Source organism: Bombilactobacillus mellifer (assembly GCF_000970795.1).
GTDB lineage: Bacteria > Bacillota > Bacilli > Lactobacillales > Lactobacillaceae > Bombilactobacillus > Bombilactobacillus mellifer.
Map to the genome: position 1 here is coordinate 1 of NZ_KQ034029.1, position 57671 is coordinate 57671.

General features: G+C 40.1%; 55 protein-coding genes (1 of these 55 running past the window's edge). 14 read left to right on the plus strand and 41 right to left on the minus strand.

Annotated features, from left to right (window positions below):
• Positions 1 to 8: 8 nt before the first annotated feature.
• From serS to JG30_RS06290, 15 genes are all read right to left on the minus strand, one after another.
• Entirely contained in the window at positions 9 to 1286 is a 1278-nt protein-coding gene (gene serS, locus JG30_RS06220) for a serine--tRNA ligase (protein ID WP_046317328.1), read from the minus strand.
• A 284-nt stretch (positions 1287 to 1570) separates the two neighbouring features.
• The gene (locus tag JG30_RS06225) at positions 1571 to 3160 is read right to left on the minus strand and encodes a helix-turn-helix domain-containing protein (protein ID WP_046317330.1); all 1590 of its coding nucleotides are present in this window, start codon (positions 3158 to 3160) and stop codon (positions 1571 to 1573) included.
• A 244-nt stretch (positions 3161 to 3404) separates the two neighbouring features.
• Complete coding sequence (locus tag JG30_RS06230) at positions 3405 to 4259, minus strand: WxL domain-containing protein (RefSeq protein WP_046317332.1); 855 nt, start codon at positions 4257 to 4259, stop codon at positions 3405 to 3407.
• Between the two features lie 13 nt (positions 4260 to 4272).
• Complete coding sequence (locus JG30_RS06235) at positions 4273 to 5343, minus strand: WxLIP family cell surface protein (RefSeq protein WP_046317334.1); 1071 nt, start codon at positions 5341 to 5343, stop codon at positions 4273 to 4275.
• Between the two features lie 38 nt (positions 5344 to 5381).
• Positions 5382 to 6182 (minus strand): WxL domain-containing protein, encoded by an 801-nt coding sequence (locus JG30_RS06240; protein WP_046317336.1) that lies wholly within the window; start codon positions 6180 to 6182, stop codon positions 5382 to 5384.
• 82 nt (positions 6183 to 6264) lie between these two features.
• Positions 6265 to 7329 carry a WxL protein host-binding domain-containing protein gene (locus JG30_RS06245; RefSeq protein ID WP_218837830.1) on the minus strand — a complete coding sequence of 355 codons (1065 nt, stop codon included), beginning with the start codon at positions 7327 to 7329 and terminating at the stop codon, positions 6265 to 6267.
• Positions 7305 to 8123 carry a WxL domain-containing protein gene (locus JG30_RS06250; protein WP_046317341.1) on the minus strand — a complete coding sequence of 273 codons (819 nt, stop codon included), beginning with the start codon at positions 8121 to 8123 and terminating at the stop codon, positions 7305 to 7307. Before JG30_RS06250 ends, JG30_RS06245 begins: the two co-directional genes overlap by 25 nt.
• A gap of 97 nt (positions 8124 to 8220) precedes the next feature.
• Positions 8221 to 9273: a WxL protein host-binding domain-containing protein gene (locus tag JG30_RS06255; protein WP_084616702.1), complete on the minus strand. Its 1053-nt coding sequence runs from the start codon at positions 9271 to 9273 to the stop codon at positions 8221 to 8223.
• The gene (locus JG30_RS06260; RefSeq protein WP_046317345.1) at positions 9273 to 10085 is read right to left on the minus strand and encodes a hypothetical protein; all 813 of its coding nucleotides are present in this window, start codon (positions 10083 to 10085) and stop codon (positions 9273 to 9275) included. The genes JG30_RS06255 and JG30_RS06260 overlap by 1 nt, the downstream gene beginning before the upstream one ends.
• A 57-nt stretch (positions 10086 to 10142) precedes the next feature.
• Complete coding sequence (locus tag JG30_RS06265) at positions 10143 to 11168, minus strand: DUF916 domain-containing protein (RefSeq protein WP_046317347.1); 1026 nt, start codon at positions 11166 to 11168, stop codon at positions 10143 to 10145.
• Between the two features lie 86 nt (positions 11169 to 11254).
• On the minus strand, positions 11255 to 12250 hold the full coding sequence (locus JG30_RS06270; protein WP_046317349.1) for a WxL protein peptidoglycan domain-containing protein: 996 nt from the start codon (positions 12248 to 12250) through the stop codon (positions 11255 to 11257).
• Positions 12251 to 12351: 101 nt separating this feature from the next.
• On the minus strand, positions 12352 to 13413 hold the full coding sequence (locus tag JG30_RS06275; RefSeq protein ID WP_046317350.1) for a WxL protein host-binding domain-containing protein: 1062 nt from the start codon (positions 13411 to 13413) through the stop codon (positions 12352 to 12354).
• 130 nt (positions 13414 to 13543) lie between these two features.
• Positions 13544 to 14323 carry a WxL domain-containing protein gene (locus tag JG30_RS06280; protein WP_046317351.1) on the minus strand — a complete coding sequence of 260 codons (780 nt, stop codon included), beginning with the start codon at positions 14321 to 14323 and terminating at the stop codon, positions 13544 to 13546.
• Between the two features lie 103 nt (positions 14324 to 14426).
• Positions 14427 to 14900, minus strand: a complete 474-nt coding sequence (locus JG30_RS06285; protein ID WP_046317352.1) for an LPXTG cell wall anchor domain-containing protein — start codon at positions 14898 to 14900, stop codon at positions 14427 to 14429.
• A gap of 91 nt (positions 14901 to 14991) precedes the next feature.
• The gene (locus tag JG30_RS06290; RefSeq protein ID WP_046317353.1) at positions 14992 to 16512 is read right to left on the minus strand and encodes a glycosyltransferase; all 1521 of its coding nucleotides are present in this window, start codon (positions 16510 to 16512) and stop codon (positions 14992 to 14994) included.
• A 75-nt stretch (positions 16513 to 16587) separates the two neighbouring features.
• On the opposite strand from JG30_RS06290, the gene JG30_RS06295 reads away from it, so the two are divergent.
• On the plus strand, positions 16588 to 17079 hold the full coding sequence (locus JG30_RS06295; protein WP_046317355.1) for a thiol peroxidase: 492 nt from the start codon (positions 16588 to 16590) through the stop codon (positions 17077 to 17079).
• A 64-nt stretch (positions 17080 to 17143) separates the two neighbouring features.
• Here JG30_RS06295 and JG30_RS06300 read toward each other — a convergent pair whose 3' ends face one another.
• Together JG30_RS06300 and JG30_RS06305 are read right to left on the minus strand one after the other, a co-directional pair.
• On the minus strand, positions 17144 to 17905 hold the full coding sequence (locus tag JG30_RS06300; RefSeq protein WP_046317357.1) for a flavodoxin family protein: 762 nt from the start codon (positions 17903 to 17905) through the stop codon (positions 17144 to 17146).
• Between the two features lie 5 nt (positions 17906 to 17910).
• The gene (locus tag JG30_RS06305) at positions 17911 to 19092 is read right to left on the minus strand and encodes an MFS transporter (RefSeq protein WP_046317358.1); all 1182 of its coding nucleotides are present in this window, start codon (positions 19090 to 19092) and stop codon (positions 17911 to 17913) included.
• An 82-nt stretch (positions 19093 to 19174) separates the two neighbouring features.
• Between JG30_RS06305 and JG30_RS06310 the strand changes: the two genes are divergently transcribed.
• Positions 19175 to 19543 carry a hypothetical protein gene (locus JG30_RS06310; protein WP_046317360.1) on the plus strand — a complete coding sequence of 123 codons (369 nt, stop codon included), beginning with the start codon at positions 19175 to 19177 and terminating at the stop codon, positions 19541 to 19543.
• 62 nt (positions 19544 to 19605) lie between these two features.
• Positions 19606 to 20604 carry a UDP-glucose 4-epimerase GalE gene (galE, locus tag JG30_RS06315; RefSeq protein ID WP_046317362.1) on the plus strand — a complete coding sequence of 333 codons (999 nt, stop codon included), beginning with the start codon at positions 19606 to 19608 and terminating at the stop codon, positions 20602 to 20604.
• Between the two features lie 404 nt (positions 20605 to 21008).
• Here galE and JG30_RS06320 read toward each other — a convergent pair whose 3' ends face one another.
• The 4 genes from JG30_RS06320 to JG30_RS06335 all read right to left on the minus strand — a co-directional run bounded on the left by JG30_RS06320 (position 21009) and on the right by JG30_RS06335 (position 26061).
• Entirely contained in the window at positions 21009 to 21791 is a 783-nt protein-coding gene (locus JG30_RS06320) for a hypothetical protein (RefSeq protein WP_046317364.1), read from the minus strand.
• A gap of 110 nt (positions 21792 to 21901) precedes the next feature.
• On the minus strand, positions 21902 to 23245 hold the full coding sequence (locus JG30_RS06325; protein WP_046317366.1) for an FAD-dependent oxidoreductase: 1344 nt from the start codon (positions 23243 to 23245) through the stop codon (positions 21902 to 21904).
• 111 nt (positions 23246 to 23356) lie between these two features.
• The gene (locus JG30_RS06330; protein WP_046317367.1) at positions 23357 to 25009 is read right to left on the minus strand and encodes a putative polysaccharide biosynthesis protein; all 1653 of its coding nucleotides are present in this window, start codon (positions 25007 to 25009) and stop codon (positions 23357 to 23359) included.
• Positions 25010 to 25101: 92 nt separating this feature from the next.
• Positions 25102 to 26061: a GDSL-type esterase/lipase family protein gene (locus tag JG30_RS06335; protein WP_046317370.1), complete on the minus strand. Its 960-nt coding sequence runs from the start codon at positions 26059 to 26061 to the stop codon at positions 25102 to 25104.
• Between the two features lie 77 nt (positions 26062 to 26138).
• On the opposite strand from JG30_RS06335, the gene JG30_RS06340 reads away from it, so the two are divergent.
• Positions 26139 to 26765 carry an HAD family hydrolase gene (locus JG30_RS06340; protein ID WP_046317372.1) on the plus strand — a complete coding sequence of 209 codons (627 nt, stop codon included), beginning with the start codon at positions 26139 to 26141 and terminating at the stop codon, positions 26763 to 26765.
• A gap of 69 nt (positions 26766 to 26834) precedes the next feature.
• On the opposite strand, the gene htpX is transcribed toward JG30_RS06340, so the two are convergent.
• The 4 genes from htpX to alsS all read right to left on the minus strand — a co-directional run bounded on the left by htpX (position 26835) and on the right by alsS (position 30893).
• On the minus strand, positions 26835 to 27743 hold the full coding sequence (gene htpX, locus JG30_RS06345; RefSeq protein WP_046317374.1) for a zinc metalloprotease HtpX: 909 nt from the start codon (positions 27741 to 27743) through the stop codon (positions 26835 to 26837).
• A gap of 13 nt (positions 27744 to 27756) precedes the next feature.
• Complete coding sequence (locus JG30_RS06350) at positions 27757 to 28305, minus strand: LemA family protein (protein ID WP_046317375.1); 549 nt, start codon at positions 28303 to 28305, stop codon at positions 27757 to 27759.
• A gap of 197 nt (positions 28306 to 28502) precedes the next feature.
• Positions 28503 to 29210 (minus strand): acetolactate decarboxylase, encoded by a 708-nt coding sequence (gene budA / locus JG30_RS06355; RefSeq protein WP_046317376.1) that lies wholly within the window; start codon positions 29208 to 29210, stop codon positions 28503 to 28505.
• Between the two features lie 12 nt (positions 29211 to 29222).
• Positions 29223 to 30893, minus strand: a complete 1671-nt coding sequence (alsS, locus tag JG30_RS06360) for an acetolactate synthase AlsS (protein ID WP_046317378.1) — start codon at positions 30891 to 30893, stop codon at positions 29223 to 29225.
• Between the two features lie 174 nt (positions 30894 to 31067).
• Here alsS and JG30_RS06365 point away from each other — a divergent pair, with 174 nt between their 5' ends.
• Positions 31068 to 32177: an SLC13 family permease gene (locus JG30_RS06365; RefSeq protein ID WP_046317379.1), complete on the plus strand. Its 1110-nt coding sequence runs from the start codon at positions 31068 to 31070 to the stop codon at positions 32175 to 32177.
• A gap of 37 nt (positions 32178 to 32214) precedes the next feature.
• On the opposite strand, the gene JG30_RS06370 is transcribed toward JG30_RS06365, so the two are convergent.
• Positions 32215 to 33069: an RluA family pseudouridine synthase gene (locus tag JG30_RS06370; protein ID WP_046317382.1), complete on the minus strand. Its 855-nt coding sequence runs from the start codon at positions 33067 to 33069 to the stop codon at positions 32215 to 32217.
• Between the two features lie 106 nt (positions 33070 to 33175).
• Here JG30_RS06370 and JG30_RS06375 point away from each other — a divergent pair, with 106 nt between their 5' ends.
• From JG30_RS06375 to asnB, 3 genes are all read left to right on the plus strand, one after another.
• Positions 33176 to 33646 carry a nucleoside 2-deoxyribosyltransferase gene (locus JG30_RS06375; RefSeq protein WP_052725249.1) on the plus strand — a complete coding sequence of 157 codons (471 nt, stop codon included), beginning with the start codon at positions 33176 to 33178 and terminating at the stop codon, positions 33644 to 33646.
• A gap of 50 nt (positions 33647 to 33696) precedes the next feature.
• A complete protein-coding gene (locus tag JG30_RS06380) occupies positions 33697 to 34548 on the plus strand; it encodes an aldo/keto reductase (protein WP_046317386.1) in 852 nt (283 codons plus the stop codon).
• A 223-nt stretch (positions 34549 to 34771) separates the two neighbouring features.
• Positions 34772 to 36730 carry an asparagine synthase (glutamine-hydrolyzing) gene (asnB, locus tag JG30_RS06385; protein WP_046317388.1) on the plus strand — a complete coding sequence of 653 codons (1959 nt, stop codon included), beginning with the start codon at positions 34772 to 34774 and terminating at the stop codon, positions 36728 to 36730.
• A gap of 172 nt (positions 36731 to 36902) precedes the next feature.
• Here the strand turns inward: asnB and iolG are convergent, their stop codons facing one another.
• The 3 genes from iolG to JG30_RS06400 form a co-directional block, all read right to left on the minus strand.
• Entirely contained in the window at positions 36903 to 37904 is a 1002-nt protein-coding gene (gene iolG / locus JG30_RS06390; protein WP_046317391.1) for an inositol 2-dehydrogenase, read from the minus strand.
• A gap of 5 nt (positions 37905 to 37909) precedes the next feature.
• On the minus strand, positions 37910 to 38935 hold the full coding sequence (locus tag JG30_RS06395; protein WP_046317393.1) for a Gfo/Idh/MocA family oxidoreductase: 1026 nt from the start codon (positions 38933 to 38935) through the stop codon (positions 37910 to 37912).
• 127 nt (positions 38936 to 39062) lie between these two features.
• Positions 39063 to 39917, minus strand: a complete 855-nt coding sequence (locus JG30_RS06400) for a GRP family sugar transporter (RefSeq protein WP_046317395.1) — start codon at positions 39915 to 39917, stop codon at positions 39063 to 39065.
• A 229-nt stretch (positions 39918 to 40146) separates the two neighbouring features.
• Here JG30_RS06400 and JG30_RS06405 point away from each other — a divergent pair, with 229 nt between their 5' ends.
• Positions 40147 to 40998: an AraC family transcriptional regulator gene (locus JG30_RS06405; protein ID WP_046317397.1), complete on the plus strand. Its 852-nt coding sequence runs from the start codon at positions 40147 to 40149 to the stop codon at positions 40996 to 40998.
• A 299-nt stretch (positions 40999 to 41297) separates the two neighbouring features.
• Here JG30_RS06405 and JG30_RS06410 read toward each other — a convergent pair whose 3' ends face one another.
• The 6 genes from JG30_RS06410 to JG30_RS06435 all read right to left on the minus strand — a co-directional run bounded on the left by JG30_RS06410 (position 41298) and on the right by JG30_RS06435 (position 48165).
• Positions 41298 to 43238, minus strand: coding sequence for a hypothetical protein (locus JG30_RS06410; RefSeq protein ID WP_046317399.1), 1941 nt, complete (start codon positions 43236 to 43238; stop codon positions 41298 to 41300).
• Between the two features lie 83 nt (positions 43239 to 43321).
• Complete coding sequence (locus JG30_RS06415) at positions 43322 to 44713, minus strand: MFS transporter (RefSeq protein WP_046317401.1); 1392 nt, start codon at positions 44711 to 44713, stop codon at positions 43322 to 43324.
• Between the two features lie 3 nt (positions 44714 to 44716).
• Positions 44717 to 45145 (minus strand): MarR family winged helix-turn-helix transcriptional regulator, encoded by a 429-nt coding sequence (locus JG30_RS06420; protein WP_143443913.1) that lies wholly within the window; start codon positions 45143 to 45145, stop codon positions 44717 to 44719.
• Between the two features lie 147 nt (positions 45146 to 45292).
• Positions 45293 to 46465 carry an ABC transporter permease gene (locus JG30_RS06425; RefSeq protein ID WP_046317403.1) on the minus strand — a complete coding sequence of 391 codons (1173 nt, stop codon included), beginning with the start codon at positions 46463 to 46465 and terminating at the stop codon, positions 45293 to 45295.
• Entirely contained in the window at positions 46452 to 47141 is a 690-nt protein-coding gene (locus JG30_RS06430) for an ABC transporter ATP-binding protein (protein WP_046317405.1), read from the minus strand. The genes JG30_RS06425 and JG30_RS06430 overlap by 14 nt, the downstream gene beginning before the upstream one ends.
• Positions 47134 to 48165, minus strand: a complete 1032-nt coding sequence (locus JG30_RS06435) for an efflux RND transporter periplasmic adaptor subunit (RefSeq protein WP_046317408.1) — start codon at positions 48163 to 48165, stop codon at positions 47134 to 47136. The genes JG30_RS06430 and JG30_RS06435 overlap by 8 nt, the downstream gene beginning before the upstream one ends.
• A 321-nt stretch (positions 48166 to 48486) precedes the next feature.
• Here JG30_RS06435 and JG30_RS08895 point away from each other — a divergent pair, with 321 nt between their 5' ends.
• Positions 48487 to 48870 (plus strand): TetR/AcrR family transcriptional regulator, encoded by a 384-nt coding sequence (locus JG30_RS08895; RefSeq protein ID WP_052725250.1) that lies wholly within the window; start codon positions 48487 to 48489, stop codon positions 48868 to 48870.
• A 41-nt stretch (positions 48871 to 48911) separates the two neighbouring features.
• Positions 48912 to 49121 (plus strand): hypothetical protein, encoded by a 210-nt coding sequence (locus JG30_RS08900; protein ID WP_052725251.1) that lies wholly within the window; start codon positions 48912 to 48914, stop codon positions 49119 to 49121.
• 304 nt (positions 49122 to 49425) lie between these two features.
• Here JG30_RS08900 and fusA read toward each other — a convergent pair whose 3' ends face one another.
• From fusA to rpsL, 3 genes are read right to left on the minus strand one after another with little or no spacing between them, the layout of a single operon-like run.
• A complete protein-coding gene (gene fusA / locus JG30_RS06445; RefSeq protein WP_046317410.1) occupies positions 49426 to 51513 on the minus strand; it encodes an elongation factor G in 2088 nt (695 codons plus the stop codon).
• A 34-nt stretch (positions 51514 to 51547) separates the two neighbouring features.
• A complete protein-coding gene (gene rpsG, locus JG30_RS06450) occupies positions 51548 to 52018 on the minus strand; it encodes a 30S ribosomal protein S7 (protein WP_046317413.1) in 471 nt (156 codons plus the stop codon).
• 41 nt (positions 52019 to 52059) lie between these two features.
• Positions 52060 to 52473, minus strand: coding sequence for a 30S ribosomal protein S12 (gene rpsL, locus JG30_RS06455; protein WP_046317415.1), 414 nt, complete (start codon positions 52471 to 52473; stop codon positions 52060 to 52062).
• 213 nt (positions 52474 to 52686) lie between these two features.
• Between rpsL and JG30_RS08685 the strand changes: the two genes are divergently transcribed.
• Positions 52687 to 53394: a prepilin peptidase gene (locus JG30_RS08685; RefSeq protein ID WP_052725252.1), complete on the plus strand. Its 708-nt coding sequence runs from the start codon at positions 52687 to 52689 to the stop codon at positions 53392 to 53394.
• Here JG30_RS08685 and msrA read toward each other — a convergent pair.
• Entirely contained in the window at positions 53366 to 53887 is a 522-nt protein-coding gene (msrA, locus tag JG30_RS06465; RefSeq protein ID WP_046317417.1) for a peptide-methionine (S)-S-oxide reductase MsrA, read from the minus strand. The two genes, JG30_RS08685 and msrA, sit on opposite strands and share 29 nt — an antisense overlap.
• Positions 53888 to 54102: 215 nt before the next feature.
• Between msrA and JG30_RS06470 the strand changes: the two genes are divergently transcribed.
• The gene (locus tag JG30_RS06470) at positions 54103 to 55020 is read left to right on the plus strand and encodes a phosphate/phosphite/phosphonate ABC transporter substrate-binding protein (RefSeq protein WP_046317419.1); all 918 of its coding nucleotides are present in this window, start codon (positions 54103 to 54105) and stop codon (positions 55018 to 55020) included.
• Entirely contained in the window at positions 55017 to 56186 is a 1170-nt protein-coding gene (locus JG30_RS06475) for a metallophosphoesterase (RefSeq protein WP_052725253.1), read from the plus strand. The genes JG30_RS06470 and JG30_RS06475 overlap by 4 nt, the downstream gene beginning before the upstream one ends.
• 68 nt (positions 56187 to 56254) lie before the next feature.
• Here JG30_RS06475 and JG30_RS06480 read toward each other — a convergent pair whose 3' ends face one another.
• Both JG30_RS06480 and rpoC read right to left on the minus strand, forming a co-directional pair.
• On the minus strand, positions 56255 to 57262 hold the full coding sequence (locus JG30_RS06480; protein WP_046317421.1) for a linear amide C-N hydrolase: 1008 nt from the start codon (positions 57260 to 57262) through the stop codon (positions 56255 to 56257).
• Positions 57263 to 57625: 363 nt separating this feature from the next.
• Positions 57626 to 57671: the 3' portion of a DNA-directed RNA polymerase subunit beta' gene (gene rpoC / locus JG30_RS06485; protein ID WP_046317423.1), read on the minus strand. Its footprint extends 3554 nt past the window's final position; the window shows 46 of its 3600 coding nt (coding positions 3555–3600); the start codon falls outside the window, past its right edge; the stop codon is at positions 57626 to 57628.

The window sequence follows — 57671 nt, forward strand, 5'->3', positions numbered from 1 at the left end:
ATCTGATTTTATTTGGTTATTTTCTCAATCCCATGCATATAAGGCACTAAGACCTTAGGAATCGTAACACTGCCATCAGCATTTTGGTAATTTTCCAAAATGGCTGCAACGGTTCGACCTACGGCTAAACCGGAACCATTTAAAGTATGCACATAATGCAGTTTCTCCTGTGCATCACGATAACGGATTTGCGCACGCCGCGCTTGAAAATCTGTACAGTTGGAGCAACTGGAAATTTCTCGATAGGTATTTTGTTGAGGCATCCACACTTCCAAATCGTAAGTTTTGGCTGAACTAAAGCTAGCGTCCCCAGAGGCCAATGTGACTACATGATAAGGTAATTCCAATTTTTGCAAAATACGTTCGGCATCAGCGGTTAATTTTTCCAATTCATCATATGAGTCTTCGGGTTTACAGAATTTAACCATTTCTACTTTGTTAAACTGGTGCATCCGAATTAAACCGCGAGTATCACGCCCAGCTGAGCCCGCTTCTGAACGGAAACAGGGTGTTAATGCTGTCAGGTAGGCAGGCAATTGATCTTCGGTTAAAATTTCTTCCCGGTAATAGTTAGTCAGTGGCACTTCCGCAGTCGGAATCAAGGTTAAAGGTCGATCTTCGTCAATAATGGTATATACATCTTCTTTAAATTTAGGAAATTGACTGGTTCCAAACATCGCATCATTATTAACTAAGTAAGGAGGAATGACTTCTTGATAGCCATCAGCTTCATGTTGATCTAACATAAAATTATAAATAGCGCGTTCCAGTTTAGCGCCCAAGCCTAAATAATAAACAAACCGACTCCCGGCCACCTTGGAAGCCCGATCAAAATCCAAGATCCCTAAATTTTCTCCAATCTCCCAATGGGACTGTGGTTCAAAACTAAACTCCCGCGGTTGATGCCACTTGCGCACTTCGACATTATAAGATTCATCTGGACCTACTGGTACTGAATCTGCCGGAATATTCGGCAAACGTACTAAAATGTATTGCAACTTGGCTTCAATTTCTTTTAGTTTTTGATCATCGGCTGCAATTTGTTGTCCAACTTTTTTCATGGCCTGAACTTGATCACTCACATCCTGGTGGTCTTGCTTAGCTGTTGCAATAGCTTTGGAAGTTCGATTGCGTTGAGCTTTTAGATCTTCTGTCTGTGTTAAAAGTGCTCGCCGTTGTTCATCTAGTTTTAACAAGTCATCAATTTCTGCAGCTGTCACTCCTCGAGCGGCCAATTTATTCTTAACCCAAGTAGAATTTTCTCGAATAACTTTAATATCTAACATTTTTTCCTCCCAAAATAAAAAAAACCGATTCATCCCTATTTCAAGGACGAATCGGTTAAACGACACGCGGTACCACCTAATTTCAATCACAATTAATGATTGCAACTTGCAAACTGATAACGGAGAATCCCGTATAACTTTTTATAAATATGCTATCCGTTCAGATGCTGGAAGACGAGTTAATCGAACTTACAGCTAGAATCCGACTCTCTGAATAACTCAAAAGGCATCTGCTCACGTTTTCTAATCTGATATTAGTATATATCTTTACAAAATGCAATTATTTATCCGGATATTTTTTTCTGTGTCCAAATATCGCGAATAACGGTAATTAATTGTCCAAATTGAGCATTACCAAAGTCATGAGACCACTTAAAGATAAATTGATTACCCGTAGTCGATTTAATATCTAGATGTTCGGTTGCCGTAATAATCAAATCCGCTTCCGCAAAATTATCTACTAAGTCTACATATGGCAGTGATTTGATTGTTTCAATTAAATCTAAATAAGCTAAGAAACTATCCTCAATCTCAGGATATATTTTCACAGAATAATGACTGGAAGTTAACGCCATTAGTCGAAGAGAACTATTGTAAACAGCATCGGTCATCAAATCCACATGCGGTTGAAAATCGCTAAATTCATCTTCTTCGACTAATTCCAGCAGTAGATCACGAATTTGTTTGCGATATTCCGGCATGTCAATAGTTCGAATGCCCGCAGCTTGACCGCCATAATAGGTAATCGCTTGATAGTAACTATTGCCAAACGCTAAGCCGCCAATAATCACCCGAACCAAATTGATTTTCACCGTCTTCATATTCTGGTCATCCATCTTCAAACGCTTTTGAATATTAAAAGGAATCCGTTGAATAATCTGCGCAACAAAATCATAAATGACTGTATCGTATTCTTGCAGTAACTCTAAACTTTCCTCAGACTGATTTTTGGTATAAGGAATAATGCTTAACACGCTGCTAGCAGCATTATAGACATTCACTGATTCAGCCATTAAGCGGGAACTCGGAATTTCATTAATTCGGGCAACCACTTGGGTAAACTCACTAGGAGCATTATCTTGAATAATTTTTTGCAATTCAGCATTTTCATAAAGATTAGCATAAGGATACTTGATATAAGGCAACCGCGGATTTTTATCAACTAAGTGTCCGTTAGCCATCCGTAACATGCTGACCGCTAGGAAAATACCAAAGAAGTCTTTGGTGACATTATTGGGTTCAACCATATGAAAGAGATCTAAACCGTAACTGACCAATTCACTGGCCTGTTTTTGAGTGACACTATCAAATGGCCAGCTTAAGCCTTGGGTTGCCCGCCAATAGAGAACAGTAAGCGCAATCCGCACATCTTGTTCCCGACCAATAAACCGCATAGGTTCATAAGCTACCCGAACATCGAACTTCTTCAAAAAGGTTCGCATAGGTTTTAAATGACGCAAAGCTGTAGCCTTACTGTTACCCATCGCTTGATAGAAATTTGTAAAGGAACGTTTATTGCTAGATAAAACTTGCCGTAAGAAATTATAAGAATCCGTATGAGAAATCAAATAGATTTGATACTGATCCGAAGAAACGGCAAAAATTTCTGGAATCGTAGGGTCAGACTTACCTAAGATAGCCTTCATATCTTGCACAATACCATCATAGGTGTTATAGATGCTACCGTAACTTTTATGCATTTGTAATGCAACTTGACGTAAATTAATTTCAGAGATTCCAGGAGTTAATCTCTGATAAATTTTCAGACTATCTTGATTAGTTTTTTCCATGACCTTTAATTGCCGGATCTGTTCAAAGAGATGTAGCTTTTCTGTTTCCGAAACAGATAAAAATAGGTCTGGTGTTTTTTCCAAAATTCAACCTCCAAATTACATAAGTTAGAATAAGCATTTTACTTAATTAAAAATGTCTTAATTCATATAAGCGGCAATCTCTATTATGTAATAAATAGGCAAAAAATGCTATATATTTAGTAGAAATAAGTTTGAAATATTAATGAAGTTTTTAAAAAAGAACAATGAATCCCGTGACCATTCATGATAGTAATGAAAAAACCGCAAACAAGGTTGCGGTGGTTCAGAATTTTTTAATACCAGTTTAAGAAAGAGCTTGCGTAGCGTCAGTGCCTAAATTCCAATAAAATGTTCCTATAAATGTACCCACTATTTCACTTTTAGTAGGATATAAAACAATATCTTCTTTCTTATCAAAGGCAAGTAGCCATAGGCCACGTCCTCGAGAATCATTAGAGCTCGTGCTATCCGAGTCTGCAGATGTTAAAAGAATGACTGACTTGCCCGCTTCATTTTTATCCGTTGGCTGTTGTGGTGGATAAACTAATGCCGCCTGGTTTTTATCAAATTTTTTTACGGGAGCATAAGCATCAAGACTATCAGCTTTTTCATAAACGACATCGTTCAGAATATCCGCGACATTCAAATCATGATCAGCATCTAAAGGCGTGCCGCTTTTGGATTGACCGTTATACATTTCAGCATTTCGAAAACCAATGGCGGCAATAGGTTGAAGCGCCTTTGTATCTTTTTCATAAAAAGCAGTGGACTGGACAGATAAATACCAATTAGTAGCCGTCCCTAAACGAAAATCCGCTACTGCCACTCCATCGTCTTGAGGGCCATTATTAGCTTGTCGACTAGTATGGTTTTGATCTTTTTGAGGTATCAAATTCCAATTCAAAATTGTAAATTGCCCATGCTCACCAAACTCCAAATTCTTAGGTACAGACATGAGGTAAAGATCGTTAGAATTATTAGAAAAACTAATTCCAGAATTCGAATTACCACTTTTTCCAGAAGGATTAATTACGTTGGCATCTGGTATAGCTGCCCCTTGATTATCTGTCAAAGCAGGATCAGCAGCTTGAACGGAAGTGGAATTCATTAACATAAAACTAAAAAATAAAAGCGTAGAAAAACGCAATAATTTATTCATGCTTTTTCCCCTTTCAACGCTTCATCTGCGTCGCTTGGCGTTGACCATGTTTATAAAACCAATAAAATAATAAAGCGATTAATAACAAAACAACGATTATTAATACCAAAATCAACGGCCAATAGTTAGGTTTAATATTAGGATCATTACGATTCAATTTCCGGGCTTCAGCTGGGCTAATTGTAAAGTTCTTAACAAGGTTCCAACTACGAGCTTGCGCTGAAACCTGCACACGTGCTTGATAATTGCCAGCCTTCATTGGATGATGATTCCAACTCACCGGAAAAGAAAAATTAGAATTAGGTGCAAAATTGCCATTCTTAATTTTGGACTGATAAAGCAGCTTTTGACTATGCGCCGGATAAATACGAGCCCGAATACGCATCGCATTCTTGTTAATGTATTTAGCTTTAAAATTTTGCATATTGATAAATACTGCCGGACCGGCTTCCAAAACTCCTGGTCGGATCGAACGTAATCGCAAATCAGGTTGCACCTGCTCCACAGCACCACAATTCATTAAAATACTTATGGAATAAGCATAAAGATTATTCACACCGGAATGTTTCAGTTTTTTAGCTGCAGTCTGTTTATCAATTGAGGGCGAATGAATATAAAAACTGCCCAACATAACACCATTAAAAGACTTCTTAGGGGCAGTAATGGTCTGCGTAACGGTTTGAGCTGACTTTGGAGGCAAACTAATAGTAACTTTTTGAGGTCCCATTTTAGTCCAATCATGTTGCAAACTGGAATCCCTCTTGCTAGACAAGTTAGCGTAATCTAATTGTCCCTGGCTCGTGGTACCAGCTACAGTCGGCAAAATGGCGACTCGAATTTTTTTGTCTAGATTATTAGTGATTTTCAAATTCACCTGTTGTGACTGACCAGGCTGTAAATTCAAAATAAAAAAATTATCATTATTGGAAGTCGACTGTCCTCCTGACAAAGCTACCGAAAAACCTGCTGCTCCTGTAATAGCAGCAGTAGCCGGCTTACAGAAAAAGGAAGTCATTGCAATAATCATTGCTAAGAAAACACCCAATAAAAAATTTAAGTTGAAAAGACTATCTTTAATAAGCACAAGAAACTCCCGGTAATTGTGATCGACATATGAACTAATTAGCTATTATTAGTGGCATCTGTACTTAGAGTCCAAGTTAAAGTAGACTTATATACAGAATCAGACTTTATATTACTAATATCTGATTGACCAACATAAAAGCCAACACTAGTAGGGGCTATAAAAGAAAGCGCTAATGGCCCTACAGGAGTATACCCAGTCCCTGATTTTGCTACAGATTCATTCTGAGCACTATTACCATTAGCTTCAACTACTATCTCGCTGTTATTAATATCCACACTAGGTGTGGAAGTACCATCGCCTATTGTATACGGTAAATTTGCAGTTGATGGTTGAGTTGCTGTTGCCAATGTCGGACGTAATTTTAACTGGGAAGTATTCAATTGATTACCGTCAATGGTTTTAAAAGCAGTAGCTTTTACAGATAATGCCCAATTGACGAGTGAATCACTGTTACTTGAGCGGTTATCCAATATCACTACTCCACGAGTATTTCCAGGTTCAGATTCAGATCCATGATTAGCTCCTACCAATCCAAGTCCGCTTCCACCACTTAAAGTTGCTGCAAATTTATGATTCTTTCCAAAATCAAAGTTAGGCACTTGATATAAAACTAAATCACCCGGAATAAATCCAATACCTGCTGTAGAGTCATAAGAAGCAGTAGCAGAACCATTAGTAGAACCTGATGGTATGCTATTGGCAACTTCTGCATCAGCTTTATCACTTAAAGCATGAGGTGTTTCATCCGCTGCGGCCAAATTAGTAAATATCGGCGCAGTAGCAGCTAAAGTGGATATTACTACCGCTGCCCTCGAAAATTTTTGAAAATCCATCATTCTAATTCCCCCCATAGAAGTTATACTGCATAACTTATCTCAATTTCGATTATAAACCACTTAGCCCCAGAAAGAAAGAAACTTAATTATTCTTTCTACTTTTTAAACCTTTATGCTTTGCATAAACAAAAACCAATGTCAAAAATACAATTAAGAATAAAATAAACACCCCAATTATTAAAATCCTGAAGATCCATGGATTACGTTGTAAGTTAGGATTAGCTTGATTTAACTGACGAGCTTGAGCAAAACTTACGTTAAACCAACGTTGTAAATGCCAAGTCTGCCCCCCCGCCTGGACACGCAGCTTCAACAAATAACGCCCCGGATGAACCGCTTGATTGCCCCAAGGGATTGAGAGATTACAAATTGAATTAGCTGCCAAACTCGCATTAGGCAGATTGAGCTTATGTAACATCCGCCGGTCAGCGCGATATATTTGGGCCCGGTAACTAACAGCGCGCCCACCATAATAAACAGGACGCTGATTATGCACAGGAGCAATCACTTGTGGTGTCCCCCCAGCCTGTAATGAGATCGCGCCTAATTTAATTTGGGGAACTATGGTAGTATAGTCCCCTACATTTAGCAGCAACTCGGAAGCAAATTGTAACTGATTGCTTGTACCATGCTTTGCTTTTGGCGGTATATACTGGACAATCACAGCTCCAGCAATCGTTCCTCGATAATTCGGTGCCGTTAAACTTAAGGGCACGACTAATTTTTGCTTGGATTGTAATCGCACCTTTTGAACCGACAAACCCAGCTGTTGGACATTATACTTCCAAGAAGAATCCATGTTTTTACGTGCATCTTTTAACGAAACCAGATTAATATTCCCCGTACTATCCGTTTGAGCAACCCCGGGAAGCAATTGCACTTGAAGTGGATGAGAAGTTAAATTTTGCAGCTTTATTCCGAAATGAACCACAGTCTGAGGTTGTACGTCAACATCCAATATCGGTTGATTCGTTTTGTTATTAGCAGGCACAGTTAATTGCGCTGCCACTGGCATACCAGCAGCTGCGTGCGTGATTTCTATTTGATAAAAAAAGCACCAACCTATCATTGAGATTAATGCTACGATTAAGTTCATTTGTAATTTTTTCATAACTAACATAGTTACAATGTTACTTGCAAGGTCCAAGTCAGTGTAGCCGTCTCTATTTCTTTCTTGTTAGGCTGCGAATCATTTTTGTAATGTAATTTGACACTACTATTTGTACCCGCACCGTTAAAATCCACTGCGTAAATATGCGCTCCTCCATTAGCAGGCTTAGCCGAATAATCGTGTTTCATAATAATCGCACTATTGCTAGGGTTCTTGCTACCATTAATAGTTGCAGGATCAGTTGGAGGAGCATAAAGTGTCTGAATTGGTGAGCCCTGTATAGTATAAATATCCTTATTATTACTATCTTTAGATTTAGTGGCGTAATAACAGTTCAAATTTGAAAATTTTAACGATATATCTTCAGGATTAGAGACTTCTTTAAAAAAAACACCTGTCGAACTATTTTGAACTTTTACACTCCAATTTGCAAAACCATGTTGGTCTTCTACTATTAAATAACGTTGGGTTTCCTTCGGGTTAATGAGGTCAAAATCATTATGGTTTTCACTTTTTTTATGATCAGCGCCAAAGTCAAAATTTGGTACTAAGGACAAAACAGGGGTTGATGTAAACCGATCCTCATATCCTACAGCTGCTTTGGATTGAGCAGACGCACTCCCAGCTCCCGCAGGTCCAGAAACAGAACCAGAACCAATCTGATCAATATCTGGTGCACCCGATATGTTAAAAGCAGAATCAGTGTCAGAAGTAGATGCTGATGAACCTGAAGCATCTGCCACAGCGTAAGTAGTTTGAAAGCCTAATCCGCCCAATAATGTTACTAAAATTGTGCCAGCTTTTAAACAAGTTCCCCATTTTTTATCCATTTGATTTCTCCCCCAACTCAACATTACACTGTCAGTATATTATAAATTGACAGAATACTCAAAAATATTCCTAATAATTTAATGACCATTAAAATTCTTATCGTACATTAGGTCTACCTTTGTGTAATCCTGAACGATAAACCCAAATAGTTAAGCCGGCGAATCCCAAGACGATTAAAACAGCTAAGAACACCCACCACCAAATTCGATTAGGATCTTTTGGTAGAAATTTATTTAATTCATTCGTCTGCTTTTGTGTTAAAGTAAAACTTTTGTGAAAAACATAATGTTGCCGATGATGCGTCAAATCATAACGAACATGATAAGTTCCTGGTGATAACGGACCACGGTGCCAATAATTTAACCATACTGTTTTAGAATTCCCTGCAAAATTACCACTTTTATTTACAAAAGTGGTATTCAATTTGGGATTCATTCGATTAGTGACCCGAGCTCGAAATTTTCCCTTTAAAAAAGGATAGGCATAAGTATTTTTAATTGGTGTCTTAAAAAGAACTTGTCGATTGGCTAGAGCTAATTTGGGTTGATCAATGTGAAAGTGGGGCCGCTGGGGATGCAGATCTTGTTGCAAATAAACTCCATAACTGAAGTTCGCAATTGCCGGTGTTGAAGAACTTTTACCCTTTTTAATTTGTGCACGGATAAATTGTAGATCAGATTGCGAACTAAACAATAATCCCCCCATCAATAACCCTTTAATTCCTGCCGCCGGAATGTGTAAAGATACTTTTTCTGCAACAACTTTGCCAGGAGGCACTTGAACAACTTTGCCCGCAACTAACTGACGAAAATCATATTGCGCACCTGGTCCAGGAACGGCGTTAGGAGTAGCCGTATCTAAAGTTAATTGCGGAGTGGTCTGGACAATCAGTGGCTGTATCTGAATTTTATTAGTGTTATTAGTATAATTGCACAATTGAAATTGCAATTGATAAGTCTGCCCTGGGTGTACCTTCAAATACCAGCCTTGTTTCACATTACCGATTTGATTAGCAGATTGTGTGGGAATTACTCCAAAACTACTGCTTTGAGCTTCTGCAGGTACCAGCATACCCCAAAAATATATAAAAATGACTAACAAGCATCCTGCTAACTGTCGAGCATGCAAACCTTTATAGTTGTGAACCATTATTCTTGGGCAACTTGATCGTCAGCAGAAATTGCCGCATTCCAAGCCAATGGAAAAACTAACACTACTTCTTTATATCTACTCTCCAAAAAGGTCTTTTCGATATTGTTTCCATTGCTATAGGCCGAGCCATTATTTACCATTATCTGAGTTATCTTATCACTGTCCTTATTCTGAGCACTGTCCTTATTAGGAAAAGAAATTGTTGCGGTCCCTGGAAAGCCTTCTCCAGAAGTGCTCCAGATATCTTGAGAAGTTCCACCTTGAGGATTGTCAGCAGATGAGGGGAAATACATTAATGACAAATCTGGTTTTTTTAAGTTTTTATCAGTTGGACTATCTGTGGTTGCTTTTGTAGTTGACTTTACCGCTACACTCGATGGAGCTAACGATAATGTACCTGAGTTTTGTTGGGTACTCTTCCAAATACTTGTTAATGAGGTACTTTCATTTTTTGAAAGATCACTCCACACACCACCTTTCAGGCCTAAAACATAGGTTCCCATCGATTTCACCGATACATTAAAGGGTACTTTTGCATCAGACGAAATGATTAAATCATTTTTATTTATGACCTTTATCTGATTTTCCTGCTGTTGAGCTTCGGAACTGGAAAATTGATTTCTTCGGCCAAAATCAAAATTGGGAAGTTGTGTGAACTGCAAAGTAGCCTGCTGGAAAGTCACTTTTACTTCTGTTTGCGGTGGAGTTTCGTCAGCTTGCACTATTTGAAAACAAGATAGACTTCCTATCATGAGTAAAACAACTAAAAATATATTAAAATGTTTTTTGGGAATTTTAAAAGTTTTCACAGCTTACACCTCAAGGCTATTATAACAATTTGTCAACAATTAGTCCATCTAGATAATTTATCTTTTGGATTTTTGATTACGGCCTTTTAAGTAAATCAATAAATAATATAGTCCTACGAAAACTAAGGCCAAAATGCCAATTAAAATTATCCAAACCCAGACATTATTGTATCGCTTCGGTTGCTGTTCTCTAATTAAGTGCTTTCGCTGCGCCTTGCTGATAGTGAAATGACGTATAAACACTTTAGAATAGTGATTTCGGGCAGTGAAATTTAATTTTAAAGTATAATTACCCGCTGCTAATTTTTCCATTGGAATAAACGCGTTCCAAGTCGAGCTGGGGGCCATTTGTAAGTTGTTTAATTTCACTGTTTTGTGTTTGCCAGATGGTAACGTAAAATGCGCTTGTAATTGGATTGAACCAATATTAATAGGTGCACTATTGAATAACTTGAAACCCACTCCTTTTTGCATGGTTCGTACTTTTCCCGTAACTTGTTTGGACATTGTCACTTGTGGAGTTACCGGATCATGATTGGAACGCAGTACAATGCCATTAACGTAACGGATACGATTTTGAATACTTAATTGTTCCGCATTGGAGCTGCCGGCAGTAGCCACAGTAGTGACTCCTCCTAAAATTAATCCTTTAATGGGCTTAGCAGGAGCTTGATAAGTAAATTGATAAATATCTGAGGCTTTTGGACTTAGGACCACCTTACCAGTTCTTTTACCTACAATCAAACTGGATAACTGTGGGTTTTGAGGACGATAAGGCGTCACCTGTGCGTGATCATAACCAATAATTCCATTATCAGAAGTATAACTATCATTTACCGCCACGTGAACGACTATCTTTTTAGTACCAATATTACTAATTAATAACTTTAAAGTTTGTTTTTGTTGGGGCTGAACTTGGAGATTATAAAAAGTCGCTTGCGAATCAGTTTGATTATCCGGCAAAATCGGTTTAACAGTATAAGCATAAGGTTCAGCTTGGCTTTTAGCGGCAACGGGCTGGCTAAGGAACCCAAAGCCTCCAACACTCATTAATAAAATTCCAAGTAAATATTTGAATTTCAAGAGTACAAATCCTTTCTTAATTACACAACAACTTCAAACCAATTATGGCAATTATTTCCACAGAGTAATCATTATTCCTGACGCAACTATCGCCCCTGCTTCATTTGTCGCTGTTGAGACCAGAGTCCCCAGATCACAAACATAATCAATATTAAAATACCTAAAACAATGCCTAAATACATCACTGTTCTATCAGGTGTTAAATTGCGGCTTGCATGATTGACCCGATCCGCCTGAGCTTGAGTAATCCGAAAATTGCCGGCAAATTTCCACTTGGTTTTATTGCTACGAGCTGTTCCCTGCGCTTGATAAATCCCCGGCTTAATTGGCAAACGTTGTTGATCGAAAGCAATTGGTACTTTGGAGTTCGGTGCGATTACCGCATAACGTTGATCGACAATCATTGGCTTAAAACCTAACTTAAAGAATTCTAATAACCCCTTGCGGCGCAAATGCATATGAACAGTAACATTTTTCATTAAGCCCGGCTGATTATTGGATAAATTGACATTAATAAAAGGGGCCTGTGCTACTGCCTGTGGTTCTATGCCATTTAAAGACAGCACTCCGCCAATCGCTTTATTAGTTTCAGTCAGCCATACGGGCACTTTTAATCCTGGATCATGAGGATTGTTTAAATCATAAATATAAAAGCCGCCAATCATTAAACCCCGAAATTTTTCTGGGGGCAGCTTAATCTGAAAACTTACTTGCTTCGTCTGATTACTCTTTAAGTTTAGATTCTGTGGTGCCGTCAAATCCGCAAAAGCATAGCGCAAGTCATTTTGTCCTGCTTGTACTTTTTCGGAATAAATCAAATGCCCATTCGAACTGGTCGAAGCATTGGTCGGCCGAATACGCAAACGGATATCAGAATTAGCAAAGTTTGTTAATGACATTTTGACCCGGTAAACGCGATTAGGTTGGGCCACAATTTGAAATTTATCTGTGACGTTGGAATTTTCAACAATGGGAGTGACAGAAACATCACTCAACATGGCCTTTACTGGCTGACTTTGCCAAAAGATCCCCGACCAAAGTCCAAAAATAAATGCAGTAATAATAATTATTTTTTTCTTCATAAATAAGTCCTCAACCTTTAGTCAACATCATCATAGTATCACATTCTGAAAAAAAAATGCAGATACAATAGACTTGTATCTGCACCACTATCGGAGAAAATTTAACGTTGATTATAATTATTCATTGGTGGTTGATTCTTCTGTTGATTACGCCGACCAAAGTAAACTCCTAAACCTAGCACCAATAATAAGACCAAGATAGCAATTAAAATCCATAGCCACATATAGTTAGGTTTGATACCAGATAATTTATTGTACTTAGCTGCGTCTTCATTGCTTATCGAAAAGTTCTTATCAACGATCCAAGATCTCGTTTTATCATTGGTTGTCAACTTCATATGCAAGTGATAATCACCGGCCTGTAAAGGTGTTTTACCCCAATCAATTTGATAGTTATAATTAGAGTTAGGAGCTGGTGAAATATGTGTTTGCTTAGCAATTTTTTTAAATTTATGATCATCAGGACGTCGGGTAACTGTTGCTTTAACATTGATGTCCGCATTATAACCTTTAACATAATTCTGTAAATTAGCTTTCACACCACGAGTTTTCATAGTCTTATCAGCAAAAGCAAAAACGTATCTAACCCTAAAATTAGGGGCTTTTTTCTCGTCTTTCACATGTCTCAATCGGATGGGAAGACCTTGCTGGTAATTATTCCTTAAAACTGTACCATTTGAAGTCACAGAGGAAGATTCTTTTGCACTCTTTACAAGTTTAACAACAATACCACCCATTAAAAATCCCTTAAAATTATTAGATGGAATATTCAAACGTAAAGAAACCGTTTTGATTTCCCCACCATCAACATAAACAGTTTGCTTTTGTGGCTGCACATAACGATTGATTTTTAAATTCAACGTAGGATCGTTGGCAATGTTTTTAGAGTAGTCCAGCTGTCCGTTCGAGTCAGTATATGCAGTATGAACATATACATTATATTTATGTCTTTTGTCATCTTTATTAAGAATAGAGAATGATATATTTTGTGAGCTGCCTGCGTCACCGTATACATCAATAATTCCATTCTCCGCAGTCTGATGATCATTATAATTTGCTTTCACACCAAAATCAGCAGTGGCAGCTTGAACTGAACTACTACTTACTATAAAAAAACAAAAACCTAAAAACAGTACCCCAAAAAAATAATCAATTTTTTTCATATATTTTCTCCATCATTATTTGTCATCAATGATTAATTTTACTTCATCAAAGCAAAAAGTCAACAATAAAAATGAATATTTCCAAAAAATTAAGCAAAAAAAAAAGCCACATAAATTGTGGCTTTAAAAATTAAGCTGTTGGTGCAGCAGCATCCAACGTCCAAGTTAGGATTGAAGAGTAATTTCTATTTGCTGTATACGCAGTGTCACTACCCTTTAATTGATCCTCACTAGGAATATGGAGTTTGATACCCGCGGTATTATGACTGAAATCAAAATCATCAGTACCATATCCAATACCTGCACCCATGTTTACAACAGTTCCTGGAGTTTTGTTATCTGACTTTACACCCGTTACTTCTGCTGTTTGCAAACTCGTGGTGTTCCCGCCTACTGTTACACTACCACTAACTCGTGGCAAATCAAGAGACCAATTGCTATCACCATACGTAGCGTTACTATTACTATCAGCATCTTTAAATGCACCCATTGTAACCTTTACCGTATAACCTAAGCCCTTGGTTACAGCACCGCCGCTAGCAGCAGCAGAATGTCTTGATTCAGTAATACTTAAAACGGAGTTTTCATCGTTTCCAATAGCTGGTTTAAAGTTTTCAGCAGATTTTACGCCTTCAGGAACAGCGTCACCAAAGCCAAAAGACGGAACCTTATTGAGTACCAAATAACCATCTACTACTTTAACTGTAGCAGAAGATTCCAACTTACCTGTACCTGTCTTTTCATTGTTTGTAGTAGCAACATTAGCAGGTTTGTCTGCTGCTGCTGAAGCTGTTCCACCGCCTGTACTGCCTGTATCGCCTTCAGCAGCATTAGCAACAGCAACTGGTGCAACTGTCGACAAAACCATCACAGATGTAGCTAATGATGTAAATAATTTATTCATCTTCATGAATATTTCCCCCCAAAAAATTTCAAAGTTATTAATAACATTCGTTACAAGATTTATCTTAACATATTTTTGAAAATATGCAACTTTTAAATCTCAAGCGAAATTATTCTCTTTGCCAAACTCGGCGCCAAGCGCCTACTACTCCATTGCGATTAATGATGACAATTAACCCTAATAAAGCCATCCCAATCATTGTAAAGCCTCGATCATTCACCTCACCTGTTTGCGGTAAAGAAGTATGATCAGTAATGTTAACTGCCCCCGGCTGAGCTGTGTTTTGGTTATTTCCCGAATTATCACTGAGCTTCTTCGGAGCTTGGTTAGCTTCACCGTTATTCACATTATCCTTTGCAATAATCTGAACTCTTACATCAGATGTTTTCTTGTCACCCTCCCCCGTAGTAACCGGAGCACTTCGTGTCAAATTGCTGCCATTGTAATCGGTTCCTTCTCCAGCCCAAGTAGCAACTGAGAACAAACCCACTACCAAACCAACAGCTAAAACAACCGTCAAAATAACCCCCGTTACTTTGAACCAGGAGAGTCGCTTGAATTGACGATGTTTAATTGTTTTCATATAACGACCCTTCCTGTGTGCAGAATATATTTCATCTACAAGATTAATCTATCACAGATCACAAAAAAAAACCATATAAATTGCCTAAAAGTTAAAGATTACTCCGCTGGAGAACTTTTTGCCAACGCGACCAAAGCTGGGGAGCAGCAAACTTTTTGGCACTTTGATAGGCCTGTGTGGATAATTTTTGTGCCAAAGTTGAATTTGTTAAAATTTGTATTACGCGCTTTGTCGCTTGCTGCAAATCATTCAAAGGAATTAAATATCCATTGGATCCATCTTGGATTAGTTCACTATTCACATAACGACAATCATAACCCACCACTGGTACCCCATGCTCTAAAGCTTCTAATAAGGACAGGCCAAAGCCTTCCGTATTCGAAGTGGATAAAAGTACGCGGGCTTGATCGTAATAATGAGATAAATTGTCAATATTGCCTTTGAAGCGCACCGCCTCTTGCAAGTGCAAAGCTTGGATTTGAGCTTGTACCAATTGATATTCCGCAGTTGAAGTCACACCCCCATAAATATCTAAATGCACATGGGGTAAATGATTCAAGACTCTCTGTAAGATCAAGAGTGCTTGAGGAATTTGCTTTTCTGCAGAGATACGGGCCACCATCATAATTTGATTGGGATCTCGCTGTTGGATCGCAACGGGAGACCAGTTATTTTTAGTATAGCCGCTCGGAATCGCCACCACTTGGTGCTCAATATTAGGAAAGCGTCGTTGAATATCACTACGTTCTTGTTCGGTGGGACAAATAAACAGATCAAACTTCTGTGGATGGGTTAAGCCAAATTCATAATTATAATTGAGCTTATCGGTTAAAACATCGCCATCAAAGTGCGTGATAAAATGACTGTGAATAAAGACCGCTTTGGTGGCTGGGGTTTGCATTCGGCCCAATCCTTCGGTGCATTCATAACGATCCGAAATAAACAAATTTTTCCCCGCATAGTCTTGATTAACCTGATCCAAAAAATAAGCTTGCAGCGTGGGTAAATCATGAAAGCGTTGCGTTTGTCCGCGAAAGATTAAATCCGTATAAAGTACTTTCGTGCCGGAACGATTAAAGATCTCTGTACAAAAAACTTGACCTTGATCATTAACGATCTCTTGTTTTTTTAATTTTCCTTGGGTGCCAAAATAATATTTAATCGATAAAAACCCCCGCGTATCGTAGCCTTCCGCATAAGTTGTCCGTTTGGAGGTTTCATTGCCAAAAGCTACAGAAATTACCTGCTGGTCAGGTATGTAAACTCGAACGACAGCTTTTCGACCATCAGCGGTTTGCACCAGATAGCCCTGCTCAACACCTTGGCGGCCGAGATTTTGGAGAATCTGGTATTGATGCTGTCGGCAAAACTGCGCGATATGATTAGGACGATGGTGAACATGAATATTATGACCAAAGTAATCAAAAATATTTAATACATCGTTTGTCGTCAATCCAAAACGTCCCGGACCTTCCGCCCAATTATTGCGATAATAAGTAGTTAAAATTTTGGCCGGTTGCCCAAATTGTTGAAACAGACGCAGCCGTTTCAACTGAGCGTGTTCAATTCCTGACGATAGATTTGACAAATCTGAATTAATAAAAAAATTCATCAATCTGTGCTTCTCCTCTCAAATAGTATTTTTTATTTATAAAATTAGTATAAAATAGAATTGAGGTGATAAATTATGAAAATACAACGTCATGGCCAGGATTTTTGTGAGCTGAATGATTACCCTTTGGTAGGACAGAAGTTTCCCGAATTTCAAGTGTTAGATTCCCAGCAAAATCCGGTCACACTAGCGAGTCTATTAACGAAGCCGCTTTTAATCAGTGTTGTGCCTAATATCGAAACCAGTGTTTGCGCTCTGCAAACCAAGCATTTTAACGAAGTAGTGGATCAATTTTCACAATGTAATTTCGTCACTATTTCCACTAACACCCCGGAGCAACAACAAAACTGGTGCGCAGCCGCGAATGTAACTCGGATGCAGCTTTTATCGGATGAACAATTCAATTTTGGCCACCAAACTAATTTATTGATGGGTGACTCTAAATTGTTAGCCCGGAGCGTTTGGTTATTACAAACCGATGGTCAAATTATTTACAGCGAGATCCCTTCCGAAATGACTGATGAACCAAGTTATGAACCCGTTCTTGCACAAATCAAACAATTGTAATTTTTTAAATCCTAATAAAAAACACACGTCCATTTAATTTGCTTGGACGTGTGTTTTAGCATGACTAGCGCCGCCGATGCTTCCAAAAAGTCACAAAGTGCAACAAAGCAAATAGTAAGGCGCAAAAAATTATTACAAAACTACCGTAATTGAACCAAAAATTGGATATTGACCACAAACTATGCAATCCTTGCTGAATTACCATGGTTAAAAAGGACATCAGGGCGATCATACAAAATAATTGCAAGTAACGCTTCAAAGTTGAATCATCCTTTCTGGGACGGTGCGAAATCTTTTGACCATAGCGCTGGCACAACTTCACTTTGGATGCGGGCAGTTGCTGTAAATGCAAAGTCCCCGGACAAACAATTTCCCCGATCCGAATAACTCCGGCGGCCGTCATTACGCGGTCAATAGCTTTAAAAGTTTCATCCGTAATCCCAGCCACAAAGTTTTCAAAAGAACTGACATAACAATCAGTGATACTTAGATAATGTTTATTCTTAAACTGGCCGGGAATCGTATCTCCGTTAGCTTTAGTATAGACCAGCTCAGGGCGTAAACAATCTAAAAATTTTTTCAAAATACCGTTAATCGTGCGCCAATAAGTCGGAGCGGCCCAGATCCAAACATCACTTTCCACGAGTTTTTTCACTAAAAAGGCTAAATCATTATGTTCCTGCACGGCCACGGGGTGAATCTGATAGTCCTCCAAAAAAATCGTTTCGGTTTCTACTCCGGGTGCGACATTATCTAACACCGTCTGCAGCAACTGCCCCGTAATTCCGTGCCGTGCTTGAGAACCCAAGATGCCTAATACTTTCACTCTTGTCACTCCTCTTTACGATACGATAGATTAACCAGCCAATTCAGTCCCGAAATCCCCAGCATCAAAACTCCTGCAACTATGAAGAGCATCGGAAAAGAAAAATGATCAATAATTAATCCGCCAAATAAAGGTCCAATCGCACGCCCTACCGAAGAAAAGCCGTTAACCAGTCCCTGATTGCGCCCCTTCACTTCATTGGCTGACCAGTTATCAATAATCACCGGTACCGACGGTACATAAATTGCCTCACCAATGGTCAACAAAATCATCCCGGCAAAAATAAACACTAAGCTTTTACTAGAAATCGTCACAAAATAAGACACAGTTAAAAAGAACAGACCCCAGCTCACGCGATCAAAAAGGTTATGAATAATATTGGGCCAATGAGCGATGAGCAATTGTACTAAAATAATGACCACGCCATTCAATGTCCATAGCATACTATAAATTCGGGTGGAAAAACCATTATCAATCAAATAAACTGAAAAATTAGATTCCCATTGAGAATACATGGTCCAAACAATCACTAAAGTGGCTAAAGACACCACAAATAAAGGCCAGCTGGCCAATTTGGAAGTTGGCTGTGTCGCAGAAGACGATTGTTCAACTGATGGCCGTTGCGTAGCCGCATAGTATAAGCGCTGTTTAGGAAAATAAAGCGACAGAATCATTAACGAGATACAATATAAACAAGTAACTAATAAAAAAATTGGGGCAATCGAACGATGGAACAGTTCACTAATACAAATGGTGCCAATCACTAATCCGACATTTAAGACTAAATAAATTTCATTAAACACATGGGTCGCACTCCGACCAGCGACTAAGGTTCCATAGACATTAACCCCCGTGGTTAACCATCCTGTCGCAAAACCAAACGCTATTAAAATCAGCGCATAAGTCGGCCACCCATCATACTTAATCCCGACACCACTAGATAAAATACATAAAACCAACCCAATGACCGTGAGCCAGAACTGATTAAACCGATCATATAATTTGCCCGAGACTACGGCACCAATAACATTGGCGACTGCAAAGCCAAAAAGTGCCAACCCGGCGACAGTTAAAGATTTGTGTAAAACTTGATTAATATAAATTGTTGCCAAAGGCCACATCATACTGTAAGCCGTTTCGTTAAAAAAAGCGACAACCAATAACGGCTTCATCCGGACCGTGTTCATCTGTGCCTCCAAAAAATGTACAATAGTAATATTCAATACTATCTACTATAACATGACCCCAGAGCAGAAAGGAACTAGAAAAATGACCGCCGCCAATTATCAACCTCGTGATACAAAAGACGCCTTGCGGCACCTGCAAACTTTAGTCAATCAATACTATCGCGCACCGTTAACCGCCGATTTGTTAGCTTATAATCAAAAACAAATTACTTATTTACAAGAAAATGTTATTCCCTATGCACAACAAGTGGAGCATAATCTGCAACGCCAACAAGAAGCTCAGCTCATGATGCAAGAATTACAACGCTGGCAAGTCTTACGCCTGCAAGGTCACAATGTGGCCGGCAAAATGCGCCACTTTCGTTTTCAAGCAGCTACTGTGACAAAATATCGTACTCCTAAGCCGAAACGCCAATCGCTGCCGCACTACCATACGGGCCCCCGCCATTAATCATTTTATCGAAAAATTATGTTAAAATTAGCGTAGCTTCAATCTGAAAAGGAGTCTGAAGAATGACGGAAACAATTTTAGTAGCCGGAGGAGCCGGCTATGTTGGTTCACACATGGTGCAAGAATTAATTAATGAACATTATGATGTCGTAGTGATCGACAATCTATCCACCGGTCATCGGCAAGCAATCAATGCCCAGGCCCGCTTTTATCAAGGCGATACACGCGATCGGCAATTTCTCGAAAGTGTTTTTGCACAAGAAGAAATTACCGCAGTCATCCATATGGATGCTTTTTCCTTAGTTCCCGAATCTGTGCAGCAGCCTTTAAAATATTTTGATAATAATCTGATTGGTCTGATTAGTTTATTAGAAGCCATGAACAAGTATGCGATTAAATATTTAATTTTCTCGTCCACAGCGGCGACTTTTGGCAATCCCGTCCAAATTCCCATCCAAGATCAAGATCCCCAGCAGCCGATTAATCCATATGGAGAGAGTAAATTAATGATGGAAAAAATCGTTCACTGGGTAGAACAAGCTAATGGTTTGCAATGTGTAGCTTTGCGCTATTTTAACGCGGCTGGTGCCTTGGCTGACGGTTCCATTGGTGAAGATCACCGTCCCGAAACTCATTTAATCCCCATTATTTTACGTACTGCTGCTGGTCAGCAAGACTATGTTCAAATTTGTGGCACTGATTATCACACGCCGGATGGCACAAATATTCGCGATTATGTACACGTCATGGACTTAGCCCAAGCCCATATTTTAGCTTTGAAATATCTCCAAGCAGGCAATCCCAGCTGCAGCTTTAATTTAGGATCGAATACCGGTTTCTCCGTCAAAGAAATCCTGCAAACTGCGCGGGAAGTCACTCATTGTGCGATTCCCGCTCAAGAAGCACCTCGTCGAGGCGGCGATCCGGATATCTTAATCGCTGATAATTCGCAAGCTAAAAAAATTCTCGGCTGGCACCCTCAATACGATGATATTCATACAATCATTCAAACTGCCTGGACTTGGAAGCAAAATCATCCCCAGGGGTATGCTCATAAATAATGACTGAATTTTTCATACTTTCGCCATATTTTTATCGGGTCATTTTCACAACTACCCCGTATTATATAGTTTGTAAGTTGAGATGAAGTTCTTTAAAACTTCTCTCTTCTTTCCCCCCAAAAATTTAAATATTGATTCCCCTCATTATTTAAAATTTCAAAACCATTGCTCCCCCCAGCAATGGTTTTTATATATCTCTTTTGTCAAAGTTCACAAATAATTCACAATTTAAGAGTTATAAATTCATATTCTGGCGCTATGATGTATTTGTAAGTTGAGATGAGGTTCAAAAACCTTCTCTCTACTCCCCCCAAACCTAATTTAAATATTGATTCCCCTCATTATTTAAAATTAACCGTATATATTAAAAAGCTATCACACAAGTGATAGCTTTTTTTCTTGGTCTATTGATAGTTTAAAAAACTTAAGACCCCCAAAGGCGCTGTTAATAAAAGATTGGCGGCTGTATTTTGCAGGACATAGCTTTGATCAAATATGGGCAACCATTGTTGATATGCTTGTTGTAAGTGCTCTTGCTGATTGATTTGTTTTTGTAAGGCCGCAGAAGCCAGCAAAATCAGCGGCACCGAAATCCGTTGTGGTTGCAGTGCTTGGAGCTGGGTATGCCAACCAGCTTGCTGCTGCTTCGTAAAACGCACCTGATAATTAGCTTTTACTTGATGATATTGCGCTACATAAGCATTGACCATCATTTGCGTTTGAAATTCGGAAATTAAAGTTTTGGCATGAAGATATTGATGCGCCGCCCACACTAGGGCTTCATAAGAAGTAAAAGTGCTCTGCGGCAAATTATAGTTGGGGACATGTAAACTGGGATCTAAAGCAATAATTCTTTGTGGATGCAGCCCGTAAGTCTGAACGGCAGCAATAACCACACTCAGGGCTGTCCCCGACACCACAATCTGATACTGGCAGAGCGCTAATTCTTGCAACCAGGACGCCAAAATCTCCGCATAGTCGGGTAACGTGAGTGAGGCGTTGGGCACAATCGGCCAATCAAGTGCCCAGCTTGGAAATTCATTATTTAAAACCAGCATTTGTAAACCAGCATTCACATTTTGCCCGATATCCGGCACGATAATCAAGGCCGTGTCACTTTCATTAGTCGCTGCTAAATAATGTATCTGGGGCAATGTTGAACTTTGAAGTACTTGAATTATGGGCATGCGCAAATTTCTCCTTGCAGTATCTGGGGTACACTAATTGTCTTCTTGTAGACAATTTAAAAAAGAAAAAACCCGCTGTCAACAGCGGGTTTTTTTAAGAAGCACACTAACTAGGCTTGATTTTGTTGTGCTACAGCAGCAATAGCCACTGAACTTAAATAATTAATCGGTTTATCAAAATTAGGTTGGAAGAAGAAATCAACCATCGCCAATTGCTCAATAGTCATCTGATTTTGAATGGCTAAAGATAAAGTATTGGCCGATTGCGAAACATCATACTTGCTCGTCAAAGACCCACCTAATATACGATGAGTTTGTGGATCCCAGATCAAATTTAACAAAACTGGTTCGGTACTAAGCATGAATTCCGGACGATAATTATCTTCGACACTAACGTGTGCTACTTTGACGCCGCGGGCTTTCGCTCCATTCACCGTTAACCCGGCCCCAGCGTACGTCCGCTGATACAATTCCACGGCAGAAGTTGCTTGCGTTCCTAAATATTTGTGCGTAGCAGTGGCAATATTATCGCCGATTAATAATCCTTGCCGCACAGCATTGGTGGCTAACGGGATATAATCCGGTTTTTGCGTAGGATTGTATTGTACTGTGGCAGCATCTCCGGCAGCAAAGACATCCGGTTGACTGGTTTGCATATATTCATCGACAATGATGGCGCCATTATCCAATGTTTGCAATTGATCTTGGAATAGTCCGGTACATGGACGAAAACCAACACATAAAACAGCAATATCAGCTTGATACTGGCCCTGATCAGTTGTCACAATGACTCCATTATCTTGATCTTCAAACTTTACTACTTTTTCCTGCAGCTGCAGTTTTACTCCGTGATCCCGATAATCTTGTTCGGCAATTTCCGAAATATTTTCGTCAAAATTCTTGGCCATCACATGCGGCAACATATCAATTAAAGTAACATCTTTTTGTTTCAAACTGTAGGCTTCAGCCAATTCCGCGCCAATATAACCTGAGCCAATCACAATGGCACTTTGAATTTGATCTGCATTTTGTTTCAATTGGTTGGCATCGTCCCAATTCTTACAATGCAAGACATGAGGCCCATCAACTCCCGGGACCGGCGGGATCACAGGCTGGGAACCCGTAGTAATCACCAATTTATCGTACTTTTGAATAAATTCTTCTTGGGAAACTAAATTTTTCACAGTCAATTGTTTCTTGTCCCAATCAACTGCCAAAACATCATGTTGCATATGCATCTGAGCCCCCAAAGAGCTCAACTGTTCCGGACTAGAATAAAACATCTTTTGTGGATCAGAAACCCGATCGCTCACCCACAAAGCAATACCGCAAGATAAGAATGACAACGTATCATTGCGTTCAAAAACATCAACTTCCCAATCTGGATGATTGGTTAAAATGGACTGCGCTGCAAACGTTCCCGCATGCGTACAACCGATAATGCTAACTTTCATTTAAAAAAGTCCTCCTTTGATGCAACCACCAAGGTTTTTATGTGAATATTATAACAACCTTGAAGCTAAACATCAACTTTTCTAAATAAAAAAATTAAAAAAAGCTTTTAGTCATTTTATGTGTAATTTATTTCTTAATTTGTCACCAGAAATATGCAAAATTTGATCAAAACTGCGCTTTTTTAACACCCAGTACCCATAAATAAAGGCTCCAATGATAATTTCCAGCATTAAATAACCTGTACTCCGAAGGCGGCCGCCTGTCGTATCTAGCTGGCCAACCAGACCATCGATTCCCCATACTACTAGCAGCATGACAACCGCTAAAGCGATCAGGGGCCATAAATCGCGTCGTAATATTTGGGACCACGGCAAGGGATATAAGCGATTAATTTTGGTGACCATTAAGGCACAAATTACGATCATGGCACAAATCGTCGCCCAAATCGGGCCGTAAGCTTGCAACCAATAAACCAAGGGCCATTGAATAATAATTTTCACCACAAAACCGATGCCCAGGTAACGAATCGCCAGTCCATTTTTGTATAAAGCTTGTAAAATAGCCGCCAAGACCATGAACAAGCCTATCAATAACGCCATCACACAAGATAACCGCATAATTTTAATTCCTAAAGCACTATAAGCGTAAAAAGTAATCCATAATGGGCGGGCCACTGCCAACATACCTAACGCTGCCGGCAGCATAAAAAACATAAATAAGCATAAGATATCTCGAATTTGCTGCTTAATCGACTCGGTTTTTTGTTGGGTATATAAAGAAGAAACTAACGGAATGGAAGAAGAAACCACTCCCGTAGCTAAGGAGACAATGACCATAATCAGCTTGTTCGCTTGAAAACCAAAAAGCGAATAATAATAATCTAATTGTTGCTGGGAAATGCGCATAAAGCTTTGCATCATCCAATTAAAAGTGGACTGATCAAACAAATTAAAAATCGTAATCGTCGAATCAATAATTACAAAGGGAATCGCTTGTTGCACAATTTCTTTCGTGAAATCGCGCGCAGTAAATTGTAAATTATGCGACCCGAACGTGGCTAAATCCCGAAAATAATGCCGGCGCCGCCAAAAACATCCTAATAAATATAAAATGGAAGCACTGGCACCGACAAAAGAAGCAAAGGTTGATTTCGTCACAGCATCCACATAATTACCGTGGCGAATTTGCATGGTAATATACGTAATAGCTAACATGTAACAGACACGGACAAGTTGTTCGAACATCATAGACAGAGCCGAGGGCTCCATCAGAGAATAACCTTGAAAATAGCCGCGCATAATACTGAGAGTAGGTAATAACAAAATCGCAATGGCCAACGCCTTTATCGCAGGAATACTGCGCGGATCGCCATTTGTAAATACCTGGGCTACTTCCGGCGCTCCAAAATACATAATCCCCGCAAAAACCACGCCAATTATGGCTGTAACTTTCAACGCCTGTTTAAAGAGTTGATTCCCCGCTTCGTATTCGCCTAAGGCATTATAATGCGAAATCTGTTTAGAAATAGCGCTAGGTAAGCCGGCTGTCGAGATTAACAAGAAAAAGTCATAAATATGATAAACTTTGCCATACAAAGCATTGGCAGAAGCAGCAATCAGCGCTGAACCCATCCAAATATTCCAAGGAATCACATATAAAGCCGATAGTGCCCGGGAAATGATGCCGCTGGCAGTGATCCAAGTGGATCCTGAAAGTAATGAATCTGGACTGTTAGTTGCAGAAGTTTTTGGTTGCTCGGCCATCATTAACCACCCTAATTAATCAATTTTAGAAAACTACTAAAAACGTATTGTACAAAAAAACATGAACCGTTGCAAAACGACTCATGTTTTTATTAATTTTTGGTCTTTAATAGCGGTGCCAGTGCCGTGATAACCTGTTGTGCCAAAAGCCGACTGCCCGCTTGGTCCGGATGTAAACTATCGGTATAAGTCAACTGCCAGTCTTGCGTCTCGACTAAAGTAGCTTGCGGATATTCCTGTGTTTCTTCCGTAATCACCGCCGCGTGTTGTTGTGATAAAGGTACCAATACTAATAAGGGGGTAGTGGGATATAATAAGGTGACTTTTTGTAAAAATTTTTCAAAAGCGGCACGAAATGCTAATTCATTGGTTTTTTTATCGGTCGTACCGATATTAATAACGACTGCATCACTAGCTAGCGGTTGCCAAGCATGATCGGCATCGATGTGCGTTAAAAACTCCATCGCTGTAGGCACCCCGCCGCTGCCGGGTTGGGTAATGCCCGCTCCCGGATAACCAATCCGAATATCCACCATGTCAAAATGTTGGGCTACTAAGGCGGCAAAATTGGCTTCGGGTCGATAATCCCGACCGGCCTCGCGGCCTACAACCCAAGAACCGGCAGTAATAGAATCACCAATAAAGGTCAAAACTCCGCCGGCAGGTTTGATCGGTTCCAATTGGGCCGATTGTGGCGCTGTGATTTTTTCAAAATATAACCCGCCATGACGCCGCCAAACATTAGTTTGCGGAGTATTGCCGGCATAAACTATTTGTAAAGTATGCGTTTGAAAATCCGGTAAAGTCACTGTGAGTGGCATTTGTGTCAAGTTGACGCGCACAAAAGGCTGCTCATCCAAACGATAAGCCAGCCACGTTTGACTCCAATCGCCAGCACTGGAAAAAGTTAACTGCACCTGTTGGGCTTGGCTAATTTGTGTAAACATTTGGGCACCTAAATTAGTTGTATAAAGTCCCTGCGCCGTTTGTACCCAGCGCCCGGCAAAATAGAGCGGTTCTTGAAAATTTGCTGAAGTTTTTTGAAATTTCATTTTTTGTCCTTCCTGTTGTACTATGCATTTTCATGATACTATAATAAAGAAAAAATGACAGATTGAGGAGCGGTTTCATGTTTAAAAATCTTATTTTTGATATTGACGGCACATTACTCAATACAAAAGAAGTCGGCATGCGGGCACTGCAAAAAGCCTTGTATGATGATTTCCACATTGAGCAAACTTTAGCAGAATTGGAATTTGCTTTTTCAGGTACCGCTCTTCAGGTCTATGAAAAATATCATATCCCCTTAGATCGTCAAGATGCTTTTGCACAGCATGTGCTAGAAAATTCCGAAATTATGGCCCCCTCAATTGATCCCTTTCCCGGAATTGAAGACTTGCTCCAACAACTTCAGCAACAAGCCATTAATTTAGCGATTGTGACTTCTGAAAATCACTTCGAATTAGAGGCAATTTTTGGCAAAAAAACCATTGCCCATTATTTTCAACATTTTGTGACAGCTGATGATGTCCGCCAGCCTAAACCTGACCCCGAGCCCACTGTTCAAGCATTGCAAATTCTGGAGGCCCAACCTAGTGAAACCTTATTTATCGGCGATTCGCGCAGTGATATTGCCAGCGCGCATCAAGCCCAAGTTGCCTTCGGTTTGGCGGGCTGGGGTGCCAATCCGCAAGATAATTTTGACGATGCTGATTATCAGTTTGCCCACCCTCAAGAGGTTTTATCAATTTTATAAGCAGATATAACAGTTTGGTCAATGGTCTAACCACATAAAAACCCCCATTCTTAAGAATGGAGGTTTTTTTTACATCTTTTGCAAGCGGGCTATTCGATCTTCTAAAGGAGGATGCGTATCAAATAAATGTGCAAAAGCATGTTTTTTTAAAGGATCACTGATATATAAAGCGGCACTACTTTCATCAACTTGTTGCATTGGTTGGGTATTGGTTTGTAATTTACGCAAAGCACTAATCAATCCCTGGGGATTTCGCGTTAGTTCGACACCAGCAGCATCGGCCAAATACTCACGGTTACGAGAAATGGCTAATTGCACAATGGTCGCAATAATTGGTCCCAAAATTGCAAAAAGCAAACCCACAATCCATAAAACCAGCTGTAAAATATTACTTTTATTATCGTCCCGATCATCACTGCGATCACCAAACAACCAGCCCCAGCGATACATATTACTTAAAAGGGAGGATAAATAAACAATAGCTGACGATAAGGCCACGGCAATTGTGGATACCCGAATGTCGTAATTACGAATGTGTGAAATTTCATGTCCCAAAACGCCTTCTAATTCTTCGCGATCCATCAATTGATATAACCCCCGGGTCACGGCCACAGCGGCATGCTGCGGATCGCGGCCGGTAGCAAACGCATTGGGACTAGGGTCATCTACAATGTAAATATCGGGTTGCGGCACATGAGCCACTAAAGCCAAGTCTTCGACAATGTGCCATAATTCCGGCGCTTGATCCACAGAAGTAATTTTTTGGGCATGATTCATCTGCATCACCACACTCGTGGATTGAAAATACATGATGATCGCATAAAACAAAGTAACGATAACCGCCATGCCAATCCCTAATTCGGCATTATTCCACCACAGGGTGCCAATAACCCAACCAATTAAACCTAAAATTGCAAAGAATACCGCAAACACCAGATAAGTTTTGCGCTTATTACTGGCTATTTGTTGATATAACATTGCGTCTTACTCCTTAAAATTTAACTTGTGGGGCCGCCTTTTCGGCTTCCGGAATCTGTAAATACGTCATTGGTTGAAAGGAATGAATGTGGGCGATGAGATTGCGCGGAAAAGTTTGGGTGGCCGTATTATAATATTGCACTGCACTATTATAAGCTTGCCGAGAATAGGCTACTTTATTTTCCGTGTTAGTCAATTCTTCCATTAACTTGCCAAACTCCTGGTTGGCTTTCAAATCCGGGTAATTCTCTGCTAAAGCAAAAACCTGCCGCAAGGCACCAGTCAAGCGATTATCAGCGGCTACTTTATCTTGTAGGTTATCAGCGGCTACTACGGAATTACGCATTTGCACTACCTGTTCCAAAGTGGATTTTTCATGCGCGGCATATCCTTTGACCGTTTCCACTAAGTTCGGAATTAAATCTGTCCGCCGTTTTAACTGGACATCAATTTGACTTTCAAATTCTTGTGCTTGATTGCGACTGCGCACCAAGCCATTATAAAGTATTGCATATAAAGCCACTACAACAACAATGACAATAATTACAATTGCTAATTTCATAAACTTCTCCTTTGTTTTGTGTGGTTCTTCAACCTGTAATTATTTTAACATATCCCTTGCCCATTACCTATCTTGGCCTAGTAGAGGGCTTAGAACTTATCGCCAACTGGCCCCTTTGTGACAGCCAGCCGGCCGGCACCTTTTGAATCTTTCCAAAGATGCTGCTAAAGCAATTACCACAACTGTTTATTTCCAGCTTAAGATTCGGCTTTACGGATGGCGTGATCTAATTCATCGGCTGCAAAATCATGCTGCATATAGTCCGAATTGTCGATAGGAAAGTGTTGTTGCAAGGTATCGAAAATTTGGAACTCTACTTGTCCAGAAACCAAGGAAAAATCTAAAACATGACCGCCAATCGAATGATCTGCCGCCAAAAAATGACTATGATAGCCGGCCACCGCCGCTCCGTGAAATAACTGCGGCGCATAATAACTTAATAAAGTCCCCGTGGCTTGGGGGGCCTGAAAAACATGTTGTGCTTGAGCGGCTTGAGTTAAAGTGGCATAAGGCGGCTCGCTGCGGTTGACAGACCGTGTCTTCAGTTGTTGGAATTGTCCCTGAATTTTTACCGAGTAAAATACATTAGGTGCTTGGATTTGGTGAGTTAAATGTTGATATAACTGCGTAGAAGTTAAATTCTGTAATGTACCCAGTGGTTGATAATGGGCCCAGTGAATATCGGCAAACGGCATGGTAAAAGTCTTGGCTACGGTTTGTATTTGACCTTGACCGTTAATTTGGTAAGGTTGTCCATCCAAAATAATTAATTCGCCATCCAAACCTTCACCTGTGCCAATGCCGGTATCGCCGTGTTGCAAAAGCGATTGCATACTAATCGTTCCCGTTAATAAGCCGGGAACTAATAAAGCTAACGTACCATGTTGATATAATATTTCTGTCATAGGTTGACCTTTCTAATTAAAAGGATTATCCAGCAATTCTTGATTTAACTGTTGATTTTGCGAATAATCCACGGGAATTTCCACAATTACGGGACCTGACAACACAAACGCCTGCGTTAAAACTTGCGGCAAACTATGCTGTTGGTCAACTCGTAAGCCTTGGGCGCCAAAACTGTGAGCATATTTTACAAAGTCTACGGGTCCAAAATCCACGCCGGCAGTGCGTCCGTATTTCGTTTGTTCTTGGAAGCGTACCATATCATAATAACCATCCACCCAGACTAATTGAACAATATTGGCTTGCAGGCGGACGGCCGTTTCTAATTCTTGTCCTGAAAACAAAAAGCCCCCATCTCCGGCGACACTGACAATTTTTTTGTCAGGGTATAATAAAGCCGCTGCAATTGCCCAAGGAAGCGCGACCCCTAAAGTTTGCATCCCATTACTAAACAATAAATGACGTGGTTCATAACTACGAAAATGCCGGGCCATCCAGATATAATGACTGCCGACATCGACGGTCACAATCATCGAATCGTCTACTTGTTTTTGTAATTCTTGCACAATTTCTAAAGGATGCACGGTGTTTTGATGAGCTCGTTGGGGCGGAGTATCTTGGCGATCAAATTCTTGTTTAATTTGCGCTAATTGTGCTTGAGTGTCTGATTTCAGCACATAAGAGTCTTGAAATAGATTAGTCAATTCATCAATAGTATCTGCTAAATTGCCTTGTAAGGTCATATCTGGTTGATAATCTTGGGTTAATTCCGGTGCCACACTATCTAAATTGATCACTGCACCCTTTCGATTTTGATTCCAGTTCCGGGCTTCATATTCAATGGGATCATAGCCGATAGTAATAACTAAATCGGCCTGTTTTAACAGCATATCTCCGGTTTGATTGCGGAACAAACCTACTCGGCCGTAATATAAATGCTCTAATTCATGGGAGATAATGCCGGCACCTTGAAAAGTTTCGACTACCGGTAGGGGTACTTTTTGTAAAAAGCGCCGCAAAGCCTTCGTCGTGGCTTGGTCTGAAGCCCGCATTCCGGCTAGAATGACGGGCAAATGGGCCTTTTGTATTCGCTGCACAAATTGAGTTAAAGCAGCAGGTGCTAAAACCCCCTGCGCCATCGGTTGGTTGTGCTGCATGATTGGCCGCTGCACTTTGGCATTCACGACATCTTGTGGCAAAGAAATAAAAGTAGCCCCACTTTTAGCATCCACGGCGGCTTGATAAGCATTAGCGAAAGCTTCGGAAAGATTGTTCGGGTCTTGCACTTCTACACTATACTTAGTGACTGGATTTAAAATCTCTTGATTAGGAATACTTTGATGGGTTAAACGGGCCAAATCATCCCGTGGCACCTGTCCGCCTAGCGCAATCACTGGATCGTTTTCGGCGGTCGCAGTCACCAATCCGGTCGTCAAATTAGCCACTCCTGGCCCCGAAGTCACTAAAACTACTCCCGGCTTGCCAGTTAAACGTCCTACCGCAGCAGCCATGAAGACCGCATTTTGTTCGTGACGTGTTACAATTAAACGCGGCGTTTGCGGATCATCATTGTGCGCTAAAGCTTCAAAGACTGCATCCACTTTCGCTCCCGGAATGCCAAAAACATACTGGATACCATAATTAATCATTGTTTGTACTAAAGCCTGCGCTCCTGTCTGTTCCATTGACTACCTTCCTTTATCTAAACCAAATAATTTCTCTCAGCATAAAGAATCTCTATTCTGATGTCAATTGGAATTCATTTCATAGAAATTCTCAATCTATACTTTATTAACGGAAAGCTTTCCATTAGAATAATAATGGTTTTGTTTTCATTCCAGATATTAAGAGGTCATTTTATGCAGATCTTCAAGACACTTGCCACGGATACAATGTTATGGCTTGCAGCCGCGGCAGCAATCATCACTAGTTTCTTAAGTACCCCGCAAGTAGCGGATATTAATTTTCATACATTATATTCGTTACTTTCAATGATGATTTTAGTACAGATCTTAGAAGATATTGGTTTATTACAGTATTTTTCATCTAAATTCACTGCCAAAGCCCGCGATACCCGCCAATTAATGTGGATGTTGGTGATACTGGCTTTTGGCGGGGCAATGTTGATTACCAATGATGTCACCGTGCTTATCATGGTACCGCTTTTTTTTCGCGCTGGTCATCAACCGCACACTAACCAAATTTGGGGGGTAGTGTTAATCACAGCTGCTGCCAATATTGGCAGTGCTTTAACCCCCTTTGGCAATACCCATAATTTATTTTTGCTTTCCCACTATAATTTGGCGCTGTTTGACTTTTTTAAAATTTCAGTGCCCTATTCACTCTTGGGGTTGCTATTGCTGCTCTTGATTACTTGGGTGTTAATTAAACCGCGGACCTTAGAAGTTCATGTGAAGCACTATAATATCCAGCCACGCGCTTTAATCATCGCCTTAATCGTAACGATTATAACTTTTTTAGCTGTTTTTAAAATTATCCCTACTCTAATTGCCGTTGCCGTTGCTGTAACGGCTGCTATTTTGTTAGATAAAGCAATTTTATTCCGAGTGGATTACGCGACGATTTTAACTTTCTTATGTTTTTTCGTAGCTGTCGGTAATATTAGCCGGTTTCCTAGTATCGCGCGTGTTTTACAAAATCTTGTACATACCCCTCAATCGACTTTTTTAACAGCGGTGGGGTTCAGCCAGTTCATGAGTAATGTGCCGGCTACCATTTTAATCGCTAAATTCACCCAAAATATCCCGGCTATTTTTTTGGGCACCAATACTGGTGGCCTGGGTACTACCATTGCTTCTATGTGTAATTTGCTTGCCTATAAACAATATATTATTCACAGCCAGAAACGTCATTTGGGAGCTTATTTTGTCCATTCGTTACTCGTTAATCTGATTTTATTAATTATTATTGGTCTCCTCAGCTGGGGCTTAATGCTTATTTTCCCATAATGAACGATCCACACACTTGGATGCTGGTGCCCCATCTTTAAATGCGTAGTGGTAACGTAAAAGTCAGCGGTTTTTGGGTTATAGGATCGAAAAAACTTAAGTAATAGGCTTCTAAAGCTTGGTGTGGGTAAGTCGAGCTCACCGGGCCACCATATAATTGATCTCCTAAAAGTGGATGTCCTGTAGCGGCAAAATGAACTCGAATTTGATGCGTCCGGCCGGTATGCAATTGCACCTTTACTAACGTATCGGTCGCCTGAGTTTGCAGCACCCAATATTCAGTCAGAGCTGGCTGACCCTCGGCCATAATTTGGCGCGCAATCTGTTGTCCCTGGCGCCCAATAGGTTGATCCAGCAGACCATGGCTGGTGCTTAATTGCCCGGCAACGCGTGCATAATAATATTTTTTAATTTGTTGCTGGGCTAATTGTTGCTGGGCCCAACTGTTAGCCAATAAGTGCTTGGCAATCAGCACTAATCCTTGCGTATCCCGATCCAAACGCGTAATGATGTGCGGCACTAAGTTCTCAGAGCCTTGCTGCAGCCAATAACCTTTCACACGATTGGTTAAAGTATCAATTCGATTACTTGGTCCCGGGACACTACTTAAACCCACGGGTTTATCGACTACTAGCCAATGATCATCTTCATATACGCAATTCAATGGTTGAAAGCTGGCAGTGAGGTCCGGATTATTTTCCGTCGGCAATTCAAAGCACACAGTGGCCTGGGGATTAACTAAATAATCCGCCGGCACCCGATGGTGATTCACTACAAAATTAGCAGGGATTTGTTTTAGCTTGTGATATAAACGATGGCTCACCCCTTGTTGGGTGAGCACTTTTTTGACAGTTAGCGGTTGTTGCGTGGGATTAGTTAAACTGATTTGCATCTGAAAATCATCCTTTAAATTACTCTAGTTAAAACATACGCAAAAATAGATTTTCTTGTCAACCAACTTTAAGTTAAAATAAGATAAAAAATAAAGGATGATGCCCATGAAAAAACAAATTTATCTGGCTGGCGGTTTTTTTTCCGATAAACAAAATGATTTAGTAACTCGGGCCCATACTGCTTTAGAACACAATCCGACCGTAGGTTATATCCATAGTCCCCGAGAGCACCAATATCAAAACGTTACTGCCGAAAATGATCCAGCAGGCATCTTTGGCAGCTACGAATGGGCCACGGAAACTTATAATAATGATTTAACAGCAATGGGATTGGCCGATCTTGCAGTGGTTGTCTGGGACAATGTCCAGCCAGATATGGGAACCGCCTGGGAAATGGGCTATTTGGCAGCATTACACAAACCCATTGTTCTAACTTGTGAAGATGCAGTGGAACAGGTGGGGATTAATCTGATGTTAATTAAAGGTAGTAAAACTTTTTTAACTCAAGTACAAGAATTAAAAGACTTTGATTTTAACTTGATTCCTACTAAACTATATAAAGGGCTAATAATCTAATATATAATATAGAATAGTGAGTAGTTTTTAGAACAGGAGGAAGTTATTTCATGACAGTACCGCAGATTAAATTAAATAATGGCGTACAGATCCCTCAATTAGGTATGGGCGTTTTTAAAATGCAAAATGAAGCGGAATTCTATCAGGCCTTCCAATGGGCTTTAGAGATCGGCTATCGTCATTTTGATACAGCTGCTTTTTATGGCAATGAACAATGGTTAGGAGCGGCAATTAAAAAGGCCGGCATTGATCGCAAAGAACTTTTCATTACCTCCAAATTATGGCCGACCCAATTCCAAGAACCTGAAAAAGCTTATCAACAATCTTTAGATCGTTTAGGCATGGATTACTTGGATTTATATTTAATTCATTGGCCGGCTCCAGGTTTTGAATCTGCATGGTCAGGTATGGAAAAACTGTATCATGACCATCAAGTGCGGGCGATTGGCGTTTCCAACTTTTTGGAAAAACATTTGTCAGCAATTGCCGGACCAGACAAAGTTACTCCGGCCGTTGACCAATTGGAGATTCATCCTTACTTTCAACGTTCGGACTTACTGCAACATCTCCAACAACAGGGTATTGCCGTAGAAGCTTGGGGGCCTTTGGGACAAGCACGTAATGGTGTCTTTGATGAACCTGTTCTCAAAACAATTGCCCAAGCGCACCATAAAACTGTGCAACAAGTAATTTTACGGTGGCATTTACAACGACAAACCATCATTTTCCCTAAATCAATTCATCAAGAACGCTTACAGCAAAATTTTGAAGTTTTTGATTTTGAATTGACTGCTTCAGAAATGCAACAAATTGCCCAACTCGATAAACAGCAACCTAATGGTTCTAATCCGGCAGATCAAGACTTTTTGGATCATGTGGGTGACCGTCCGTTACCTTATTAAGTTTAGTGTTCGTATTAATTTTTAAGCTTCAAGCCTCATCCTTAAGATGAGGCTTTTGCTCTTTTCAAAGTTCCATGAAATGTTGATGTCAACGGTTAGAGAGTGTTCGATGTTAGGGATAAATTTCTTTTTAGACGATCAGGTTGGGAATTATACTTTGCTTAATTGACAGACATTTAGACAATCATTAAACTAGTCTTATCAGCGCAGAGGAGGAAAAGATATGTGCGGAATTATTGCCTTCAGCGATCCAAGCGTTACTAATAAAGAAGCAACCATCCAATCCATGATGAAAATGATTGCGCACCGCGGCCCCAATATTACAGGCAGCGGTTATTACACCAATGATCAAGTTGCCATGGGCTTTCGTCGCCTCAGTGTGATCGATTTACAATGTGGCAAACAGCCTATTTATAATGAAGATAGTTCCATTTTAATTACTTATAATGGTGAAATTTATAATTTTCAAAGTTTACGTAAAGACTTAATTACAGCTGGCCATCAATTTACGACCCACACCGACACCGAAGTTTTACTTCACGGCTACGAAGAATGGGGCATGGCTGGGCTACTACAACGAGTTCGCGGCATGTTTGCCTTTTTAATTTGGGATGACAATCAAAAAACGCTTTATGGAGCACGTGATTTCTTCGGTATCAAACCATTATATTACTATCACCAAGATCAAACTTTTATTTTTGGTTCCGAAATCAAGGCCTTTTTAAAGCACCCTCATTTTCACAAAGCCCTCAATAAAGAAGCTGTTAAACCCTTTTTAATGAACCAATATAATGATTTAGATGAAAGTTTCTTCAAAAATGTCTACCGGTTTCCTGCTGGTCATTGGTTTGAATTACACGATCAAGATTTCCAAATCCACGAATATTGGGATGCACACTACCAGGTCAATTATCAACGCAGTGAAACGGAAACGATCAATGCGATCGATCAAACGGTGAAAGAATCCGTTAAATTACACAATATCGCAGATGTGAAAGTTGGCAGTTTTTTATCAGAAGGTGTGGATTCCAGTTATGTAACGACGGTTTTACATCCTCAAGAAGTATTTAGTGTCAACTTTGATAACGGACCTTATGATGAAGCCAGTGTTGCGAAACAATTGGCGGATGAAGAAGGCCTGCATTTCAATCAAGTTACTGTCGATGCTGATGAGGCTTTCCACGATTTTCCGGAAATGCAATATCACCTAGACGAACCTGATAGTAATCCTTCAGTCATTCCCCTCTGGTATTTATGTCGGTTAGCCCGTAAAAAAGTAACGGTCGTTTTATCTGGTGAAGGCGCTGATGAAATTTTTGCCGGCTATGTCAATTATGGACTGCATACTAAGAATACCGTCATTAAGGTTTTTGCCAGCGGCTTGCATAAGTTGCCCCAGGGAATTCGTTATAAATTAGCCCATGGTATCCAAAAGCTGCCCAATTTCCCAGGCAAAGTTCATCTCTATAGTCAAACAGCTCAACCTTCCGAGTATTATGTCGGTGAATCGCTGATTTATGATCCGGCACAACCCACCATTTTTACGAGTTCACAAGCCAATGACGTTTTGCAACCTGAGTATCAAAATGATTTGACGGTCAATGGTCTTTATCAAAAAGATTTCGCCAAAGTTCAGCATGCGGAAGATTTAAAGCAAATGCAATACATTGATTTACACCACTTTATGCTAAACGATATTCTTCAAAAGGCCGATAAAATTTCGATGGCCCATTCTCTAGAATTACGGGTGCCGTTTTTAGATAAGAAAGTGGCCGAATTAGCCAATTCTATTCCTTCCAAATATTTGCTCAATAATAAAGATACCAAGTATATTTTTCGCAAAGCTGCCAATCGCCATTTGCCTGCCGATTGGGCCAAACGACCTAAATTAGGGTTCCCGGTTCCCGTTAAGACATGGCTGCATGAAGATAAATATTATCAAGAAGTCAAAGCTTTATTTAGCCAGCCTTGGGTCAAAGATATTTTTGATCAAGACAAAATTTTACAATTGCTTGACGACAACTATCACGACAAAATTGACGCCCGTCGTCAAGTGTGGAATATTTATACCTTTTTAACTTGGTACCAATTGTACTTTATTGACTTTGATGGAGCCGTTGAAAAATATAGTCACGTGCAGCCTGATGTAGCAGAATTCATTCAAAATGGTACTTTAGTTTAATTTTATTAAATCCACCATCCTTATTGAGAAATAGGATGGTTTTTTTGTGCCATTTAAGATCTACTGGCCCTTTTGCTGAAACTGCGGCCAAACAAAAAATCGTTAATCTTGGCTGCAACAAGTGCTGGCTTGCCAAAAATTAACGATTTTATACTACTAAGTCAAAATTGTTTTATAGTTTTACTGCCTGGTGTGTTTTCAGTGACTGATCACAAGCGCGGGCAATTTCTACGGCTTTCAAACCATCTAAACCGTCTACTACCGGGGCTTGTTTTTTAGTCACAGCTTCATAAAATGCCTGAAATTCATCACGATAGGCTTGCTGATAACGTTCAATAAAGAAGAATGGTATTTCGGAGAGCTGAACATTCTCATTTTGGTCCAATTCGACATTATTCAAACGATCATTGGTCGATACGGCCTGACCTTTAGAACCAAATACTTCCGCCCGTTGATCGTAACCATAAACGGCCTGGCGGCTATTGTCAATTACGCCTAGAGCACCATTGGCAAATTTTAAAGTTACAATGGCTGTATCAATATCGCCGACTTCACCAATTTCTGGATTAACTAAAACAGCTCCTTGCGCATTAACTTCGACTACTTCACTATCACTTAAATAACGAGCCATATCGAAATCATGAATCATCATATCATTAAACAATCCGCCTGACACTTTGACATAATCAATACTTGGTGGTTCCGGATCACGAGAAGAAATCTTGATAATTTGCGGAGTCCCAATTTGACCGGCTTTTACATAATCATGAATTTGTTTAAAATTATGGTCAAAGCGGCGATTAAAACCTACTTGCAGGCAAGTTCCGTTATCTTTGACTACTTGCAACAATTGTTTAATTTGCGGTACATCTTCGGCTAAAGGTTTTTCACAAAAGATGCTCTTATTCTGCTTAGCAGCAGCTTCAATAATTGTAGCATGTGTATTAGTAGCTGAAGCAATGACTACCGCCTGAATTTGCGGATCAGCTAATACTTTTTCATAGTCATTCGTATAATGGGGGATTTGATATTTTTGTGCCAATTCGGCTAAATTAGGAGCATAAGGATCCGCAATGGCTGTTACTTCAAAATTATCACGCATGTTGGCCAAATTCTCTACATGCATTTGTCCAATTCGTCCCGTTCCAATCACACCAATTTTAATTTTATCCATATAGATTACTCCTTTGTTTGATAAAGTTCCGGTCGTTCCGGCAATTCAATAGGTACTACGGCTTCGTTCTTTTGACTTTGAATAGCACAATCAGATGTCACTGTTGCAATATAGCCGTCCCAAGCTGTGGGTCCTGTTAGTGCTTCTTGACGATTAGCATGATCAATAAAATCTTGTAATTCCCGTTGATAAGCTTCTACAAAGCGGTTTGACCAATCGTAATCTACATCATGATAAATTTTCCGATCGGCATGTAAGTCTAAACGATTTACTTCGGGTAATTGTGCAATGCCCTTTTCGCCAATTACTTGACAACGAACTTCATAACCATAATGGGAATTTTGATTTAAATAAACATTCACAATGGCACCTTGCTTCATTTTGACCGTGACAATTTGGGGATCCTTTAATTCAGCGGCAGGATTCAAACTATTGGGACGGGGAAATTGAACTTGGACTGACGCATAGTCATCTTTAAAAAGCCAGTGAATAATATCACTTTCATGAATGAAAGAATCATTAATCGTATTTTCTGTTTTGAAATAACTAGTCGGCGGGACAGTCATAAAATGGCGGCAATAGCCCATCAAAGGTGCGCCAATGAGTCCTTGATCGATGGTCGCTTTTAATTCTTGATATGCCGGGTCATAACGCCGCATAAAACCTACTTGAACAAAGCGTTGCCCAGCTGCCACTTCCGCGGCAATAATTTTTTTACATGCAGCCGCTGTGGTGGCCAAGGGCTTTTCTGTAAAAACATATTTGTGGGCTTGGATGGCCGCTAAGATAGGTTCAACATGGGTATCATTACGGCTGCAGACCATCACTACATCCACATTATTAGAATTCACCAACGCATCCACTGATTCACTTAAGTGGGCATTTAACTGATATTCCTTAATTAAATCTTTGGCAGCCTGGGGAACCACATCAAAAACTTCAGTAATTTCTTCGCCTTTTAAATGATTCACCAAGTTGGAAACATGGGTATGCGCAATAGCCCCACAACCAATTAAACCAATTTTCACCATACTGATTTGATCCTTTCTTTATTCCTTAACATCTAACCCCCAACTCTCGCAGCTGTGGTTATTGCGACAAAGTTTAAGTAGTCAATTACTCTTGCCAAGTATGAAGACGCTTAATTATTATCAGCTATTATTTAGTCATACCAATTAAGAATGCACCAATTACGACTAAGACCAAACCCCATAGGGTATAAGACATTTCCCGTTTGGATTTGACTTCGTGCAAAATCCATAAACCACCGAGGGTTGCCACGACCACATTCAATTGTGATAAAGTAAAACCAACCGCTACGCCATTGATTTGGTTACTAAATAAGATACCCACATTCGCGATTCCAAATAAAAGTCCGGTTAACATATTTTGCCAACTTTTTTTGCCAAACATATCATTGTCTTTTTGGAAAGCCACCAAAACCATGACCGAAATCAGCATTGCAATTGCTTGTGGTAATAAAGCATCCCAACCATTCAAATTAAAAACTCTTGGAAAGACGTTATACCCAATAAAGCCCACACTAGAAATGGTTAAAATAATTAAACCTAGTTTGATATTGCCGCCTTCTTCACTGGCTTTATCTTGGACAGTCGTCAGGGTGATGCCCACAATGATCAAGACCAGAGCGGAAAAACCCAAAATATATTGCAATGGGGTAGTCCATTCTTTAAAATAAAAAGCTCCAAATAATGTCGTCCCCAATAATTGCTCGCCTGTACTGATGGGCATGGCCTTGGAAACACCCACGAGGTCAAAGGACTTCACTTGTAAAATTTGTCCGAAACTCCAAAAGGCACCACTTAAAATCGAGCCCCACAATAAATTAGCCGACCAATTAGGCTGTTTGAAGATAAAAACCAGCAAAGCAATAACCAACGTCGATAGAGCCATTCCCATAACTTTATTAGTGAATTTCCCACCGATTTTTTGCATTACAATCGATTGAAATCCCCAACCTAAAGCAGGGACAAGTGCGATTAAAATACCCATAATTTTCCTCCTCGCGCATACTGAACAAGCTGTTGGGCCCACAGATAATTTGAAGTAATCAACATTTAAAGCGTCTTCATTTGCCCTTTAGTCTTATTATGAACAGAATCACATAAGAGACTTATACTTTTAACAACAAAAAACTGTTTTTCCAACACTAGGTCTTAAAACAAGTTAGTTATTATTATCTTTTTATAAGCATTAATTCAATCAATAGGAGGCGAAGGCCATGCAACAAAGATTTTTACAAATGCAAAATCGGACTAAGATTTCCAAAAATACTGACTTAGCTAATCCGCAGTTGGTATATATCGCAAAAATTACTCCTGAAGATTACTATGTCAAACGCGGCATTCATCGCCATCAAAAAATTTGTGAAATCACCTTGATCCAAAGTGGCCGCGGCTATTATTTAATTGAAGAAAATCAAGAATTGGTCCAACAAGGTGATGTGCTGATCGTTGATACCGGTGTTTTACACGGCGAAGGCCGGGTTTTACCTTCCATTTGTATCGGTTTAATTTTTGACACTAAAAAGACCCATTACCATCTTATTAGTTCTCATATTCGACCCGTTTTTCATTTTAAATCGGAAATCAGTCGGGCCTTAATTGCCCAAGCTAATGTAGCCTTTAACTTACTGGAATCTTCAGCTACTCAAGCTCAGCACCTCGCAGCCAATATTATTTGTCAGTCTTTATTACCCTTTATTATGGATCATTTATTTATTGATGCTTGTCTAAAAAAAACCAGTTCCGTGACTGCACAATTAATTAAGAATTACTTGGATCAGCATTATAGCGAAAAACTCCAAATTCAAGAAGTCTGCCAAGTCTTGTCTTTAAGCCAAACCTATGCCGATTCGGAATTTCAGAACAATTATGGCTTAAGTCCCGTACAATATTTAACTGGGCGCCGGATTGGTGAAGCTCAAACCCTGCTCATTAATTATCCGCACATGTTAATTTATGACGTAGCAACAGCGGTCGGCTACGAGAATATTACTTACTTTAATCGCGTTTTTAAAAAATTTTGCGGTTATTCTCCCAGCAAGTATCGCAATATCTATCGTGAACAATAAAAAGCCCCTTATGGAACTTACAGCTGTCTGCAACTTCGAGGTTGAAAAACAGCAGCAGTCTTCCATAACAGGCTCCATTAAAGTTTTAATGATTGATCAGACAAAAGTTTGCACGCTCTGACACCTAAGTATTCCAAAGTAAAGCAGAACATTCATCAAGTCGACTTGAACTAACAGCTTTACTTGAGTAAAAGTTATCTACTTCTGTGGCAATTGAAGGCTTAATCAGAGCTGCTTGCTAATCAGGCCGACTCCAATGAATTTATCTGAGAGATTAAATCTATAGCAATTAGAAATTTTTATTGTGAATAATGCGCCGCATATATTAAGGAATAGTAGGGTTTGGCTTGACCATTAATAAACAGTGGCTGTAAAGCTAACCGATAGTTCAAGCCATCTGTCACCACAATTCGCATACGTTGGTGCGGGTGATGAGCCTTAATGACTAATTTATACTGGCCGGCGGGTAAGAAGCCGCGATAGACCCAGGTTTTCTTTTGGAGGACCAAGCGGCGAATTTGGCCGCCAGAATCTAGTAAATCTACTTCAGCATTTGCTCGTTTAGGTGCCAAAACCCATAATTTATTGACCGCATGATTCATCAGCAGTGTTTGGGAGAAGCGCGTCTGACCCGGAAATTCAGGGGTTTTAAAATGGTACTGATGTGATAATTGACTCCGCTGCGCCGTAACTACCATGGTCGCTGGCTTGGTGGCCCGGGTGAGAATTTGCGGTGTTAAACATAAAAGTAAGACCCCTATTGTGACCAGCATTGCTGGTGTCCCAACCGTAGTCGCCGGCTTGGGCGGCTGAGGTAAATGCAACAACAAATAACCACCAAGCAATAAAATAATGACTTGCCCATAACGATTTTCGGTTTCCCAAACTAACGTATGGAATAACAAAAAGCCGCCTGCCGCAATAATTGTAAAAATTTCTAACCAGGTATGCTGGTAATGGCGGTTCCAAGCTGTGGTCCAGATTTGTTGTAAGGCGAGACTTAAAATCAATAGTAGGGCTAATTGGTTACTCCACTGCCCCCATAAATGAAAGCCGCGCTGCCAACGACTATAACTCCGCGGTATTTGTTGAAAGCCCCCGGTATACGCTCGCGGTAAACTTTGAACATCAAATAAAATGGCAATTTTTTGAAACCATAAACGGATAATTCCGAGCCCGCCTAATCGTCGCAAACGCTGCGGAAAATGGTGCTGCAAATATTGCTGGCGTGCCTGTTTACTCGGTAATCGCCGTAAAATTCGCGCATCCCGATGAGAATAACGTCCCGCAGTCTGCGAATTATAGCCCATATTGAACCAGTGGAGCAACGGAAATTGATAACGTGCATTATCTTGAAAATTAATATTAGCATTTAACACCCAATTAGTGGGCGTGGCTAAACACAAACCAATCAAAATTGCAATAATCGGCTGGCGGTATTTTTTGCTGGCTGTCGGGTTAAAACAACAAGTCAGCAGCAGTGCTATTCCAATAATGATCAGATTACTCTTAATCATTTGCGCACTTAAATTTAAAACGACTAAACCGCCACTCGCCCACCAACGCTGGGCAGTAGACAGCCGTCGCCAAAATAAAAACGTCAGCCAATCTAGTAAAACAGCGAGCAATAAGGGTAAATCTGTGTAAAAAACTTGTAAAAAATAAGTATAACTCACTGCACTGCAGCTGATTAGCATTAACACAATTAAAATAGGCAACTGCTGCTGACTGCATTGATAAACAGCATAAACAATTAAAGCTAAAAAGCCATCTAGTAAGATCAGATTTAACAAATGAACTGACCAATAAACAGATAAGTGACAAGCATTCGTGACAATTAACCAGCGGGATAAAAACCAGGTAATGGCCACATTATTCGAATATCGCCAAAAATAAGTAATCTCCGACCAGGAACGATCCCCATGGCTAATTAATTGGGCTTGATATAACACCCGAAAAGGATCATGATAGACCGTCGCGGGTAAAACAATTAAAATCCCAATTTGTACAACCAAAATGAATGCAAAGGTAGCATAGATCACCATTCGAACTTGTTGATTCGTTAAGTGGGAACTAATGCGCCAAAAATATGGTCGCAACCACAGATAATAACCACATAAAAAAGCAATCATCATTATTGATAATTGCCATGAGTGGATAGTTAATAAATTAGAAATTATCCCGATTGTCACTGGTAAACTAAACGCTAGCAGCAATCCGCGATAAATTTTATTACTCATAAATTAACGCCCTTTCACCGCTTTTCATACAGTATTATATTATACACTGCACGATTGCAAAAGTTGTGAAATTTACTTCCAGCTTAAGCTGAAGTGGATTGCGGACGTGCGGTGACTGCCAACCATAAAACCACCAGTTCAAGTAACCCCAAAAGCAGCAAAAAGAATAACGCGTGCTGACTGCCGAAAATCGTTCCCAAAGTTAGCGATTGGCTCCAACTTTTTTGACTTTGAGCGACAATCGCCGCTACAATCGAGGTCCCACAAGCGCCGGCAAATTGTTGCAAAGTATTTAAAATAGCATTACCGTCAGCTTGCTGGGCGATACTTAAATTTTGTAACCCACTGGTCATAATATTTCCAAAAGCTAAGCCCGTACCAGACATATAAAAGAAATAAATGAACGCAATTAAAGCATCCTGCAGCCGGCTCGCCTGCAAATTGAAACAGATAACCGCGCCTACAGATAAAATAGTCCCACCTAAAATAGGTACCCGGGCGCCCCAATGATCTAAAATTCGTCCCGCAAAAGGAGCTAATAAAGCGCCCATAGCTGTACCAGGTAAAACAATCAGTCCGGCCTTAAAGGCTGAGTGGTGGTTAACTAATTGAATATAGTTCGGCAGGATAAAGGCCAATCCTAAGCTAATTAAATTAAATGTGAAAAAGGCCAGCACATGACCACAAAACCGTTTGTTTTGAAAAACCGCAAAATTAATAATCGGTTGGGCAATTTTTTGAGAACGAAATGTCAAACCGACTAAACCGATAAGGCCCAAGAGCAAACTGCCAGCTACCCACCAAGTAAAGTTGCTTAAATTACTAAAACCGACTATCAACCCCACAAAGGCCAAAATAATAGTACAAAGACTCAGCCAATCCAAATGAACCGCTTGTAATGGATTAATTTGTTGAATAGACACCAACCCTAGACCCAAAGATACTAACAAAATTGGTAACAAAAAAATAAAAATAAACCGCCAACCGAGACTGTTCACAACTAATCCGCCAAACGTCGGTCCGACAGCGGGGGCGACGGCTGTAATTAAGGATCCGATCCCCATCATGGAACCAATTTTACTTGCAGGGACAGATTCTAAAATAATATTGAACATCAAAGGCAAGGCAATCCCGGTTCCCAAGCCCTGCAAAACTCGACCGACTAATAAAAGTCCAAAATTAGGTGCACAGGCATCTAATAAAACCCCGCTCATAAACAAAAGATTAGCGCTGAGAAATAATTTTTTAGTCACAAATCGTTTTTTTAACAGCGCGGATAACGGTACGATAATCGCGACTATTAACAAATAAATAGTAGTCATCCACTGGACAGTCGCCGTATTAATGTGAAATTCACGCATTAAAGTGGGAAACGTAATATTCATCGCCGTTTCAACCACTACTCCACAAAAAGACATAATACCCGTGGCAAAAATCGCCCCTAACACTTTACGACTTATTTTGGTTGCTGTCATTGCTTAATGTTGATCTCCTTCTAAATTCAAATAATATTGCAGTACTTCTTCAAATTCTCGAATTCTGGTAGTGCCGAAATGCTGCTCCAAATCTGCTTGCTGACTAGCCATATATTGACTGATTAGCGTAATCAATTCCTGGCCTTTAGCCGTGAGCTGTACCATTTTTTGACGGGCATCATGGTGCGCCACAAACCGTTGCAGCAATCCCTTTTTTTCCATCCTTTGTAAAATCAAAGTGGCGGTAGACCGCCGGATATTAAATTCTTGTTCTATATCCCGTTGGAGAATTTGAGCAGTGGTTCTGCGTCCTAAGTAATCGATAATCGACATTTGGGTACTCGTTAGATCGTACTGCCGTGCGAATTGATCAAAATTTTTAGTTAATTGCCGTGCGGCCATTTTTAAGTAGCGTCCGGTATTGTAAGCCACAGTCTCACTTCCTTTGCCAATTACGTTAGCTGGCTAACGTTATCAAAAGATATTCTAATTCGCCCATGGTAGCTTGTCAATCGTTAATTCCCGTTTGTCTGGAACCAATCAAAAAAGCCCTCCAGTTGGAAGGCCTGCTGGGCGCTATTAGCGCAAAATATCAATCAAATTTTTATTGGCTGCTTGTTTAGCTGGCAAAATTCCAAAAATAATGCCGACCGTGGAAGAAACAAGAAAGGCCACGACAAATGAACTCAAAGACATCTTTGCCTTAAATGGTAGGGCCAAAGCAATCCCATAAGCTAACCCGGCTCCGTCCAGAAATCCTATGATTCCCCCTAAGGTTGTTAACATGACTGCTTCTAACAAAAATTGCAGCATGATTGTCCGCGGACGGGCACCAATAGCTAAACGAATCCCAATTTCTTGGGTCCGTTCGGAAACGGAAATATACATCATGTTCATCACACCAATACCAGCAATAATTAAAGAAATGCCGGCAACCGCACCGATGAAATAAGTTAAGGCGTCAATAACTTTACTGATACCCTTGAGTATTTTGCCTGTATCATCATAATCATAAGTACCGGCATAACGGTTAACACCATTTTTGCGTAAAAGTCGTAACACTTGTTTTGTCGTGGCCGCCGCATCCGTGCCTTTATCAAAAGTCAAAATGATCGTATCACTTTGATTATTGGTTTGCCCACTAAGATAGGCTCGTCTAGGCAAAAAGACTTGGGTTTCATCTTCTGGAGTTGACATCACACCCTTAATCTGGTAACTAGTTTGCCCCACCAGTAAGGGTTGATCTAACGCCTGGGTTGCTGAATGAAATTCATGCTGTGCTAAACTTTCAGAAATTAGTACTACCGGATTTTGTACAGCAAAATCATAAGACGTCAGATTATGACCAGCCACTACGTGAATATCTTGCGGCTTGTTAATTAGTTTCGTACTTAAAACGGTATCGCGGCGGCCAATTTGACTGCGGATTTGTTTGTACTCATTAGATTGTTGTAATTTAACCCGCGCCAAGCCCCGAAAATGCACATTATTAATGGTCGACAAATCATCTTGTGTGATCCCTTGATCATCGCCATTGGTGTCGTTGGACATATAGTATATTTGTGTCGTTTGTTCACCGCCTTGGGTAGCTTGCAGATTCTTTAAGGTTGCCTGCCGAATACCATTACCTAGTGAAATAATAGTAATCACGGCGGCGATCCCGATAATAATACCCGACATGGTTAAAATACTACGTTTTTTATTAGCCATTAAAGCTTTCCAAGCAGTTTTAAAAAGTTCACTCGTGCGCATGATCCACCTCCTGGTCAGAAGTAATCTGACCATCTAAAATCCGAATAATCCGATCACTGCGTTCAGCAATGGCTTCATCGTGGGTCACCATGATAATTGTGGTGCCTTGATGATTTAAAGTTTGAAAGATATTTAAAATTTCTTGCGATGTTTTACTATCTAAGGCTCCCGTGGGCTCATCAGCAATTAAAAAACTAGGTTGAGTAATTAAAGCCCGCGCAATCGATACTCTTTGCTGCTGCCCACCTGATAAATTAGTTGGCAATTGTTGGGCGACATTAGGCAAGCCTACTGCTTTTAATTGCTGTTGCACCCGTGCTTGAATCTGGGATCGCCGCGCTCCAGCATAAATCAAAGGCAGACCGACATTTTCTGCGACTGTTAAATTATTAATTAATTTAAAATTTTGAAAGATAAAGCCTACTTGTTGATTACGCAGATCGGAGAACTGATTGCGTTTAAGTTGGTCCACTTGAATTTTGTTAAATTGATATTGTCCAGAAAATTGATCATCAAAAAAACCGATAATATTAATCAGCGTCGATTTTCCTGATCCCGATTTACCCATAATGGCTACAAATTCACCGGCAGCCACCTGCAAATTAATATCTTTCAGGACATGATAAGCCTGTGTGCCTTGGCGATAATATTTATTTACATTAGTCAATTTAATCATTGATCTGCACCTTCATCTGGTCTTGTAAATGACGATTAGGATTAATGATCACTTGACTACCTGCGTGTAAGCCAGTTTTGACTCGATAATAACCGGCTTTTTTTTGAACAGTGACCGCCTGTTGATAAGCCCGTCCTTGCCGATAAACGAAAACCTGACCATGGCGTACTGCACTGAAGGGTAACCGTAAATCATCCTGGGGAATTTTAATGTTGACCGTCTGCCCATTCATAAAGCGATTATCCACCGGCACCGTAAATTCATATTTACTCATATTTTTTCGACTATCTGGAGCCGGATTATTGGCTAAATAATCAATTGCGGCCGTTTGCTGTTTGCCATTGGCAAGAGCTTTAATTTTAACAGGTTGGTTGACTTTGAGTTTCGCATAATCATATTCCGTAACTTCTCCTCTAACTTGTAAATCATTAGTTACAATGGTAATTTGCGGTGTTCCATCCAGCGCATAGTCAACAGTGGCTACTCCATCATAAGGCGCCTGCAAAATGGTCGTTTGCGTTTTTTGCAAAGTAGCCAACGAATTTTGTTGGTCCTGTAAATCTGCTTGAGCTCCTTTATAACTATTGTTGGCTTCTTTGAGCTGCGTGCGCGTTTGTTCATAACTTGGATCATCAGCAGGCGTTTGATTAAGTTGGGACTTCAGATCATTAACGGCTTGCGCTTGTTGGTTCAATTCGCGCTGGCTCTTAGCTACGGCTTGTTGCGCTGTCTGAACATCCGGAGTTTTACTCTCATCAAACGTTGATAAAAGTTCCTGACCTTTAGTAACTGTTTCGCCATTACTAATAAAAAGTTGTTGCACTTTACCTTCTTTAGGCGTGAGCTTTTCGGTTCGATGAGTTTGCACACTGCCGGTTACGGCAAAATTATTATTATGTAACCGCACCACGCGAAAACGTGGACCGTTAGCTGACGAAGCAGCCTTGTGCCATGCAAAAATTCCCCCACCAAGTAATACAACGAGCCCAACGATCATTAAGCCCCACATTGTTTTACGTTTCATTGTTATTTCTCCCTTATTTCCCCGATTAATATAATTATTAGAACTATATGTGTCATAGTATACTAGAACAGTATAGAAAAAGCAACCACTGAAAGCAGTAACTCAGGACAAATCTGAAAAGCAGTGTTTATTCAGCTTAAACATTTACCAAGAAAGTGATGCAGTTGTCTGCATCAGTACCCTGTGGCAGTAACCAGCGCTTGAAGCCAAAGAACACTGATTATGACAAAAACTGCTTTGTTATTTGGAAATACCATTGGCTTAAACCATTATTGCCCAGTATAATAAGTTTAATTTCAGTGAACAAAGAAGGAACAAACCGTGGCTCAAGCAATTATGAAATATGAACAACAACTCGCGCAAGCACCAATGCCTCCTGGGAAAAAGAAGGTTCTCTTGCCTGCTTTAAAGTTATTTGCCGACAAGGGTTTTCACGCGACCACTACCGCCAAAATTGCCCAACAAGCCGGAGTGAGTGAAGGTACTATTTATAAATATTTTACATCCAAAGAAAATTTATTAATGAAACTATTGTCACCAATGCTCAATACCATCAAAGACAATTTCTTCAGTCAACTCAATAATTACGAACAGTTACCAGCTTTAATTAACTTTTTTGTCCATGATCGCAGTCAATTTGTCATAGCTAATTATAGTTTTTTAAATTGCTCTTGCAGGAATTACTCCTGGGTGAAAGCAGCGTAGTCCAACTTTTTCATGCGATGCTCTCAGACTCTGCAGGGATTTTGGCTAAATTAGCTTCTCTACAGCAACGGTTTTCAGAAATTAATTCGCAATTAACTCCCATTCAAATTTTACGGATTTTTATTGGACCATTCATTGCTTATGTGTTCCAAAAACAACTACTACCAGATTCTTCGATGACTTCTCAACAAAGCGATTTACAATTAGTCCAACAACAAATTCTAGCCGGCTTAACAGCTCCGCAACAATAATATTGAAATTTGAAATATATAAAAAAACGACAATAGTCTCCAAGTCATCGCTACGTGTAAAAATCAAGAGAAATGGGTTCCAACAATCTTTGTTAATCAATCACAGATAAAGCTGTCGCATGCACCTGTGGCGTAGGCCAAAGATATTGTGTTTGTAAACCACTGCTTTTACCTTTTGATTCTTTCCATTGCTAACGCAAAAATGGCTGTCTCTTTCTCATAACTCGCCACTTGGAGTCGCTAACAAGAATTGCACTGCACACAAAAAAAGAGCTAGGTTAAAAACCTAGCTCTTGTGGTTTATTTAGTGTCCACCATTTTTCTTAATGATGTCTTCTTGAATACTCTTTGGAGTTTTTTCATAATGATCAAAGGTCATCGTGAAAGTTCCTCGACCTTGGGTAGCTGAACGCAAAGTAGTTGCATAACCGAACATTTCAGCTAAAGGTACAAAGGCATTAATTAGTTGCGCATTCCCACGCTCTTCCATGCCTTCAATGCGACCACGTCGAGCAGTAACTTGACCCATGACATCACCCAGATAATCCTCAGGAGTTACAACTTCAACTTTCATGATGGGTTCTAAGATAACCGCACCCGCATCTTTAACAGCATTATGCAAAGCCATCGAAGCCGCAACTTTAAAGGCAGCTTCTGAAGAATCGACTTCATGATAAGAACCATCATAGAGTTTCGCCTTGATATCAATTAATGGATAACCGGCTAAAACACCATTAGCCATGGAATCTTTAAGACCTGCTTCAACTGAAGGAATATATTCTCGTGGAACTACCCCACCAACAATCGCATCTTCAAATTCGAAGCCCTTGCCTTCTTCATTCGGGGTAAATTCAATCCAAACATCACCATATTGACCTTTACCACCGGACTGCCGGACAAATTTACCTTCCGCTGAAGCCGTTTTGGTGAAGGTTTCGCGATAAGCAACTTGCGGTTCACCCACTTGAGCGTCTACTTTGAATTCACGTTTCATCCGGTCCACCATGATATCCAAATGCAATTCGCCCATGCCGGCAATTAAAGTTTCGCCAGTTTCCGGATTGGTTTCAGCTTGGAAAGTCGGATCTTCTTCCGCCAGCTTCTGTAAAGCAATATCTAACTTATCACGATCTTCCTTAGATTTCGGTTCAATGGAAACTTGAATTACGGGATCAGGAATTTCCATAGATTCCAAAATCAGCGGATGATCCGGATCAGTTAAAGAATCACCTGTTGTAGTATTCTTTAAGCCGATAGCCGCTGCAATATCTCCCGAAAAGACTTCCGGAATTTCTTTACGATGATTAGAGTGCATTTGTAATAAACGACCGACACGTTCCCGCTTGTCTTTTGTAGCGTTTAAAACATATGAGCCGGATTCCAAAGTTCCGGTATATACCCGCAAATAAGTTAACCGACCAACAAAAGGATCCGTAGCAATTTTGAAAGCCAAACCGGCAAAAGGTTTCGCATCGTCAGCTTTCAATTCCACTTCTTCACCTGTTGCCGGATCTGTAGCGTTATAAGGCTTAACGTCCAATGGTGACGGTAAATAATCAACCACCGCATCCATTAACATTTGCACGCCTTTGTTTTTGAAAGCTGAACCGGCTAAAACAGGGAATAATTCCAAGTCAATGGTTGCCTTCCGAATTGCTTGCCGAATTTCATCATTACTGATTTCCGTACCTTCCAGGTACTTGTCCATAATATCATCATCAACATCGGCTAATTCTTCAATCATTTGTGCCCGACGTTTTTGGGCTTCTTCTTTATAATCATCCGGTACATCTACTGTATCCCATTTGGAGCCTAATTCATCTTCATCGTATAAATCGGCCTTCATTTCAATGAGGTCAATCACACCTTCAAAAGAATCTTCCGCACCGATTGGCATTTGAATGGCTAACGGTTGAGCATCCAATCGATCCTTGATGGTTTGGACCGAATAGTCAAAGTCGGCACCAATCTTGTCCATTTTGTTAACAAAAACAATCCGTGGAACATGATAAGTCGTTGCTTGCCGCCAAACATTTTCTGTTTGCGGTTCTACACCTGATTGAGCATCCAAGACAGTGATCGCCCCATCTAAAACCCGCAATGAACGTTCCACTTCAATCGTGAAATCCACGTGTCCTGGAGTATCAATAATATTAATCCGGTGATCTTTCCATTGCGCAGTCGTGGCAGCCGAAGTAATCGTAATACCACGTTCTTGCTCTTGTTCCATCCAATCCATTTGGGAAGCACCATCGTGTGTTTCACCAATTTTATGAATTTTACCGGTGTAATACAAAATACGCTCAGTTGTTGTTGTTTTACCGGCATCAATGTGGGCCATGATTCCGATATTACGTGTTTTTTCTAAAGGAAATTCACGTTTATTAGCCATTAGATATTAGTACTCCTCTCAATCAATCGCTACTCTACCAACGATAATGGGCAAAGGCGCGGTTGGCATCAGCCATTTTATGGGTATCTTCACGTTTCTTAACCGCAGCCCCCGTATTGTTAGCAGCATCCATAATTTCGGCAGCTAAACGTTCATCCATCGTATGTTCGCCACGTAAACGCGCATAGTTTACTAGCCACCGAAGTCCTAAAGTTGTCCGCCGTTCTGGCCGTACTTCGATAGGTACCTGATAGTTAGAACCACCAATCCGGCGAGCCTTAACTTCCAACACTGGCATGACATTTTTCATAGCTTCATTAAAAACATCTACAGGATCATTGCCGGTTTTTTCTTTAATGATATCAAAAGCATCATATAAAATTGAAGATGCCTTTCCCCGCTTACCATCAACCATCAAATGATTAATTAAACGAGTAACTAGTTTTGAATTATAAATTGGGTCTGGCAAAACATCGCGTTTTGAGACGCTACCTTTTCTTGGCATGGATATCCTCCTTGAAATTTAGATAATTAACTCATCATTAATTATTTTTTCGGTTTTTTAGTACCGTATTTTGAGCGACCTTGCATCCGGCCGTCAACACCGGCGGTATCCAAAGCACCCCGAATAATATGATAACGTACCCCAGGCAGGTCCTTTACACGTCCCCCGCGAATTAACACAACACTATGTTCTTGCAAATTATGACCAATTCCAGGAATATAGGCAGTTACTTCAATTAAGTTCGATAACCGTACACGGGCATATTTCCGTAAAGCAGAGTTTGGCTTTTTCGGAGTCATGGTTCCGACACGCGTAGCAACTCCTCGTTTTTGCGGAGCCGGATTATCCGTCGCAATTTTTTTCATACTATTATAGCCAAAGTTCAATGCTGGTGAATCGGATTTGGAAGTTCTGGATTTACGACCATTACGTACCAATTGATTAATTGTTGGCATTAAAAAATTCCTCCTTGATTTTTAAGTACACACAGCCAGGTGGTTCTTTTTAATCTACAAAAAAACACCTGAACAGCTTGCCTCATAGACAACTTGCCACTAAAAAGCACAATTATCAGACTAGCATCCTCTTTCCTAAATGTCAATTACTTCTTGAATTTTTCTCACGAAATTTTATTTTTACGGGTAATTTGTTATTGAAAGGAGAACTAGATGTTGCTTTTGAATTTTCTATTAGGTTGCTGCGGAGCCTCTTTTGGTGCGGTGGTCACGAGTCGGCCGTTAGTCCAAGAATCCTTTATCCATGGCCGTTCCCATTGTGATTTTTGTCAACAAACTTTGCGCTGGTACCACGAAATACCGATTCTCAGCTATCTTTGGCTTCGTGGTAAATGTAGTTTTTGCCAACATCCCATCGCCCCCGGATTGTTTCTTGTAGAACTGGCCGGCGGATTTTGGGGACTGGAATGTACATGGCAACAAAGCTATCCACCGTATTTACTTTTACTGTTAGGTCTTAGTTTACTGAGTTGTGCATGGAGTGATTATTTAGCACTCTGTATCGATCCGCGGGTGCTTTTTCCTAGTATTGTTTGGACTTTAATTCAAGCCTTCCCTACGCCGACTGCTTGGCTGCTATGGAGTTTGCTGGCTCTCGTGCTACTAGGTTTTTACTATTTTTTCAAACCACGTTTGGGTTTCGGGGATATCGAAATTTTACTGGTGATCGCCTTGGCCCTGGGATTAAGTCCCACCTTGTATGTTACTGTCTTAGCCACTAGTTTAGCTTTACTTTATTTTGGCGTATGTAAGTTAAAGAGACAGCCACTACAGGCAGTCCCCTTCGTTCCATTTATTATGGCCGGCCTCGTATTGTACGTTGGCGGTTTAATTATTTTTGCTTCCAATACTGGTCTTTAAATTGGCGCCGGCCACCAGCTTCTTCTAATTCATAACGTAATGGATTTTTTTGATAAAATTGCTGATGTTCTGCTTCTGCCGGATAAAAAGGTTGTGCGGGTTCAATGGTCGTCACAATTGGTTGTGTAAATCGCCCGCTAGCTGCTAATTTGGCCTTGGATTGTTCAGCGATTTTTCGTTGATAATCATTTTTAACAAAGATGACTGGGCGATAATTATCACCCCGATCTTGAAATTGACCCATAGCATCAGTTGGATCAGTTTGCTGCCAATAGATTTCCACTAAGTCGGAATAAGAAATGACTTCCGGATCAAACGTGATTTTCACTGCCTCAGTATGCCCCGTTTGATGACTAGCGACTTGTTGATAAGTGGGATTGGCCACATGACCGCCAGTATATCCGGAAACTACTTGCTTGATACCTGGCATTTGATCAAAAGGTTCGACCATACACCAAAAACAACCACCAGCAAAAATTGCCGTTTCTTCCATTACCCAACCTCCCTTTCAAAGAATTGTCTTTATCATACCATAATTACCCCCCAAAAAGAGCCAGCGGACCTTGGAGAATCTACATTCATTTATTAATAAAGTTCGTTAATATTATTTATTTGAGGTTGTTTTCCAATTAAATGCGTGATAATCTGGTTCATGGACGAACAATATTTATAAAAAACTATTTAAAGTTTGTTTTTGGAGGAATAAACATGCAAAAGTTGAGTAAAGTGATTCTCACAGTAACGGCCATTTTTACCTTGTCTGGATGTAGTCAACAAAATAATTCGCAAAGTCAAAAAAAACCTTTAGTTTTGGAATTTGTCCCATCAAACAACAACAGCGACTTAAAAACAGAAACTCACAGTTTTTCCAAGTATTTATCCAAAAAATTACATCGCACCGTTAAGATTCACCTCAGTACCGATCGCACCAATATTGTCGAAGCTATGCAGTCCAAAAAAATAGATATTGGGATCATGCCGCCCGCATCTTTTGTTCAAGCTCAACAAAATAAATCGGCCGTTGGTCTCTTAACAGCTCAACGCCTAGCATACAATCCACAAACCGAAAAACTAGAAAAACACTTAGCTGACGGTTATAAAGCAGAAGTTATCGCTAAGACAGATAGTAAAATTAATAAATTAAGTGATCTCAAAAATCGAAAAATTGCCACCCTTGATGCTAATTCCGCGAGTGGTTACATTTATCCTGCTGTAGAACTCAAAAAACTAGGTATTAATTTGGAAAAGGACAACAAAACCATTGTAGTAAACGATATTCCGAGTGAAATTACTGCCGTATTGAATAATCAAGTAGATGCCGCTTTTGTTTTCCAAGGAGCTCGTCAAGTTTTTAACGGTAAAGTAGGTAACAGCGATTTATATAAAAGTTTAAAAGTTGTGGCCTTATCCAAAGCCAACATTCCCAATGATGTGATTGCTGTCAAGACTCAAATGGATCCGAAGTTACAAAAACAAGTTAAGCGGGTTTTCCAACAAATGCCTCACGATCCTGCTGGTAAAAAAGCTATGAAATTGTGGAATCATAACGGTTATGCTTCCTTTAAAAATTCCGATTTTCAAACCATGGCTTCCTATATCAAGCAAGCCAAGAGCATTAAACAATGAGCCTAGTTATTATTGAAGCAACGACTGATTTGCATGGTTCTTTGACCAATGATGCGATAAACCAAACGAATCCCCTCATTTCTTATTTACATCAAACGCCGGCAGCTGACACGCTCAGAATTGATAATGGTGATTTTTTTACCGGTAGTGCATTAGCCAGTTTTTACAATTTAACAGCCGCTGGCCGCCCCATGGTCGAGTTAGCTAACGCTTGTCACTTTGATGTCATGATTCCCGGCAATCATGATCTCGAATGGGGAATTAAACACTTGCAAGACCTAACCGCTCAATTGCAAGCAGACTATGTTTGTGCCAATCTCACGGACCTTGCTGGTAATTTGTTATTCCAGCCGTATACTATTAAACAAAAAGGAACTGTTAAAATTGGCGTGATTGGGCTGATCACTAGTTTTTTAAGTCAGATTTTAGATTTCCAATTTACCCAACAGTTACATATTTTAGATGTCAGCGAAGCTCTGCAAAAGTATCTCCCAGAACTTCGGGATCAAGCTGATTATGTAATTGTGGCTTACCATGGCGGTTTAGAATGTGATCCGGCTACGGGGCGGATTACGGAATATAACACCGGCGAAGATCAAGCCTATCACTTGATGCACCAGTTTGGATCGCAAATTGATGGTTTGATTTGTGGTCATCAACATTGGTTGAACAGCGGCTATTGCGGCCCGGTGCCGTTTCTCCAGCCCGGTGCTCATGGTCAAGCCTTAGGAACCTTTCAGTTAACCACTCGGCTACAGCAACCGCAAATCATAAACAGTACTGCATTACCAGTGACGCCCAGTTTTACCGTACCCCAATATGATGCTTATCTGGCATGGCTGAAAACCTCATTTAATGAGAGTATCTGGCAAAACTTCTTAAAAACTTATTATGCAGCTGATTTTTATCAAGTTTATTTAACAGCTGCTAAGTGGCAAAATTTAGTGATGGACTTCGATCCCATATACGCCCTTAAAAAATATCAATTTTCCATTGACCAAGGGCACCAGCTGTTTCCTCAATTACAACTGCAGTCTCCTCAAAAAGTGATAACGGTACTCTCTAATCGCTCAGATCTGCCTTTTGATCGCTGTATCCAACAATATGTTGTCAACTTACTGGATCGTATGAGCTACTTTACCCAGCAACAAGCAGCGAATTCTTAATAAAAAACGTTCTCGCCAGCGGGAACGTTTTTTTAGTCTGCTTATTCTTATAACCTCTAAGCCAATATTTAGTGGGCTAATAATTGATGACTAATATTTTTGGTGGTTTTTTCGGTTAGATCCGCTTTTAAAGTAAATTTCGTCAACGTAGGGCAATCTTCCGGCTGCACGAAGAGTGTTCTTTGAGAAACATCATAACCGGACCAATAGCCTGTATAATCAAATTCTGCACTTTGCGTAGTTTCATGTTCAATGCCCTTAGGAACTGCCACCGCTTTAAAAACATTAAATAGCTGACTGATACCTTGATCGCGTTTAAATGGTTGCAAAAATTTTGAAAGAAAAGTAGCCCGCACAAAGCGCGACGGAGCCGTGTAATCTCCCGGTAATCCTAATAAGCCTGAACCACTTTCAATTTGCTTAATCTTCAATTGCGGCGTTAATTGATTGTAACCCAAGTTATGATTAGTTAATTGGACATAATTCCGAAGATTATCTAAATGCCAAGGATATTCCGGACTATTGGTCATTACTCCAATCCCGTCATAAATTTTGAAAGCTCCATTTCTCACCGGCTCTAAAATTAAACTCCGACCTTGAGTATCAAAAAATGTGTAATGCATCGGTATAGGGGTAGTAACCCCGGTATCTGCTTGTTCCCAATCTGGATAAGGGACATATATTTGCCCTAAATGTTGAAAAGCTGTTTTAATTTCTGCTAAACTGCCAAAATTGCTTAAAACATAAGCGACCACTTCTTCACCGATAATCGGCTGCAGTTGGCGTTGTTGCAGACTCTTTTTATCTGACCAAGTAGCTTCTTCTAAAAATTGAGCATCACCAACAATCCCGGCACTATTAATCCCATCATTGAAAAAAAGTGAATCATTGACACTTACACCTGCAAAAGCATATTTGGTGGTCCAATTTTGTTGTAAACCTTGTAGTTCGTAATTTTGTGGGTACGCGATGATTTTACTATCCGCACTGGGTTTAAAAGGATCAAACGGAAAATCCATTGTTCTACCCCAAAAAAGATCCTGATTATCCGCTTGTATTGCAATGCTGGTGCACATTGAAATCATCCTCCTTAAAGAATATTTTATTTATATTGTATCATTTTTACGAAATAAGTTTTTTTTACATACAAATTAATCTAATTTTTATAATAGCTGAAGGATAGATTACCTTTTTGAATGTTGGTAGTGCTTCGACAATGCCGACCGTAAAATGCGCCAGCAACTAATATTTCAGTGTCACCTAAGAACTCGTCTGCGAGCTATTTAAGCCATTTTGAAGTAAATTTCCTTTAGAACCTATTAATTCTCTAAAAAAGTAGGACGTTTCTTAAAATATATTATCAGAATGAACATAGAAAACCTTTTTTCAGCCCACAAAAAAAGACTTCAGCTCAAGGCTCAAGTCTTTTGGCATTAAATTTAATTTTCTGATTGGGTAACTGCTGGAGCAACTTTTTTGGGACGC

What these genes read in the sequence shown, in the direction of transcription:
- serS (WP_046317328.1), bottom strand. Translation starts at nt 1,286, where the DNA reads ATGTTAGATATTAAAGTTATTCGAGAAAATTCTACTTGGGTTAAGAAT.
- JG30_RS06230 (WP_046317332.1), bottom strand. Translation starts at nt 4,259, where the DNA reads ATGAATAAATTATTGCGTTTTTCTACGCTTTTATTTTTTAGTTTTATG.
- JG30_RS06240 (WP_046317336.1), bottom strand. Translation starts at nt 6,182, where the DNA reads ATGATGGATTTTCAAAAATTTTCGAGGGCAGCGGTAGTAATATCCACT.
- JG30_RS06250 (WP_046317341.1), bottom strand. Translation starts at nt 8,123, where the DNA reads ATGGATAAAAAATGGGGAACTTGTTTAAAAGCTGGCACAATTTTAGTA.
- JG30_RS06255 (WP_084616702.1), bottom strand. Translation starts at nt 9,273, where the DNA reads ATGGTTCACAACTATAAAGGTTTGCATGCTCGACAGTTAGCAGGATGC.
- JG30_RS06270 (WP_046317349.1), bottom strand. Translation starts at nt 12,250, where the DNA reads ATGAAGAAAAAAATAATTATTATTACTGCATTTATTTTTGGACTTTGG.
- JG30_RS06275 (WP_046317350.1), bottom strand. Translation starts at nt 13,413, where the DNA reads ATGAAAAAAATTGATTATTTTTTTGGGGTACTGTTTTTAGGTTTTTGT.
- JG30_RS06280 (WP_046317351.1), bottom strand. Translation starts at nt 14,323, where the DNA reads ATGAAGATGAATAAATTATTTACATCATTAGCTACATCTGTGATGGTT.
- JG30_RS06285 (WP_046317352.1), bottom strand. Translation starts at nt 14,900, where the DNA reads ATGAAAACAATTAAACATCGTCAATTCAAGCGACTCTCCTGGTTCAAA.
- JG30_RS06290 (WP_046317353.1), bottom strand. Translation starts at nt 16,512, where the DNA reads ATGAATTTTTTTATTAATTCAGATTTGTCAAATCTATCGTCAGGAATT.
- JG30_RS06295 (WP_046317355.1), top strand. Translation starts at nt 16,588, where the DNA reads ATGAAAATACAACGTCATGGCCAGGATTTTTGTGAGCTGAATGATTAC.
- JG30_RS06305 (WP_046317358.1), bottom strand. Translation starts at nt 19,092, where the DNA reads ATGAACACGGTCCGGATGAAGCCGTTATTGGTTGTCGCTTTTTTTAAC.
- JG30_RS06310 (WP_046317360.1), top strand. Translation starts at nt 19,175, where the DNA reads ATGACCGCCGCCAATTATCAACCTCGTGATACAAAAGACGCCTTGCGG.
- galE (WP_046317362.1), top strand. Translation starts at nt 19,606, where the DNA reads ATGACGGAAACAATTTTAGTAGCCGGAGGAGCCGGCTATGTTGGTTCA.
- JG30_RS06320 (WP_046317364.1), bottom strand. Translation starts at nt 21,791, where the DNA reads ATGCCCATAATTCAAGTACTTCAAAGTTCAACATTGCCCCAGATACAT.
- JG30_RS06325 (WP_046317366.1), bottom strand. Translation starts at nt 23,245, where the DNA reads ATGAAAGTTAGCATTATCGGTTGTACGCATGCGGGAACGTTTGCAGCG.
- JG30_RS06330 (WP_046317367.1), bottom strand. Translation starts at nt 25,009, where the DNA reads ATGGCCGAGCAACCAAAAACTTCTGCAACTAACAGTCCAGATTCATTA.
- JG30_RS06335 (WP_046317370.1), bottom strand. Translation starts at nt 26,061, where the DNA reads ATGAAATTTCAAAAAACTTCAGCAAATTTTCAAGAACCGCTCTATTTT.
- JG30_RS06340 (WP_046317372.1), top strand. Translation starts at nt 26,139, where the DNA reads ATGTTTAAAAATCTTATTTTTGATATTGACGGCACATTACTCAATACA.
- htpX (WP_046317374.1), bottom strand. Translation starts at nt 27,743, where the DNA reads ATGTTATATCAACAAATAGCCAGTAATAAGCGCAAAACTTATCTGGTG.
- JG30_RS06350 (WP_046317375.1), bottom strand. Translation starts at nt 28,305, where the DNA reads ATGAAATTAGCAATTGTAATTATTGTCATTGTTGTTGTAGTGGCTTTA.
- budA (WP_046317376.1), bottom strand. Translation starts at nt 29,210, where the DNA reads ATGACAGAAATATTATATCAACATGGTACGTTAGCTTTATTAGTTCCC.
- alsS (WP_046317378.1), bottom strand. Translation starts at nt 30,893, where the DNA reads ATGGAACAGACAGGAGCGCAGGCTTTAGTACAAACAATGATTAATTAT.
- JG30_RS06365 (WP_046317379.1), top strand. Translation starts at nt 31,068, where the DNA reads ATGCAGATCTTCAAGACACTTGCCACGGATACAATGTTATGGCTTGCA.
- JG30_RS06370 (WP_046317382.1), bottom strand. Translation starts at nt 33,069, where the DNA reads ATGCAAATCAGTTTAACTAATCCCACGCAACAACCGCTAACTGTCAAA.
- JG30_RS06375 (WP_052725249.1), top strand. Translation starts at nt 33,176, where the DNA reads ATGAAAAAACAAATTTATCTGGCTGGCGGTTTTTTTTCCGATAAACAA.
- JG30_RS06380 (WP_046317386.1), top strand. Translation starts at nt 33,697, where the DNA reads ATGACAGTACCGCAGATTAAATTAAATAATGGCGTACAGATCCCTCAA.
- asnB (WP_046317388.1), top strand. Translation starts at nt 34,772, where the DNA reads ATGTGCGGAATTATTGCCTTCAGCGATCCAAGCGTTACTAATAAAGAA.
- iolG (WP_046317391.1), bottom strand. Translation starts at nt 37,904, where the DNA reads ATGGATAAAATTAAAATTGGTGTGATTGGAACGGGACGAATTGGACAA.
- JG30_RS06395 (WP_046317393.1), bottom strand. Translation starts at nt 38,935, where the DNA reads ATGGTGAAAATTGGTTTAATTGGTTGTGGGGCTATTGCGCATACCCAT.
- JG30_RS06400 (WP_046317395.1), bottom strand. Translation starts at nt 39,917, where the DNA reads ATGGGTATTTTAATCGCACTTGTCCCTGCTTTAGGTTGGGGATTTCAA.
- JG30_RS06405 (WP_046317397.1), top strand. Translation starts at nt 40,147, where the DNA reads ATGCAACAAAGATTTTTACAAATGCAAAATCGGACTAAGATTTCCAAA.
- JG30_RS06410 (WP_046317399.1), bottom strand. Translation starts at nt 43,238, where the DNA reads ATGAGTAATAAAATTTATCGCGGATTGCTGCTAGCGTTTAGTTTACCA.
- JG30_RS06415 (WP_046317401.1), bottom strand. Translation starts at nt 44,713, where the DNA reads ATGACAGCAACCAAAATAAGTCGTAAAGTGTTAGGGGCGATTTTTGCC.
- JG30_RS06425 (WP_046317403.1), bottom strand. Translation starts at nt 46,465, where the DNA reads ATGCGCACGAGTGAACTTTTTAAAACTGCTTGGAAAGCTTTAATGGCT.
- JG30_RS06430 (WP_046317405.1), bottom strand. Translation starts at nt 47,141, where the DNA reads ATGATTAAATTGACTAATGTAAATAAATATTATCGCCAAGGCACACAG.
- JG30_RS06435 (WP_046317408.1), bottom strand. Translation starts at nt 48,165, where the DNA reads ATGAAACGTAAAACAATGTGGGGCTTAATGATCGTTGGGCTCGTTGTA.
- fusA (WP_046317410.1), bottom strand. Translation starts at nt 51,513, where the DNA reads ATGGCTAATAAACGTGAATTTCCTTTAGAAAAAACACGTAATATCGGA.
- rpsG (WP_046317413.1), bottom strand. Translation starts at nt 52,018, where the DNA reads ATGCCAAGAAAAGGTAGCGTCTCAAAACGCGATGTTTTGCCAGACCCA.
- rpsL (WP_046317415.1), bottom strand. Translation starts at nt 52,473, where the DNA reads ATGCCAACAATTAATCAATTGGTACGTAATGGTCGTAAATCCAGAACT.
- JG30_RS08685 (WP_052725252.1), top strand. Translation starts at nt 52,687, where the DNA reads ATGTTGCTTTTGAATTTTCTATTAGGTTGCTGCGGAGCCTCTTTTGGT.
- msrA (WP_046317417.1), bottom strand. Translation starts at nt 53,887, where the DNA reads ATGGAAGAAACGGCAATTTTTGCTGGTGGTTGTTTTTGGTGTATGGTC.
- JG30_RS06470 (WP_046317419.1), top strand. Translation starts at nt 54,103, where the DNA reads ATGCAAAAGTTGAGTAAAGTGATTCTCACAGTAACGGCCATTTTTACC.
- JG30_RS06475 (WP_052725253.1), top strand. Translation starts at nt 55,017, where the DNA reads ATGAGCCTAGTTATTATTGAAGCAACGACTGATTTGCATGGTTCTTTG.
- JG30_RS06480 (WP_046317421.1), bottom strand. Translation starts at nt 57,262, where the DNA reads ATGTGCACCAGCATTGCAATACAAGCGGATAATCAGGATCTTTTTTGG.